At 64.9% G+C, this 55,425-nt stretch carries 58 protein-coding genes, 1 pseudogene and 1 riboswitch (1 of these 60 only partly in view); of the genes and pseudogenes, 39 read left to right on the top strand and 20 right to left on the bottom strand.

Features of this window, described 5'->3' with window-relative positions:
- From rplM to E8M83_RS22515, 7 genes are all read left to right on the top strand, one after another.
- On the top strand, positions 1-269 hold the 3' portion of the coding sequence (gene rplM, locus E8M83_RS22545) for a 50S ribosomal protein L13 (protein WP_123069984.1). 160 nt of this gene lie to the left of the window's left edge; 269 of the gene's 429 nt are visible here — the last part of the coding sequence; its start codon lies beyond the left edge, outside the window; its stop codon occupies positions 267-269.
- Between the two features lie 9 nt (positions 270-278).
- Positions 279-671 carry a 30S ribosomal protein S9 gene (gene rpsI, locus E8M83_RS22540; protein WP_137175604.1) on the top strand — a complete coding sequence of 131 codons (393 nt, stop codon included), beginning with the start codon at positions 279-281 and terminating at the stop codon, positions 669-671.
- Positions 672-835: 164 nt separating this feature from the next.
- A complete protein-coding gene (gene argC / locus E8M83_RS22535; protein ID WP_137175603.1) occupies positions 836-1,873 on the top strand; it encodes an N-acetyl-gamma-glutamyl-phosphate reductase in 1,038 nt (345 codons plus the stop codon).
- A gap of 112 nt (positions 1,874-1,985) precedes the next feature.
- A complete protein-coding gene (locus tag E8M83_RS22530; RefSeq protein WP_005667909.1) occupies positions 1,986-2,387 on the top strand; it encodes a polymer-forming cytoskeletal protein in 402 nt (133 codons plus the stop codon).
- Positions 2,388-2,440: 53 nt separating this feature from the next.
- On the top strand, positions 2,441-2,809 hold the full coding sequence (erpA, locus tag E8M83_RS22525) for an iron-sulfur cluster insertion protein ErpA (RefSeq protein WP_137175602.1): 369 nt from the start codon (positions 2,441-2,443) through the stop codon (positions 2,807-2,809).
- Between the two features lie 90 nt (positions 2,810-2,899).
- On the top strand, positions 2,900-3,127 hold the full coding sequence (locus E8M83_RS22520) for a hypothetical protein (protein WP_137175601.1): 228 nt from the start codon (positions 2,900-2,902) through the stop codon (positions 3,125-3,127).
- Positions 3,128-3,163: 36 nt separating this feature from the next.
- Positions 3,164-3,430, top strand: a complete 267-nt coding sequence (locus tag E8M83_RS22515; RefSeq protein ID WP_137175600.1) for a hypothetical protein — start codon at positions 3,164-3,166, stop codon at positions 3,428-3,430.
- Between the two features lie 49 nt (positions 3,431-3,479).
- On the opposite strand, the gene E8M83_RS26540 is transcribed toward E8M83_RS22515, so the two are convergent.
- From E8M83_RS26540 to E8M83_RS22495, 3 genes are all read right to left on the bottom strand, one after another.
- On the bottom strand, positions 3,480-3,713 hold the full coding sequence (locus E8M83_RS26540; RefSeq protein ID WP_206077509.1) for a hypothetical protein: 234 nt from the start codon (positions 3,711-3,713) through the stop codon (positions 3,480-3,482).
- 45 nt (positions 3,714-3,758) lie between these two features.
- Positions 3,759-4,856 (bottom strand): anhydro-N-acetylmuramic acid kinase, encoded by a 1,098-nt coding sequence (locus E8M83_RS22500; RefSeq protein ID WP_137175599.1) that lies wholly within the window; start codon positions 4,854-4,856, stop codon positions 3,759-3,761.
- Between the two features lie 85 nt (positions 4,857-4,941).
- A complete protein-coding gene (locus E8M83_RS22495; protein ID WP_137175598.1) occupies positions 4,942-6,306 on the bottom strand; it encodes a M23 family metallopeptidase in 1,365 nt (454 codons plus the stop codon).
- Between the two features lie 148 nt (positions 6,307-6,454).
- Between E8M83_RS22495 and tyrS the strand changes: the two genes are divergently transcribed.
- The 13 genes from tyrS to E8M83_RS22430 all read left to right on the top strand — a co-directional run bounded on the left by tyrS (position 6,455) and on the right by E8M83_RS22430 (position 18,894).
- Positions 6,455-7,717: a tyrosine--tRNA ligase gene (gene tyrS / locus E8M83_RS22490; protein ID WP_137175597.1), complete on the top strand. Its 1,263-nt coding sequence runs from the start codon at positions 6,455-6,457 to the stop codon at positions 7,715-7,717.
- Positions 7,714-8,172 (top strand): D-aminoacyl-tRNA deacylase, encoded by a 459-nt coding sequence (dtd, locus tag E8M83_RS22485; RefSeq protein WP_137175596.1) that lies wholly within the window; start codon positions 7,714-7,716, stop codon positions 8,170-8,172. The genes tyrS and dtd overlap by 4 nt, the downstream gene beginning before the upstream one ends.
- Positions 8,173-8,219: 47 nt before the next feature.
- On the top strand, positions 8,220-8,885 hold the full coding sequence (locus tag E8M83_RS22480; protein ID WP_137175595.1) for a YbhB/YbcL family Raf kinase inhibitor-like protein: 666 nt from the start codon (positions 8,220-8,222) through the stop codon (positions 8,883-8,885).
- A 40-nt stretch (positions 8,886-8,925) separates the two neighbouring features.
- Positions 8,926-9,633, top strand: coding sequence for a histidine phosphatase family protein (locus tag E8M83_RS22475; protein ID WP_137175594.1), 708 nt, complete (start codon positions 8,926-8,928; stop codon positions 9,631-9,633).
- 149 nt (positions 9,634-9,782) lie between these two features.
- A complete protein-coding gene (gene dusB, locus E8M83_RS22470; protein ID WP_137175593.1) occupies positions 9,783-10,808 on the top strand; it encodes a tRNA dihydrouridine synthase DusB in 1,026 nt (341 codons plus the stop codon).
- 94 nt (positions 10,809-10,902) lie between these two features.
- Entirely contained in the window at positions 10,903-11,136 is a 234-nt protein-coding gene (locus E8M83_RS22465; protein ID WP_005667930.1) for a helix-turn-helix domain-containing protein, read from the top strand.
- A gap of 97 nt (positions 11,137-11,233) precedes the next feature.
- A complete protein-coding gene (purH, locus tag E8M83_RS22460) occupies positions 11,234-12,820 on the top strand; it encodes a bifunctional phosphoribosylaminoimidazolecarboxamide formyltransferase/IMP cyclohydrolase (protein WP_137175592.1) in 1,587 nt (528 codons plus the stop codon).
- Between the two features lie 210 nt (positions 12,821-13,030).
- Positions 13,031-13,570, top strand: coding sequence for a crossover junction endodeoxyribonuclease RuvC (gene ruvC, locus E8M83_RS22455; protein ID WP_137175591.1), 540 nt, complete (start codon positions 13,031-13,033; stop codon positions 13,568-13,570).
- Between the two features lie 18 nt (positions 13,571-13,588).
- Complete coding sequence (gene ruvA / locus E8M83_RS22450; RefSeq protein WP_137175590.1) at positions 13,589-14,167, top strand: Holliday junction branch migration protein RuvA; 579 nt, start codon at positions 13,589-13,591, stop codon at positions 14,165-14,167.
- A gap of 15 nt (positions 14,168-14,182) precedes the next feature.
- On the top strand, positions 14,183-15,250 hold the full coding sequence (gene ruvB, locus E8M83_RS22445) for a Holliday junction branch migration DNA helicase RuvB (protein WP_137175589.1): 1,068 nt from the start codon (positions 14,183-14,185) through the stop codon (positions 15,248-15,250).
- Between the two features lie 115 nt (positions 15,251-15,365).
- Positions 15,366-17,180, top strand: a complete 1,815-nt coding sequence (locus tag E8M83_RS22440) for a CIA30 family protein (RefSeq protein WP_137175588.1) — start codon at positions 15,366-15,368, stop codon at positions 17,178-17,180.
- Positions 17,181-17,194: 14 nt separating this feature from the next.
- Positions 17,195-18,292, top strand: a complete 1,098-nt coding sequence (locus E8M83_RS22435) for a sensor histidine kinase (RefSeq protein ID WP_137175587.1) — start codon at positions 17,195-17,197, stop codon at positions 18,290-18,292.
- Positions 18,289-18,894 (top strand): response regulator transcription factor, encoded by a 606-nt coding sequence (locus E8M83_RS22430; RefSeq protein ID WP_137175586.1) that lies wholly within the window; start codon positions 18,289-18,291, stop codon positions 18,892-18,894. Before E8M83_RS22435 ends, E8M83_RS22430 begins: the two co-directional genes overlap by 4 nt.
- A gap of 13 nt (positions 18,895-18,907) precedes the next feature.
- Here the strand turns inward: E8M83_RS22430 and E8M83_RS22425 are convergent, their stop codons facing one another.
- The 4 genes from E8M83_RS22425 to E8M83_RS22410 form a co-directional block, all read right to left on the bottom strand.
- Complete coding sequence (locus E8M83_RS22425) at positions 18,908-19,372, bottom strand: hypothetical protein (protein ID WP_137175585.1); 465 nt, start codon at positions 19,370-19,372, stop codon at positions 18,908-18,910.
- Positions 19,373-19,537: 165 nt separating this feature from the next.
- On the bottom strand, positions 19,538-19,879 hold the full coding sequence (locus tag E8M83_RS22420; protein ID WP_137175584.1) for an SMR family transporter: 342 nt from the start codon (positions 19,877-19,879) through the stop codon (positions 19,538-19,540).
- Between the two features lie 39 nt (positions 19,880-19,918).
- On the bottom strand, positions 19,919-20,371 hold the full coding sequence (locus tag E8M83_RS22415; RefSeq protein WP_137175583.1) for a DUF2147 domain-containing protein: 453 nt from the start codon (positions 20,369-20,371) through the stop codon (positions 19,919-19,921).
- Positions 20,372-20,462: 91 nt separating this feature from the next.
- On the bottom strand, positions 20,463-20,660 hold the full coding sequence (locus E8M83_RS22410; RefSeq protein WP_137175582.1) for a hypothetical protein: 198 nt from the start codon (positions 20,658-20,660) through the stop codon (positions 20,463-20,465).
- Positions 20,661-20,795: 135 nt separating this feature from the next.
- Here E8M83_RS22410 and E8M83_RS22405 point away from each other — a divergent pair, with 135 nt between their 5' ends.
- Positions 20,796-22,274 carry a sodium:alanine symporter family protein gene (locus E8M83_RS22405; RefSeq protein ID WP_137175581.1) on the top strand — a complete coding sequence of 493 codons (1,479 nt, stop codon included), beginning with the start codon at positions 20,796-20,798 and terminating at the stop codon, positions 22,272-22,274.
- A gap of 1 nt (position 22,275) precedes the next feature.
- On the opposite strand, the gene E8M83_RS22400 is transcribed toward E8M83_RS22405, so the two are convergent.
- The 3 genes from E8M83_RS22400 to E8M83_RS22390 are packed head-to-tail and all read right to left on the bottom strand — an operon-like array spanning position 22,276 to position 26,696.
- Positions 22,276-24,681 carry an ABC transporter permease gene (locus E8M83_RS22400; protein ID WP_137175580.1) on the bottom strand — a complete coding sequence of 802 codons (2,406 nt, stop codon included), beginning with the start codon at positions 24,679-24,681 and terminating at the stop codon, positions 22,276-22,278.
- Between the two features lie 10 nt (positions 24,682-24,691).
- Positions 24,692-25,372: an ABC transporter ATP-binding protein gene (locus E8M83_RS22395; protein WP_137175579.1), complete on the bottom strand. Its 681-nt coding sequence runs from the start codon at positions 25,370-25,372 to the stop codon at positions 24,692-24,694.
- Between the two features lie 40 nt (positions 25,373-25,412).
- A complete protein-coding gene (locus E8M83_RS22390; RefSeq protein WP_137175578.1) occupies positions 25,413-26,696 on the bottom strand; it encodes an efflux RND transporter periplasmic adaptor subunit in 1,284 nt (427 codons plus the stop codon).
- Between the two features lie 181 nt (positions 26,697-26,877).
- On the opposite strand from E8M83_RS22390, the gene E8M83_RS22385 reads away from it, so the two are divergent.
- Positions 26,878-28,212, top strand: a complete 1,335-nt coding sequence (locus E8M83_RS22385; protein WP_137175577.1) for a sigma-54 dependent transcriptional regulator — start codon at positions 26,878-26,880, stop codon at positions 28,210-28,212.
- Positions 28,202-29,413, top strand: coding sequence for a PAS domain-containing sensor histidine kinase (locus E8M83_RS22380; RefSeq protein WP_137175576.1), 1,212 nt, complete (start codon positions 28,202-28,204; stop codon positions 29,411-29,413). Before E8M83_RS22385 ends, E8M83_RS22380 begins: the two co-directional genes overlap by 11 nt.
- Here E8M83_RS22380 and E8M83_RS22375 read toward each other — a convergent pair.
- On the bottom strand, positions 29,410-30,021 hold the full coding sequence (locus tag E8M83_RS22375; RefSeq protein ID WP_137175575.1) for a TetR/AcrR family transcriptional regulator: 612 nt from the start codon (positions 30,019-30,021) through the stop codon (positions 29,410-29,412). The genes E8M83_RS22380 and E8M83_RS22375 overlap by 4 nt on opposite strands.
- 129 nt (positions 30,022-30,150) lie before the next feature.
- Here E8M83_RS22375 and E8M83_RS22370 point away from each other — a divergent pair, with 129 nt between their 5' ends.
- On the top strand, positions 30,151-31,176 hold the full coding sequence (locus tag E8M83_RS22370) for an MBL fold metallo-hydrolase (RefSeq protein WP_206077508.1): 1,026 nt from the start codon (positions 30,151-30,153) through the stop codon (positions 31,174-31,176).
- A 45-nt stretch (positions 31,177-31,221) separates the two neighbouring features.
- Here the strand turns inward: E8M83_RS22370 and E8M83_RS22365 are convergent, their stop codons facing one another.
- A complete protein-coding gene (locus E8M83_RS22365; RefSeq protein WP_137175573.1) occupies positions 31,222-34,020 on the bottom strand; it encodes a valine--tRNA ligase in 2,799 nt (932 codons plus the stop codon).
- A gap of 320 nt (positions 34,021-34,340) precedes the next feature.
- On the opposite strand from E8M83_RS22365, the gene E8M83_RS22360 reads away from it, so the two are divergent.
- The 8 genes from E8M83_RS22360 (at position 34,341) to E8M83_RS22325 (ending at position 42,381) form a co-directional block, all read left to right on the top strand.
- The gene (locus E8M83_RS22360) at positions 34,341-36,467 is read left to right on the top strand and encodes a hypothetical protein (protein ID WP_137175572.1); all 2,127 of its coding nucleotides are present in this window, start codon (positions 34,341-34,343) and stop codon (positions 36,465-36,467) included.
- A 272-nt stretch (positions 36,468-36,739) separates the two neighbouring features.
- Positions 36,740-37,033 carry a hypothetical protein gene (locus E8M83_RS22355; protein WP_137175571.1) on the top strand — a complete coding sequence of 98 codons (294 nt, stop codon included), beginning with the start codon at positions 36,740-36,742 and terminating at the stop codon, positions 37,031-37,033.
- An 82-nt stretch (positions 37,034-37,115) separates the two neighbouring features.
- Positions 37,116-37,221, top strand: a riboswitch (TPP riboswitch).
- A 74-nt stretch (positions 37,222-37,295) separates the two neighbouring features.
- Positions 37,296-39,221, top strand: coding sequence for a phosphomethylpyrimidine synthase ThiC (gene thiC / locus E8M83_RS22350; protein ID WP_137175570.1), 1,926 nt, complete (start codon positions 37,296-37,298; stop codon positions 39,219-39,221).
- Positions 39,222-39,425: a sulfur carrier protein ThiS gene (gene thiS, locus E8M83_RS22345; protein WP_137175569.1), complete on the top strand. Its 204-nt coding sequence runs from the start codon at positions 39,222-39,224 to the stop codon at positions 39,423-39,425.
- A 16-nt stretch (positions 39,426-39,441) separates the two neighbouring features.
- Positions 39,442-40,260 carry a thiazole synthase gene (locus E8M83_RS22340; RefSeq protein ID WP_137175568.1) on the top strand — a complete coding sequence of 273 codons (819 nt, stop codon included), beginning with the start codon at positions 39,442-39,444 and terminating at the stop codon, positions 40,258-40,260.
- Positions 40,257-41,003, top strand: a complete 747-nt coding sequence (locus E8M83_RS22335; RefSeq protein ID WP_137175567.1) for a bifunctional hydroxymethylpyrimidine kinase/phosphomethylpyrimidine kinase — start codon at positions 40,257-40,259, stop codon at positions 41,001-41,003. Before E8M83_RS22340 ends, E8M83_RS22335 begins: the two co-directional genes overlap by 4 nt.
- An 11-nt stretch (positions 41,004-41,014) precedes the next feature.
- A complete protein-coding gene (thiE, locus tag E8M83_RS22330) occupies positions 41,015-41,629 on the top strand; it encodes a thiamine phosphate synthase (protein WP_137175566.1) in 615 nt (204 codons plus the stop codon).
- 38 nt (positions 41,630-41,667) lie between these two features.
- Positions 41,668-42,381, top strand: a complete 714-nt coding sequence (locus tag E8M83_RS22325; RefSeq protein WP_137175565.1) for a potassium channel family protein — start codon at positions 41,668-41,670, stop codon at positions 42,379-42,381.
- Positions 42,382-42,477: 96 nt separating this feature from the next.
- On the opposite strand, the gene E8M83_RS22320 is transcribed toward E8M83_RS22325, so the two are convergent.
- Positions 42,478-43,707, bottom strand: coding sequence for an NAD(P)/FAD-dependent oxidoreductase (locus tag E8M83_RS22320; RefSeq protein WP_137175564.1), 1,230 nt, complete (start codon positions 43,705-43,707; stop codon positions 42,478-42,480).
- 131 nt (positions 43,708-43,838) lie between these two features.
- Here E8M83_RS22320 and E8M83_RS22315 point away from each other — a divergent pair, with 131 nt between their 5' ends.
- On the top strand, positions 43,839-44,465 hold the full coding sequence (locus tag E8M83_RS22315) for a TetR/AcrR family transcriptional regulator (RefSeq protein WP_137175563.1): 627 nt from the start codon (positions 43,839-43,841) through the stop codon (positions 44,463-44,465).
- Between the two features lie 22 nt (positions 44,466-44,487).
- On the opposite strand, the gene E8M83_RS22310 is transcribed toward E8M83_RS22315, so the two are convergent.
- The 3 genes from E8M83_RS22310 to ispC all read right to left on the bottom strand — a co-directional run bounded on the left by E8M83_RS22310 (position 44,488) and on the right by ispC (position 47,366).
- The gene (locus E8M83_RS22310; protein WP_137175562.1) at positions 44,488-45,018 is read right to left on the bottom strand and encodes a Fur family transcriptional regulator; all 531 of its coding nucleotides are present in this window, start codon (positions 45,016-45,018) and stop codon (positions 44,488-44,490) included.
- Positions 45,019-45,162: 144 nt separating this feature from the next.
- On the bottom strand, positions 45,163-46,164 hold the full coding sequence (gene lipA, locus E8M83_RS22305; protein ID WP_137175561.1) for a lipoyl synthase: 1,002 nt from the start codon (positions 46,162-46,164) through the stop codon (positions 45,163-45,165).
- The gene (gene ispC / locus E8M83_RS22300) at positions 46,161-47,366 is read right to left on the bottom strand and encodes a 1-deoxy-D-xylulose-5-phosphate reductoisomerase (protein WP_137175560.1); all 1,206 of its coding nucleotides are present in this window, start codon (positions 47,364-47,366) and stop codon (positions 46,161-46,163) included. Before ispC ends, lipA begins: the two co-directional genes overlap by 4 nt.
- A gap of 159 nt (positions 47,367-47,525) precedes the next feature.
- On the opposite strand from ispC, the pseudogene E8M83_RS26615 reads away from it, so the two are divergent.
- Positions 47,526-47,777: pseudogene (locus E8M83_RS26615) on the top strand (AraC family ligand binding domain-containing protein); the annotation flags it as partial.
- A gap of 21 nt (positions 47,778-47,798) precedes the next feature.
- Positions 47,799-48,296: an AraC family transcriptional regulator gene (locus E8M83_RS22295; protein WP_229491790.1), complete on the top strand. Its 498-nt coding sequence runs from the start codon at positions 47,799-47,801 to the stop codon at positions 48,294-48,296.
- A gap of 119 nt (positions 48,297-48,415) precedes the next feature.
- Here the strand turns inward: E8M83_RS22295 and E8M83_RS22290 are convergent, their stop codons facing one another.
- Positions 48,416-48,769 (bottom strand): nuclear transport factor 2 family protein, encoded by a 354-nt coding sequence (locus E8M83_RS22290; RefSeq protein WP_137175558.1) that lies wholly within the window; start codon positions 48,767-48,769, stop codon positions 48,416-48,418.
- Positions 48,770-48,887: 118 nt separating this feature from the next.
- Between E8M83_RS22290 and E8M83_RS22285 the strand changes: the two genes are divergently transcribed.
- On the top strand, positions 48,888-49,430 hold the full coding sequence (locus E8M83_RS22285) for a GNAT family N-acetyltransferase (RefSeq protein ID WP_137175557.1): 543 nt from the start codon (positions 48,888-48,890) through the stop codon (positions 49,428-49,430).
- On the opposite strand, the gene E8M83_RS22280 is transcribed toward E8M83_RS22285, so the two are convergent.
- Positions 49,393-50,004 carry a hypothetical protein gene (locus tag E8M83_RS22280; RefSeq protein ID WP_137175556.1) on the bottom strand — a complete coding sequence of 204 codons (612 nt, stop codon included), beginning with the start codon at positions 50,002-50,004 and terminating at the stop codon, positions 49,393-49,395. The genes E8M83_RS22285 and E8M83_RS22280 overlap by 38 nt on opposite strands.
- A 185-nt stretch (positions 50,005-50,189) precedes the next feature.
- On the opposite strand from E8M83_RS22280, the gene E8M83_RS22275 reads away from it, so the two are divergent.
- Entirely contained in the window at positions 50,190-51,296 is a 1,107-nt protein-coding gene (locus tag E8M83_RS22275; protein WP_137175555.1) for an S-(hydroxymethyl)glutathione dehydrogenase/class III alcohol dehydrogenase, read from the top strand.
- A 211-nt stretch (positions 51,297-51,507) separates the two neighbouring features.
- Positions 51,508-52,347, top strand: coding sequence for a hypothetical protein (locus E8M83_RS22270; protein WP_137175554.1), 840 nt, complete (start codon positions 51,508-51,510; stop codon positions 52,345-52,347).
- Positions 52,348-52,349: 2 nt separating this feature from the next.
- Here the strand turns inward: E8M83_RS22270 and E8M83_RS22265 are convergent, their stop codons facing one another.
- Positions 52,350-53,867: an acetyl-CoA hydrolase/transferase family protein gene (locus tag E8M83_RS22265; protein WP_137175553.1), complete on the bottom strand. Its 1,518-nt coding sequence runs from the start codon at positions 53,865-53,867 to the stop codon at positions 52,350-52,352.
- A gap of 53 nt (positions 53,868-53,920) precedes the next feature.
- The gene (locus E8M83_RS22260; protein WP_137175552.1) at positions 53,921-54,862 is read right to left on the bottom strand and encodes a bestrophin family protein; all 942 of its coding nucleotides are present in this window, start codon (positions 54,860-54,862) and stop codon (positions 53,921-53,923) included.
- A 149-nt stretch (positions 54,863-55,011) separates the two neighbouring features.
- On the opposite strand from E8M83_RS22260, the gene hpaR reads away from it, so the two are divergent.
- Positions 55,012-55,425, top strand: a 414-nt coding sequence (hpaR, locus tag E8M83_RS22255; RefSeq protein WP_137175551.1) for a homoprotocatechuate degradation operon regulator HpaR, incomplete at its 3' end; no start/stop codon positions are given.

The raw sequence follows: 55,425 nt of genomic DNA, 5'->3' as shown, positions 1-55,425 counted from the left end.
TCGTCGTGATCAACGCCGGCAAACTGCGCGTGACCGGCACCAAGGCCACCGCAAAAACGTACTACCGTCACTCGGGCTACCCAGGCGGTATCTACGAAACCAACTTCCTGAAAATGCAACAGCGTTTCCCAGGTCGCGCACTCGAGAAAGCTGTCAAGGGCATGCTGCCTAAAGGCCCACTCGGCTACGCCATGATCAAGAAGCTGAAAGTGTACGCGGAAGGTTCGCACCCGCACGCTGCTCAGCAACCACAAGCACTGACCCTCTAAGGAACTGACATGATCGGTAACTACAACTACGGCACCGGCCGTCGCAAGAGTGCAGTCGCTCGCGTGTTCATCAAAGCTGGCACCGGCCTGATCATCGTGAACGGTAAGCCTGCATCGGAATACTTCTCGCGTGAAACCGGCCTGATGGTGATCCGTCAGCCGCTGGAACTGACCGGCAACGTCGAACGTTTCGACATCAAGGTCAACGTGCACGGCGGTGGCGAATCGGGCCAGGCTGGCGCCGTCCGTCACGGCATCACCCGCGCACTGATCGACTACGACGCAGGCCTCAAGGGCGACCTGGCACGTGCCGGTTTCGTCACCCGTGACGCCCGTGAAGTCGAGCGTAAGAAAGTTGGTCTGCGCAAAGCACGTCGCGCTAAGCAATTCTCGAAGCGTTAATCGTCTTCTTCAGTGCCTTCGGGCACTGGTTCAGAAAAGCCGTCCACTCCAAGGTGGGCGGCTTTTTTGCTTCTGGGATAGGTAAAACCCTTGGGTCACGAGACTGTTAAAATGCAGCCTCGTCCCGTCCAGGGGCCTTTTTTACCACTAATGAAGGAACAGACATGATTAAAGTTGGCATCGTCGGCGGAACCGGATACACGGGCGTGGAATTGCTGCGGCTGTTGGCCGTTCATCCGGATGTGCAACTGACCGCGATCACCTCGCGCAAGGAAGACGGCCTGCCGGTGGCCGATATGTTCCCTTCGCTGCGCGGCCGCGTCGAACTCGCCTTCTCGAGCCCGGATAAAGCCGACCTGAAGCAGTGCGACGTGGTGTTCTTCGCCACCCCTCACGGCGTGGCGATGGCCCAGGCGCCCGAGCTGCTGGCAGCCGGCGTCAAGGTGATCGACCTGGCGGCCGATTTCCGCATCAAGGATCGCGCAGTCTTCGAAAAATGGTACAAGATCGAGCACACCGCCCCCGATTTGCTCGAAGAGGCCGTGTATGGCCTGCCAGAACTGAATCGCGACGCTATCCGCGGTGCGCGCCTGATCGCCAACCCGGGCTGCTACCCGACCACGATGCAGCTGGGTTTCTATCCGCTGCTGAAAGCCGGCCTGGTCGATGCCGGCAGCCTGATCGCCGACTGCAAGTCGGGCGTGTCCGGCGCCGGCCGCAAGGCCGAGATCGGTACCCTGTTCTCGGAATCGAGCGACAACTTCAAGGCCTATGGCGTGCATGGCCACCGCCATACCCCGGAAACCTCGGCCCAGCTGGCGCGCTACACCGACCAGAAGGTCGGCCTGGTCTTCACCCCGCACCTGGTGCCGATGATCCGTGGCATGCACGCGACCCTGTACGCGCGCCTGACGAAGGAGATCGACAACGCCGCCCTGCAAGCATTGTTTGAAGAGCAATACAAGGACAGCGAATTCGTCGACGTCATGCCGTTCGGCGCACACCCAGAGACGCGCTCGACCCGCGGCTCGAACATGCTGCGCCTGGCGCTGCACCGTCCGGAAGGGACCGATATGGTCGTGATCCTGGTGGTGCAGGACAATCTGGTCAAAGGCGCATCGGGCCAGGCCGTGCAGTGCATGAACCTGATGTTCGGCCTGGACGAGAACAAGGGCCTGCAACAGATCGCGCTGTTGCCATAAGCATTGCGCTTGATCTGCGACCCGACGCAGATCAAAGCGAGCACCTTTGAGCCGGGTAAATTGACTGTTGGACACGTTCATATGAACAGTCAATCTTCCTCAGAGGTGCGCCATGTTCGGTCGACAAGTGAAAAGCGAGATAGACAGCCTGGTCGGGATCTCGGCCCGCATCGAGGGCGACCTGTGCTTCACCGGCGGGCTGCGCATCGATGGCGAAGTCCACGGCAATGTGGTGGCCGTGGATGGCGCCGACAGCATGCTGATCGTCTCGGAGCATGCGCGCATCGAAGGCGAGGTGCGCTGCGCCAGCCTGGTGGTCAATGGTTACATCGCCGGCGCCGTTTATTCGTCGGAACTCCTTGAATTACAGCCAAAAGGCCGCATTAATGGGGATGTACACTACCGTCTGCTCGAGATGCATGGCGGAGCCTTAGTCACCGGCAAACTCACCCATCAGCCCGCCAGCGAGCCGGTGTTTCATCTAGCCGACGCTGTGGAAGGGTCGGCAGCATGAGTTGCGCCAACCGTCTATAATGGTCGGTGTTTGATTTATTCAGGAGCTTTCCCATGACCGCAGTCGCCGAAGTAGTAGATTTCGACACGATTCCCGTACCAATCAACTTCACCGATAGCGCTGCCCAGAAAGTTGCTCAGCTGATCGACGAAGAAGGCAACCCCGACCTCAAGCTGCGCGTGTTCGTGCAGGGCGGCGGTTGCTCGGGCTTCCAATATGGTTTCACCTTCGACGAGATCGTCAATGAAGACGATACGACGATGGAAAAGAACGGCGTCCAGCTGTTGATCGACTCGATGAGCTACCAATACCTGGTCGGCGCCGAGATCGACTACAAGGACGACCTCGAAGGCGCCCAGTTCGTGATCAAGAACCCGAACGCCACCTCGACCTGCGGCTGCGGTTCGTCGTTCTCGGCGTAATCGTTGCCAGCTTGTCCAGGCCCACGGCCTGGATCGTCAGCGGCCCGCTCCTGCGGGCCGTTTGTATTTATTTCCAACAAAGAGATCGCCATGACCGTATTTGCCATGCCCGTGTTCGACGCCACCGTCATCTATGAGGGCAAGGAATTGTTCAAGGGGCAGGGAGCCGCCAAGGGCTGGGCCGAGAAGTTGGCCAAGGAAATCGAAAGCCCCGTCACGGTGGAGAAAATCGGCACCGGCTGGGCCTTGTGCGGCGAAGTCGATGGCGTCCAGTGCCAATGGGGCATCCTCGGACAGCGGCTCAAGCGTTTCGACTGATTTTCGCAACATACTAATCCAACAACAAGGCAAGACATGGACAAGACCAACCTGGCAAAATACGATGCCAAGAAGCTGATGAACAAGATGGGTCCCAAGGGCGCCGTCATCGGCAAGGCGGGAGATGCCGCAGTGCCAGACCGCCGCGAACAACGCGAGCGCGAGCGCGCACTGGGCCTGGTGCCGTTCGCCGTCAAGCTCAACGGCGACTTGGTCAAGCAGTTGCAGGCGCAGAGCAAGGAGCGGGGCGTCGACCTGAACGAGCTGGTGGCGCAGTTGCTGCAAAAAGGCCTGGCTGGCTGAGCGGGCACGTCCTGTTGATCGACGGCCCGCGCATGCGGGCCGCGTGCGTTTACTTGGCCTGGAATCTCGGGCTGTTCGCGAATAGTTCGGCAGTCCATTCGATAAAGACACGTACCTTGGCCGCCTGGTGCCGGTTCTGCAGACCACGCTGATCGGCAGTGCCGCCGTGTTCCATTCGGGTAGCACCACCGTCGCCTTCGACAGTTGCATCAATTCGGGCGCGCGTAAAACCGCCGGCATCGACGACTTGCACGAATACCTCGATGGCGAGCAGCTTATTCATTCACGACACTCATGTACGACACCATCTGGCGACACTGCATGCTGCTCATGCCGGATACAGCGCGCCGAGGATGCGCGGGCCGCGCGCGCCCGTGACGGCTGGCAGGTTGCCTGGCTCGCGCTGCATGAAACGCCAGCCCAGCCAGGCGAAGGCAAGCGCCTCGACCCGGTTCGGCGCCACGCCCAGGACCTCCGTCGATTCCACTTCCACGTCGCCGAGTTCGGCTCCGATGGCGCGCAGCAGGGCGCCGTTATAGGCACCGCCGCCGCAGACATACACCGCATCCGGCGTCACGCCTTCGTCGACGATTGCGCGCGCGATCGTGACCGCCGTCAATTGCACCAGGGTCGCCTGGACATCGGCCGGGGCCACGGCGCCGAATGGCGCGAGCTTGGCATCGAGCCATGGCGCGTGGAACAGGTCGCGGCCAGTGCTCTTGGGCGCCGGCTGGCGGAAATACGGTTCGTCGAGCAGCGCGTCCAGCAGCGCAGGGTCGATCTTGCCGCTGGCGCCCCAGGCGCCATCCTCGTCGTAGGCGCGGCCCTGGTGGCGCGCGATCCACAGGTCGAGCAGGACATTGCCGGGGCCGGTATCGAAGCCGGTCACGCGGCCGTCGCCGTGCAGCACGCTGATATTGCCGATGCCCCCGATATTGACCACCACGCGCGCGGTGCCCGGCTTGCCGAAGGCGGCCTCGTGGAAGGCCGGCACCAGCGGCGCGCCCTGGCCGCCGGCGGCGATGTCGCGGCTGCGGAAGTCGGCGATCACATCGATGCCAGTCAGTTCGGCCAGCAGGGCCGGATTATTGGTCTGGCGCGTAAAACCCAGCTCGGGGCGGTGGCGGATGGTCTGGCCGTGGACGGCGACCGCGGTCACCGGCGCCGGGCAGGAGGGCAGCAGTGAGCGCACGCAATCGGCATACACCAGGGCCAGGCCGTTGGCCGCCAGCGCCTCGCGCTCGAGTTCGTTATGGCTTGCGGCTTGCAGCGCCATCAATTCGTCGCGCAGCGCGGCGGGAAAAGGTGTGAAGGCGGCCGACAGGCTGCGGACGGCGCCATTGCTGAAGTCGGCCAGTACGCCGTCGACACCGTCGAGGCTGGTGCCGGACATCAGTCCGATGAAAAGGGAAGGGGTCTCGGTCATTGTTGTGGTGGTATCAGGCATACAAAACAAAACGCCCCCTGGCATCGAAATGCGAGAGGGCGTTCTAGATATGGAGCGCTGCGGCTTAGCGGGCTGCCATCGACGAGCCGCTTGGCGCCATCAGCGAGAAGCGGTGGTTCATCTCGGCGGCTGCCATGCGGAAGCGTGCCAGTTCGGACTGGTTCAGCGGTTGCTGGGCCAGCGACTTGAACTTGTTCGGGTCCTTGGCCACGCCTGCAACGCGGAATTCATAGTGCAGGTGCGGGCCGGTCGACCAGCCGGTCGAGCCGACGTAGCCGATCACCTGGCCCTGGCTGATCTTGCTGCCCTTGCGCATGCCTGGAGCGATACGGCTCATGTGGGCGTAGGCGGTGCTGTAGTTCGACCAGTGTTTCAGGACGACCATATTGCCATAGCCATTACCGTTGCCGGCGAAGTCGACGGTGGCGTCGGCCACGGCGCGGATCGGGGTGCCGGTAGCGGCAGCGAAGTCGACGCCTTTATGGGCCTTGAACTTGCCCGAGATCGGGTGCACGCGCATCGAGAAGCCCGACGAGACGCGCGAGTATTGCAGCGGCGACTTGAGGAAGGCTTTCTTGAGCGACTTGCCGTCGAGGGAGTAATAGCCGCCCTGCTTGGAGACCGGATCTTCGTACCAGACCGACTGGTAGCTGGTGCCGCGGTTGACGAACTCGCCAGCCAGGATGCGGCCGGTCTTGATCTGCTCGCCGTCGAGCCAGAAGGTCTCGTACACGACATTGAAACGGTCGCCGCGCTTGACGTCGCTGCGGAAGTCGATATTGGTCGAGAACATCTCGATGATCTGGCCAACGATCGAATCCGGGATGCTGCCGCCGTCGACATTGGCGTCGGTGGCAGCGTACAGCGAGCTGGTGATTTCGCGCGAACGCATTTCGACGCGACGCTCGAGCTTGGCCGGCGCTTCGAGGGCGACGAATTCCTCGCCCTTGCGCTCGACGCTGATCGTACGTGCTTCGCCGCTCTTGCCATCGGTAACAGTGGCGCGCATCGACAGCAGCAGGCCGTTCTCGTCGGTCTCGGCCTGGATGCGCTTGCCGGTCTGGAGCGACAGCAGGCGTTTGGCGAGTTTGTCGGAACGAACAAACTTTTGTGCCTGCGCATCTTCGATGCCAAGGCGGGTGAAGAGCGAACCGAGCGAATCGCCGCGGCGAATACGTTCTTCGTGGATGAATTGCTGCTCGTCTTGCTGGAGTGCGGCGATCTGGTCGGCCAGGTTCGGCAGTTCCAGGTCTTGCGCAACAGAGGTGACGGGCAGGTCGGAAGGATCGGGAGCGATCGGGGCTACACCCACGGCGCCGAAGGCGCACACGCTGAGGAAGACGGCGCCGGCGCTCAGGACGCGGGCTTTGCGGGTCTTCGGCACTAGCGCTAGCAGGCTTTTACCAGTGATTTTCTGTATAGGGTTCATGCAATCAGTTAAAATTTGCGGCTGAACTTTCAAGGGCCATGTCCAACGTTTCCGAAAAAGTTTTCTCTAGGAAACGAAAACAGGATCGTGAATTATACCAAAAGATGTGGTCCTACAACCGTTTTAGCCAATTTCCTACACGAATTTTATGACTTCAAATGCAGCCGGCGATGGTGCCTCGGCAACTTCCAATAAACCTTTGCCACTAAGTGATAAGGTTCTTGAATCCCTTGCCATCGCCAAGCGCGGCGTCGATGAGTTATTGATCGAAAGCGACTTCGCTCAAAAACTGGCGCGGTCGGAACAAACCGGCAAGCCATTGCGCATCAAGCTAGGCTTGGACCCAACGGCGCCAGACTTGCATCTTGGACACACTGTCGTGCTGAATAAGTTGCGTCAGTTACAAGATCTTGGTCACCAGGTCATTTTCTTGATCGGCGACTTTACGTCGATGATTGGCGACCCGTCGGGCCGCAACGCCACCCGCCCGCCGCTGACCCGCGAGCAGGTCGAGGAAAACGCGATGACGTATTTCCGCCAGGCCTCGCTGGTGCTGGACGCCAGCCGCACGGAAATTCGCTACAACTCGGAATGGTGCGACCCATTGGGTGCGCGCGGCATGATCCAGCTCGCCTCGCGCTACACCGTGGCACGCATGATGGAGCGCGACGACTTCACCAAGCGCTACAAGAGTGGGACTCCGATCGCCGTGCATGAGTTCCTGTATCCGCTGATGCAGGGCTACGATTCGGTCGCTTTGCAGTCAGACCTTGAGCTGGGTGGAACGGACCAGAAATTCAACTTGCTGGTTGGCCGCGAGCTGCAGAAGGACTACGGCCAGGAGCCGCAGTGCATCCTGACCATGCCGTTGCTGGAAGGCCTGGATGGCGTCGACAAGATGTCCAAGTCCAAGAATAACTATATTGGCATCACCGAAGCCCCGAACAGCATGTTCGGCAAGCTGATGAGCATCTCGGACGAGATGATGTGGAAGTATTTCAATCTGCTGTCCTTCCGCTCCCTCGACGATATCGCCCAATTGAAGGCGACCATCGATGGCGGCGCCAACCCGCGCGATGCGAAGGTGGCGCTGGGCAAGGAGATCGTTACCCGCTTCCACTCGGCCCAGGCGGCCGACGATGCGCTGGCCGACTTCGTCAACCGCTCCAAGGGCGGCATTCCGGACGATGTGCCTGGGGTTTCGCTGTCCGGCGCGCCGCTGGGCCTGCCGCAACTGCTGAAGGCGGCCGGCCTGTGCGCCTCGACCTCGGAAGCCATGCGCATGGTCGACCAGGGCGGCGTGCGTATCGACGGCGCCGTGGTCAGCGACAAGGGCCTGCAAGTGGCCGCCGGCACCGTGGTGGTGCAGGTCGGCAAGCGCAAGTTCGCCCGCGTGACGTTGACGGCATGATCGGTCTGCTGCAGCGCGTGAGCGAGGCGGCAGTGCGCGTCGACGGCCAGACCGTCGGCGCGATCGGCCCCGGCCTGATGGTGCTGGTGTGCGCCGAAAAGGGCGATACCGAGCGCGAAGCCGACCTGCTGCTGACCAAATTGCTGGGCTACCGCGTGTTCTCGGACGAGGCCGGCAAGATGAACCGCAGCGTGGCCGACACCAAGGGTGGCCTGCTGCTGGTGCCGCAGTTCACCCTGGCGGCTGACACCAGATCGGGTACGCGCCCCTCGTTTTCGCCGGCCGCCGCGCCGGAAGACGGGCGGCGCCTGTTCGACGGTGTCGTGCGCCAGGCGCGCGAACGCCATGGCATTGTCGAGACCGGCGTGTTTGGTGCTGACATGAAGGTGTCGCTCATCAACGATGGCCCGGTCACATTCTGGCTGCGGTTTGATCCTGTCGGGGCGGCGCGCTGAAACCCGCGCCTCGCGCCACGGTCCAATCTAGTAGCCTGGGAGGTCACATGCGAATCTGGAGCGACTCATTTACCGATGGGGCAGACATCCCCGCCGCCTGCGCGTTCGCGGTCAGCGATCCTGACGTCCACGTCAAGCTGTCGAGCAACCGCAATCCCCATATCGCCTGGGACGACGTGCCTGCCGGTACCGAGTCCCTGGTGCTGATCTGCCACGACCCCGACGTGCCGTCCGACGGTAGCGACGTCAATAAAGAGGGGCGCACCGTGCCAGCCGGCTTGCCGCGCGTCGATTTCTTTCACTGGACGCTGGCCGATATCCCGGTCTGCCTCAAGTCGCTGGCCGAGGGCATGTTTTCCGACATGGTCACGCCGCATGGCAAGCCCGGTCCCGAGGTTGCCTTCACGATCAAGAACGGCACTGAGCACGAACTGCGCCATGGGGTCAACGACTATACCGGCTGGTTCGCGAGCGATCCCGACATGGCGGGCGAGTTCCATGGTTACGACGGCCCATGCCCGCCATGGAACGACGAGCGCGTGCACCATTATGTGTTTACCCTGTATGCGCTCGACATCCCGCGCCTGCCGCTCGAGGGGCGGTTCACCGGGCACGAGGCGCGCATGGCGATCCAGGGCCATATCCTCGACGAGGCGCGCATCTTCGGTACGTATTCGCTCAATCCTCGCGTCACGGCCGAGCTGTCCAAATAATTCTTACTTAGATGCCCCGAGGTTCGGGCGCAAGAACCTCATGACCCTGAACGATGCCGCCGTGGGCGCAACCACGATCCTCCTGATCCGCCACGGCGAAACCGCCTGGAATGCCGAACGCCGGTTGCAGGGCCATCTCGATATCGCGCTCAATGCCGAGGGCGAGCGCCAGGCGGCGGCGCTAGGCGCGGCGCTAGCGGGCGAACATATCGACCTGGTCATTTCCAGCGACCTGGCGCGTGCGCGGCAGACGGCCGAGGCGGTCTGCCGCGCACGCGGCGCGCCCGGATTCGCGGCCAGCGCCGGCGCGGTTCTACTCGATCCCCAACTGCTCGACCCCCAGTTGCGCGAACGCTGCTATGGCGGCTTCGAAGGCTTGCTGTACAGCGAGATCGCGGCGCGCTTCCCGCTCGAGTTCGCGGCCTGGCAGGCGCGCAATATCGATGCGATCCTGCCGCCAGGTAAAAACCAGGGCGAAACCTTCCGCAGCTTCTTCGACCGGACGACGACGGCCATCCTGGGCCATGCGGCCCGCCATCCCGGCCAAACCCTGGCGCTGGTGGCCCATGGCGGCGTGCTCGAGTGTGCCTATCGGGCCGCCCTCGGCCTGCCGCTGGAAACGCCGCGCGACTTCAAGGTGCACAACGCCAGCATCAACCGTTTCACGGTCGAGCAGGGCCGCCTGACGCTCGTCAGCTGGGGCGAAATCGGCCACTTGCGCCAGGTGGCGCTGGACGACTTGCCCTGAGCGGCAGGCGCGCAGGACGCACGCCATAACGCCCATTTCTTCTTCCTGCCAATATCGCACGCGCAACAATCATTATAAATTTGCTGATAATTTGAGCAGCGCTTGGGGTAAAATAGCAGGTTCCCAAGAAACTTCTGAGTTTTTCTGCTGTGCAAATCGGTCCATATCACCTGCGTAATAACGTCTTTGTCGCCCCGATGGCCGGAGTGACGGACCGTCCGTTCCGGCAACTGTGCAAGCAGCTCGGCGCGGGCTATGCGGTGTCCGAAATGGCGGCATCGAACCCGCGCCTGTGGGCCAGCGAAAAGACCTCGCGCCGCACCGACCACGCGGGCGAGATGGAGCCCAAGGCGGTGCAGATTGCCGGCGCCGATCCTAAAGACCTCGCCGATTGCGCGAAGTTCAACGTCGAGCGTGGCGCCCAGATCATCGACATCAATATGGGTTGTCCGGTCAAGAAAGTGTGCAATAGCTGGTGCGGTTCGGCCCTGTTGCAGCACGAAGACCTGGTCGAGCGCATCCTGCACGCCGTGGTCGAGGCGGTCGACGTGCCGGTCACCCTGAAGTTCCGCACGGGCTGGGATCGCCAGAACAAGAACGCGCTGCGCATCGCGCGCCTGGCCGAGCAGGCCGGCATCCAGATGCTGACCTTGCACGGCCGCACCCGCGCCGACGGCTACAAGGGCGAGGCCGAGTACGACACCATCCGCGCCGTGAAAGAAGCGGTGGGCATCCCGCTGGTGGCCAATGGCGACATCACGACGCCCGAGAAGGCGAAGTTCGTGCTCGACTACACCGGCGCCGATGCCGTCATGATCGGCCGCGCGGCCCAGGGCCGGCCGTGGATCTGCCGCGAGATCGACCATTACCTGCGTACCGGCGAACACCTGCCGGCGCCGCTGGTCGACGAGGTGCGCGAATTGATGAACGAGCACTTGCCGGCCCATTACGCCTTTTATGGCGAATACGTCGGCGTGCGCACCGCGCGCAAGCACATCGGCTGGTATGTACAAGACCTGCCTGGCGGCGAGGAATTCCGGCAACGCATGAACCTGCTGGAATCGACTGCCGAGCAACTGGCCGCGGTCGATGCCTTTTTCAAATTGCAGCACCGGCATGGCGAGCGGTTACAATACCGCCCCTCGCATCCGCTTGTCGACGCGATCGCGGCATAAGCACCAGGAACAAGCACCACACCACAAGAAGAACTCGGGGACGCGCTGTGCGTGAGCGCAGCAATCATTAAACCAGGATGAAGCAGCAGAAGACATGAGCAAAGAAAGTATCCAGGAAGTCGTCCAGAAGAGTCTCGAAGACTATTTCAACGATCTGGGCGAACAAAAGCCGACCAACATCTACGACATGATGGTGTTGACCGTCGAAAAGCCCGTCCTCGAAGTGGTCATGTCGCGCGCCGACGGCAACCAGTCGCACGCCGCGCAGATGCTGGGCATCAACCGGAACACGTTACGCAAGAAACTGCAGGAGCACGGGCTGCTCTAAGCGTGGTCGTCGTGGCCGCGCCCCGGGCGCGTGGCCATTGCCTCAGTCACGCAGTCCGCCTGCCCGGCGCCAGGAATTCTCAACCATAGGCCACACCATGATCAAACAAGCTCTCATTTCCGTCTCCGACAAGACCGGCGTGCTCGACTTCGCGCGCGCTCTCTCCGCGCTCGGCGTCAACATCCTGTCCACCGGCGGCACCGCCAAGCTGCTGCAGGACAACGGCGTGCCGGTGACGGAAGTTGCCGACTACACCGGTTTCCCGGAAATGCTGGATGGCCGCGTCAAGACCCTGCACCCGAAAGTGCACGGCGGCATCCTGGCGCGCCGTGACTTCCCCGAGCACGTGGCCAAGCTGGAAGAGCACGCTATCCCGCAGATCGACATGGTCGTGGTCAACCTGTATCCATTCCAGCAGACCGTCGCGAAACAAGAGTGCTCGCTGGAAGACGCGATCGAGAACATCGACATCGGCGGCCCGACGATGCTGCGTTCGGCGGCCAAGAACCACCGCGACGTGGTCGTGATCGTCGACCCGGCCGACTATGGCGTGGTGCTGGCCGAAATGAAGGGCCAGGGCGAAGCCACCGGCCCGGTCAGCTATGACACCAAATTCCGCCTGGCCAAGAAGGTGTTCGCGCACACCGCGCAATACGATGGCGCGATCACCAACTACCTGACCAGCCTGGGCGAAGACCGCGCACACGCGACCCGCTCGAGCTTCCCCCACACCCTGAACATGGGCTTTGAAAAAGTCCAGGACATGCGCTACGGCGAGAACCCGCACCAGGGCGCCGCCTTCTACCGCGACCTGGTCACCGTGGATGGCGCGCTGGCCAACTACACCCAGCTGCAGGGCAAGGAACTGTCGTACAACAATATCGCCGATGCCGACGCGGCCTGGGAATGCGTCAAGTCGCTGGGTGGCCTGGGCCAGGCTGCCGGCTGCGTGATCGTCAAGCACGCCAACCCATGCGGCGTGGCGATCGGCGCCGACGCGCTGGACGCCTACTCGCGCGCGCTGCAGACCGACCCGACCTCGGCCTTCGGCGGCATCATCGCCTTCAATGTCGAAGTCGACGGCAAGGCGGCCGACGCCCTGTCGAAACTGTTCGTCGAAGTGCTGATCGCACCGTCGTTCACCGCCGAAGCACGCCAGATCATGGCGGCCAAGCAGAACGTGCGCCTGCTCGAGATCGCCCGGGGCGCCGGCCAGAACGCCTATGACGTCAAGCGCGTCGGCGGCGGCCTGCTGGTGCAGTCGCCCGATGCGAAAAACGTGGGCCTGGGCGAACTGCGCGTGGTCACCAAGAAGCACCCGACCCAGCAGCAGCTGCAAGACATGATGTTCGCCTGGCGCGTGGCCAAGTTCGTCAAGTCGAACGCCATCGTGTTCTGCGCCAACGGCATGACCCTGGGCGTCGGCGCCGGCCAGATGAGCCGCATCGACTCGGCCCGCATCGCCTCGATCAAGGCCCAGAACGCCGGCCTGTCGTTGGCCGGTTCGGCCGTGGCGTCGGACGCCTTCTTCCCGTTCCGCGATGGCCTCGACGTGGTGGTCGACGCCGGCGCGACCTGCGTGATCCACCCGGGCGGCTCGATGCGCGACCAGGAAGTGATCGACGCCGCCGATGAGCGCGGCGTGGTGATGCTGTACACCGGCACCCGTCACTTCCGCCATTGATTGTCAAGATGCTGGCTGCGTCGCGGCCATGCATCTTGTGATTGAACGCGTCGGCAGGAAACCTGCCGACCCTACGTAGGGTTGGCGGCTATGCCGCCGACGCGTTCAAATCACGTATGATCGACCACATGGTGCAACGGACCCACCATATACCTGTGTTTTTGCACAGTATTTTCCCACGAACACCCCCAGCCGGGGTAACATTCCACCATGATTATTCTCGGCATCGACCCGGGCCTGCGCACGACGGGGTTCGGCGTCATTGAAAAACACGGCGCCAGGTTGCGCTATATCGCCTCGGGCACCATCAAGACCGGGCTGGAAGGCGCGTTGCCGCCGCGGCTCAAGGTCATCCTGCACGGCGTCAGCGAAATCATCGCCACCTACCAGCCGGCCTGTTCGGCCATCGAAAAAGTCTTCGTCAACGTCAATCCGCAATCCACGCTATTGCTGGGCCAGGCACGCGGCGCCGCGATCACGGCCCTCGTCAGCGCCGACCTCGACGTGGCCGAATACACGGCGGTGCAGGTCAAGCAGGCGGTGGTCGGCACCGGCAAGGCGGCCAAGCCGCAGGTGCAGGACATGGTCGCACGCTTGCTCAAGCTGCCCGGCCTGCCGGGCGCCGATGCCGCCGACGCCCTCGGCGTGGCCATCTGCCACGCCCACAGCATCGACACCCTGGCGCTGCTGAATGGCCTGGCGCCCGCCGGCCAGGCGCTGCGCATGAAGAACAGCCGTCTCGTCTCATAAAACATGTAAGGAACACCGATGATCGGTCGCCTCTCTGGAATCCTGCTCGAAAAAGCGCCGCCGCACGTGCTGGTCGATTGCAATGGCGTCGGCTATGAAGTCGACGTGCCGATGAGCACCTTCTACAACCTGCCGCACACCGGCGAAAAAGTCGTGCTGTTCACCCACCTGGTGGTGCGCGAGGATGCGCACCTGCTGTTCGGCTTCGGCTCGGCCTCGGAGCGCGCGCTGTTTCGCCAGCTGATCAAGATCACCGGCATCGGCGCGCGCATGGCGCTGGCGATCCTGTCCGGCATGACGGTGGCCGAGCTGTCGCAGGCCGTCACCCTGCAAGAGACCGGCCGCCTGGTGAAGGTGCCGGGCATCGGCAAGAAGACCGCCGAACGGCTGCTGCTCGAACTGAAAGGCAAGCTGGGCGCCGATATCGGCGCGGTCGCGGGTGCGGCCCGTGACGACGCGCAGGCGGACGTGCTCAATGCGCTGGCCGCACTGGGGTATTCTGACAAGGAAGCGCTGCTGGCGATCAAGAACATGCCGGCGGGTTCCAGCGTCTCGGACGGCATCAAGTTCGCCCTGAAGGCGTTGTCCAAAGCCTAATCGAGATATCGCGCCATGAGCATCCAGACCGACAGTTTTACCGAACACCGCGTGATCGACGCCGCGCCGGCCTCGCCCAACGAAGAGGCGATCGAACGCGCCTTGCGCCCGAAGCAGCTGGACGAATACGTCGGCCAGGAGAAAATCCGCGACCAGCTCGAGATTTTCATCAGCGCGGCGCGCAAGCGGCGCGAGGCGCTCGACCACACCTTGCTGTTCGGCCCGCCAGGCCTTGGCAAGACCACGCTGGCCCACATCATCGCGCGCGAGATGGGCGTCAACCTGCGCCAGACTTCGGGCCCGGTGCTCGAGCGTCCGGGCGACCTGGCGGCGCTGCTGACCAATCTCGAGCCGAACGATGTGCTGTTCATCGACGAGATCCACCGCCTGTCGCCGGTGGTCGAAGAGATCCTGTATCCGGCGCTCGAGGACTACCAGATCGACATCATGATCGGCGAGGGCCCGGCCGCGCGCTCGGTCAAGCTGGATCTGCAGCCGTTCACGCTGGTCGGCGCCACCACCCGCGCCGGCATGCTGACCAATCCGCTGCGCGACCGCTTCGGCATCGTGGCGCGCCTCGAGTTCTATAACGTTCCCGAGCTGACCAAGATCGTGCTGCGCAGCGCCGCGCTATTGAACGCGCCGATCGACGAGGACGGCGCGCGCGAAGTGGCCAAGCGGGCGCGCGGCACGCCGCGGATCGCCAACCGCCTGCTGCGCCGCGTGCGCGACTACGCCGAAGTCAAGGGCAATGGCGACATCACGCGCGAGATCGCCGACCTTGCCCTGAAAATGCTCGATGTCGACACCGTCGGTTTCGACGTCATGGACCGCAAGCTGCTGGAGGCGGTGCTGTTCAAGTTCGCCGGCGGCCCGGTCGGCATCGGCAACCTGGCGGCGGCGATCGGCGAAGCCGCCGACACCATCGAGGACGTGCTCGAACCCTATCTGATCCAGCAGGGCTACCTGCAGCGCACCCCGCGCGGACGGATCGCCACGCCGCTGGCCTACCAGCACTTCGGCGTGGCAGCGCCGCGCATCAGCCCGACGGGCGATTTGTGGGATAGCCTGCCGCCAGCGTGAGCTGCGTGAAGGGGCGACGCGGATGACATTTGTCATCCCGGATTGATGGCAGGCGATTCTATCGGCCAGGCGCGGGCGCCGACATACTGGTCTCACACCAAACTGTGAGGAAACCATGTCCACTCCCGCCCTGAAAGCAGTCATCGCCGTCGCCGGTCTTTCGCTGTCCACCCTGGCGCTGGCCGCCGCCACCCTGGTCCAGGACGTGCGCGTCTTCGACGGCAAGGCCGTGCACGAACGCCGTTCCGTGCTGTTCGACGGCGGCGTCATCCTCGATGCCGATTTTCGCGGTACGCCCCCGATCGGCAGCCGCGTCGTCAGCGGCGCCGGACGCACCCTGTTGCCGGGCCTGATCGATGCCCACACCCACGCATTCCAGCAACTCGACCTGCCGCTGCTGTTCGGCGTCACCACGCAGGTCGACATGTTCACCGCCGTGCCGCTGATGCAGGAGGTCAAGGCCAGCATGGCGGCGGGCCAGAACGCGGGCCGGGCCGACATGTTCTCGGCCGGCACCCTGGCCACCGCCCCGAACGGCCACGGCACCCAGTACGGCCTGCCGATTCCAACCCTGGAGCGCCCGGACCAGGCGCGCGACTTCGTCGATGCCCGCATCGCCGAAGGTTCGGACTTCATCAAGATCGTGCTTGAAGCAGGCGGGAAGGGCACCAGCAAAATGAACTCACTGGACCTGGCGACCGCGAAGGCGCTGATCGAGGCCGCCCACCTGCGCGGCAAGCTGGCGGTGGTCCACGTCAGCAACGAGCAGGACGCGCGCGCCGCGCTCGAGGCGGGCGCCGACGGCCTGGTGCACCTGTACCTGGGCGCTGCGCCAGGTGCGCAGGACATCGACAGCCTGGTCCAACTGGCCAGGCGCAAGGGCGCCTTCGTAATCCCGACCTTTGCAGTCCTGGAGAGCATGGCCGGCGTGCGCGGCGACGACCTGCTTGCCGAATCCGGGCTGGCGGCGCTGGTCGGCCGTGATGGCGCGGCCACGCTCAAGGCGCGCTACGGCGCCCAGGCCCGGCCGCAGGAGCTGGCGGCGCCGAAGGCCGTCACCGCCGCGCTTACCAAGGCGGGCGTGCCGGTCCTGGCCGGGACCGATGCGGGCAACGCCGGCACCTTGTATGGCATCAGCATGCACCGCGAACTGGCGGCGCTGGTCGACGCCGGCCTGACGCCGACCCAGGCGCTGGCCGCCGCCACCAGCGCCCCGGCCACCGCCTTCAGGCTGGGCCAGCGCGGCTGCATCGCCAAGGGTTGCAAGGCCGACCTGCTGCTGGTCGGCGGCAATCCGGCGGCCGACATCCGGGCCACGCGCCGCATCGTCGAAGTCTGGAAGGACGGACAGAGCGCGAATGCGCTGCGCGATGCGCGGCGCCAGCGGGTGGCGCAGGAAGGCAGCAGCGCTACCCGCCAGGCGCTGCCGCCGGATGGCCGCATCAGCGACTTCAGCGCCAGCCGCCTGGGCAGCCCGTTTGGCAGCGGCTGGATGCCGTCGACCGACCAGTTCGCCGGCGGCAAGTCGACCGTCAGGCTCGAAGTGAGGCCGGCGCTGCCCGACGGCCAGGTGCCGCTGGCGGTGCATGCCACGGTCGCGCCGGGCTTGCCTTTCGCGTGGTCCAGCGTGGCCTTCATGCCGGGCGCGCAGCCGATGCAGCCGGCCGACCTGAGTGCGGCCAAGACCCTGCGCTTCAAGGTGCGCGGCGACGGCCATACCTACCAGGCGATGCTGATGGGCGCCGGCAGCCAGCGGCCGAGCATGGTGCCTTTCGTGGCCGGGAAAGAATGGGCCGAGGTGAGCCTGCCTTTGACTGCCTTCGCCGGCATCGATCCGGCCGCCGTCGCCATGCTAGCATTCAGTGCCGGACCGCAGCCGGGCGAGTACCGCTTCGAACTCGCCGACGTGCGCCTGCTGGACCGGGAATAACGATGGAGCCGACGATGAAGACGACCTTCAGGCAAGTGCTGGCGCGGCCCTGGATCCCGCCCGAATATGGCAATCTGCAGTATGTCTGGCTGCTGTCGCTGGGCTACCTGTTCTGGAAGTTTGCCTACGTGACCCCCGAGGTACTGGAGCTGGCACTGCTGGCGCTGACCTTGGCCGTCTTCATCCCGCTGTATTGCGCCAGCTTCTGGGCGCGCGGCTGGCAGGTGCTGGCCTGCGTGGCGGCCGGCTGCCTGCTCGGCACGGCGTGGGCGCGCTGGAACCCGGGTGCTGCATCTTTCTTCATCTTCGCCTGCGCCATGTGCGCCCGGTTCCCGGGCACTGGCCGCGCCGTCGGCGCCATGGTGGGCGTGATCGCCTGGGGTGGCGCGGCGTCGTTCCTGGCCGGGCCGATGCAACTGATCCTCCTGATGCCGATCCTGATGGCCGGCTTGCCGGTCGGGCTGTCCTGCATCATGGATGCGCGCCAGCGCAGCGCGCGGATGCAGTTGATGCGCAAGCAGGAAGAAGTCGAACACATGGCGCGCATCGCCGAACGCGAACGCATCTCGCGCGACCTGCACGATCTGCTCGGCCATTCGCTGTCGCTGATCGCCCTCAAGGCCGAGCTGGCGCGCAAGCTGGCGGGGCGCGACGCCGAAGCCTGCGCGCGCGAGATCGCCGACATCGAGGAAAGCGCGCGCACCGCCCTGGCCGAGGTGCGCACGGCGGTCACCGGCTACCGCGAGAGCGGCCTGGCCCAGGCCTTGGCCAGCGCCCGCGCCAGCCTGCAGGCTGCCGATGTCGTATTGGACGAACGGGTCGAGCGCATCGACCTGGCGCCGGCCGCCGAACACGTGGTGGCGCTGGCGGTGCGCGAGGCGGTGACGAATATCGTGCGCCACGCCCGGGCGTCGCGCTGCACCCTGTCGCTGAGCCGCGAGCAGGGCAATGCGGTCTTGCGCGTGCACGACGACGGCCGCCTGCGCGATGCGGATGAACTGCGGCACGGTAACGGCCTGGCGGGCATGCAGGAGCGGGTGGCGGCGCTCGGCGGACGGCTGTCGCTGCGGGCCGGCGACGGCCTGGCGCTCGAGCTGCAGGTGCCGGCATGATCCGGGTCCTGATCGCCGAAGACCAGAAGCTGGTGCTGGGGGCCTTGAGCGCCTTGCTGCGGCTGGAGCCGGACGTCGAGGTGGTGGCCGGCGCATGCGACGGCCGCGAGGCGCTGGCCCTGTGCGAACGGCTCGTGCCGGACATCGTGCTGACCGATATCGAGATGCCGCACATGACCGGCATCGAGCTGGCGCAGGCGCTGGCCGGGCGCAAGCTGGCCTGCCGTGTCGTGGTGGTGACGACCTTCGCCCGCAGCGGCTACCTGCGGCGCGCCATGGAGGCCGGGGTGCGCGGCTACCTGCTCAAGGATGCGCCGGTCGACGCGCTGGCCGACGCGATCCGCGTCGTGCACGGGGGCGGGCGCGCGATCGCCCCCGAGCTGGCCCTGGAAAGCTGGAACGGAGGCAGCGATCCGCTGACCGAGCGCGAACGGCAGGTGCTGCGCCTGGCCGGCGAGGGCCGCAGCAGCGCCGAGATCGCGCGCCAGGTCCATTTGTCCGAAGGGACGGTGCGTAACTATCTGTCGGAAGCGATCAGCAAGCTGGGCGCCGCAAATCGGGTGGAAGCGTACAGGATGGCGCGCGATGCCGGCTGGCTTTGAGGAATCGGGCTGACTACAGCGGCTGGGTGAACCGGCGCACGCGCTGCGCAGTGCGGCGCAGTGGAATCCACTGGACCGGCTTCGGCGCGCGCCGGGGCGTCTTGGGCACGATCGGCTGCTGCGGCACATGGGTCAGGGGATAGATGAAGCTGCAGTAGATCAGGATCGTCAGCATCAGCAGGAAGGTGCACAGGTAGACCATCAGCATATTGCTGGCATGCCAGATCACGATGCCGCTGGCGCCGAAGGGCAGCATCAGCAGCAGCGCGGCGAGCGAACGCAGCACGGGATCGCGGTTCATGCGGTGGCCGGCCATTGCGACCAGGAAGAAGCCGCCGCAGCCGAGGGCCACGCCGACCAGCACGATATACGGCTCGATCCAGTCCGGGATGCCGTGCGCGGTCGAGGCCAGCAGCGCGGCCGGCAACAGGATGCCGAATACGCCGCCAGCCAGGCTGAGCAGGCGTATGACGCGCATGGCCCGTCCGCGGAAGACGGGGCGTGCGGCACGCGCTACGGAAGTCGGTTTCATGGCGCCAGGGGTCGATGGTGGGCTGGAAGTAACGCTCGACAACACGTCACGGTTGACGTGGTCCTGGCGTAAGCATAGCCCACATTGCCCGGCCCGTGAATCAAGCGTGCGCTAGTGCCCGACGCTCTTCGAAAACAGGTTGATCACCAGTACGCCGGCGATGATCAGGGCCAGGCCGGCGATTGCCGCCAGGTCCAGGCTTTGCTTGAAATACAACCAGCTGACCAGGGAAATGAGCACGATGCCGACGCCGGACCAGATCGCGTACGCGATCCCGGTGGGCAGTACGCGCAGGCTGAAGGTGAGCAGGTAGAACGACAGGGCGTAGCAGCCGACCGTGATCAGGCTGGGCACGGGACGGGTAAAACTGTCGGAGGCCTTGAGGGCGGTGGTGCCGATCACCTCCGCCACGATCGCAAAGCCGAGGTAAATATAAGCTTGATTCAGGGTCATCAGGAAGAAAAACGGCCCGTTGCCGGGCCGCGGTAAAGGTTATTGCTCGCGCTGCCAGGTCTGGGTGCGGCCGAACATCGGCGCCCCGACATAGCCGCGCACTTCGAGCTTGCTGCCGTTGTCGGCCAGGCTGGCCTTGCTCTTGTAGGTCTTGCCGGCGGCCGGATCGAGGATCTCGCCGCCGGTGTATTCATTGCCGTCCTTCTTGAGTCCCGACAGGATGGTCATGCCGATGATCGGCTGGTCCTTGCGTGCGTCGGTGCATTTCACGCATTTCGGGTTCTGGTCCTCGGACGGTTCGCGGTACAGCTTCTCGATCTTGCCGGTCAGGACGCCGCCTTCTTCGCTGATGCGCACCAGCGCCTTGGGCTTGCCGGTCTTGTCGTCGATGGTTTTCCAGGCGCCGACCGGCGAGGCGTTTTGCGCGAGTGCGGCGGTGGGCAAGGCGAGTACGGCGGCGGCGATCAGGCCAGCTTGGATCAGGTGTCGCATGGTGTATCTCCAGTGTTGTTGTTGGTATGGCGGAGTGTAGCAAAGCCGCTTGCGCACTAGAGGGACCGAAATCAGAGGATTTCCTCCAAAACTACGGCGCGTTGCGCACGTCTTCCGGCGTCACCTGGTGACGGCGCTCGGCCGGGCGGGTCAGTACGCGCATCGTGACGTCCAGCGGCACACCGAGCTCGGCGAGCTGGCGCGCGGCGCTGGTGCGCTGTTCGGGGGACGCCTCGTGGATCACGGCGTCGATGCGCAGGGAGGTCTTGTAGTCGCTTCGTCGGTCCATGTGGCGATCCTATCACGTCTTGACGGTGCGCTATTTCCTGCAACAGTGCCCAGCCATTCTATTTTTTTCGGATGCAAGTTTTGCATGAACTGTTGTATCTTGTTGCATCTTTTGCCCACGCTACAAGGACATTGCATGCTCGACCTGGTCAACGCCGTCAACGGCATCATCTGGAGCCCCATCATGATCGCCCTGTGCCTGGGGGCCGGGCTGTATTTCTCGCTGCGCTCACGCTTCCTGCAGGTACGCCACGTGCGCGAGATGGTGCGCCTGATGCGCGAAGGGAAAAGCTCGGAGCAGGGCGTGTCCTCGTTCCAGGCGCTGGCCATGACCCTGGCCGGCCGGGTCGGCACCGGCAATATCGCCGGCGTCGCCACCGCGATCACCTTCGGCGGCCCGGGCGCGGTGTTCTGGATGTGGATGATGGCCTTCCTCGGCGCGAGCTCGGCCTTCGTCGAATCGACCCTGGGCCAGGTCTACAAGGAGCCGGTCGGTAACCAGTACCGGGGCGGCCCCGCCTTCTATATCGAAAAAGGCTTGGGCATGAAGCGCTATGCCTGGACCTTCGCGATCGCCACCCTGTTCGCGACCGGGCTGCTGCTGCCGGGCGTGCAGGCCAACTCGATTGCCGAGGGCCTCAAGACCGCTGCCGGCATCGACCCGCTGTACACCGGCATCGGCCTGGCCGTGGTGCTGGCCATCATCATCTTCGGCGGCGTGCGCCGCATCGCCCACTTCGCCGAGGTCGTGGTGCCGTTCATGGCCGCCGCCTACATCCTGGTGGCGCTTGTGATCGTGGGGATGAATATCGGCGCGTTGCCGGGCGTGCTGCAACTGATCTTCAGCTCCGCCTTCGGCCTGGACGCCGGCTTCGGCGCCATGCTTGGCCTCGCGATCCAGTGGGGCGTCAAGCGCGGCATCTATTCGAACGAGGCTGGCCAGGGCACCGGCCCGCACGCTTCCTCGGCGGCCGAAGTGAGCCACCCGGCCAAGCAGGGCCTGGTGCAGGGCTTCTCGGTCTACATCGACACCCTGTTCGTGTGCTCGGCGACCGCCTTCATGCTCTTGATTACCGGCCAGTACAACGTCGAGCGGCCCGACGGCAGCCCGGTGTTCGTCGGCATCCAGGGCATTGCCTCGGGACCGGGCTACGTTCAGACCGCGCTCGAAAACACGCTGCCGGGCTTCGGCGCGCTGTTCGTGGCGATCGCGCTGCTGTTCTTCGCCTTCACCACCATCGTGGCCTACTACTACATTGCCGAGACCAATATCGCCTACATGGACCGCCACGGCCGCCATCCATGGCTGGGCTTCGTGCTCAAGCTGTGCATCGTCTCGGCCACCATCTACGGCGCGGTCAAGACCGCCGACGTGGCCTGGGGCCTGGGCGACATCGGCGTCGGCCTGATGGCCTGGCTGAACGTGGTCGCCATCGTGCTGTTGCGTAAGCCGGCGTTCAAGTGTCTCGCCGATTACGAAGCCCAGAAGAAGGCCGGCAAGGATCCGGAGTTCGATCCGGTCGCGCTCGGGATCGAGAACGCGCACTACTGGGAACAGCGCGCCGCCAACCGCAAGCTGCAGGCCGGCGTGCGCGACGACGCCCCGGTCAAGTAAGTCATTCGCGCAGCGCCTGCGCCGGCCGCAGGCGCATCGCCGCCAGCGCGTGGCGCACGGTGGCGCCCAGCGCCACTACGCAGGCCAGCAGCAGGCCCAGCGCCAGGGTCCAGCCACCGATCGGCGCCCGGGTGGCGAATCCTCCCAGGTAGTGCTGGATCGCCAGCCAGGCCAGCGGCAGGCCAAGCAGCGCGCCGCCCGCCACCAGCAGGCCGATGTCGCGCGCCACCAGGCGGCCGATGGCGCCGGGGCTGGCGCCATACAGCTTGCGCATCACGATTTCCTTCGAACGCCGTTGCACGCTGTAGGCCGCCAGCACATAGATGCCGAAGGCCGCGATGGCGCTGGCGATCGCGCTCGATGCGCCCAGCAATCGCGACAGGCGCAGGTCGTCGGCATAGAACATGTCCGAGGTGAGCTTTTGCATGCGCACCACGCCCAGGGTCTCGTTCGGGAAGTGGCGCGGCCATAGTGCCTCGATCTCGCGCGCCACGGCGTCGGGATTGGCGCGTGCGCGCACCGTGAACATGCGCACCTGTTCACGCAGATAATAGGCGACCGGCGGCTGACGGTCGCGCGCCGAACGATGGCGCAGGTCGGGGACGACGCCCACTACCTGCAACGCGGTTTCGCCATCCGTGCGCAGCAGCATCTTGCCGACCGCGTCTTCGGGGCTGGCATAGCCGAGCAGGCGGGCGGCGCTGCTATTGATGATCACGCGGCCCTGATCCTCGCGGCCATCGAGCGCAGGGTCGAACAGGCGCCCGGCCACCGGGCGCACGCCCAGCACCTCGAAGAACTCCGGGCTGAGCACGTACAGGCTGAGGTCGGCCGCTTGCCCGCCTTCGCGCTGCATGCTGATGATGTTGTGACCGACGCTGAACGGCATCTGCGACGCGGCCACCCCGGCCACGTCAGGCAGGCGCGCGATTTCGTCGCGTAGTGCGCGCGTGCGCGGGTCGCGCAGGTCGTTGTTGGCGCCGAACATCAGCAGCGGCGCCGCGTCGAAGCCGGGGTCGATGGTGCTGGCGTGGCGCGTTTGCCAGGCCACCGCCAGCGTGGTGGCGGTCAGGCCCATGGCGGTGGCGATCTGCAGCACTGTCAGCGTGCGCCGCAGCCACAGGCCGTGGACGCTCTCGCTACCGTCGCGCCCCGCCAGTGCGGCGCCCGGGCGTACCCGCAGGGCCGACCAGGCCGGCCAGGCGCCGGCAGCCAGGCCGAGCGCCAGCCCGAGGGCCAGGGTCGCCAGCACGGCGGCGGGCGTGAACATGGCGTCGAACTCGCGCTGCACCAGGTCGGCAAACACCGGCAGCAGCAGCCAGGCCAGCAACAGGCCGGCCAGTGTCGCCACCGTGCAGACCAGCACCGACTCGGCCAGGAACTGGCGCGCCACCGCCGGCGCCGACGCGCCCAGCACCTTGCGCATCGCGATCTCGCGCTGGCGCGCCAGGGTGCGCACCGTGGCCAGGTTGACGTAGTTGGTGGCGGCCAGCAGCAGGATCAACAACGCCACCAGCCCCAGGCCGAGCATGCCCTGGCGGTTGCCGTGCACGGCATGGCCGCCGTCGAGGTCGGGATCGAGGTAGACGCCCGGCAGGGGGGCGAGGCGATAGTCGATCAAGTCGCCGCCTCCCAGGGCCGCAACCTGTCCGGCATAGTCGCGCTGCACCAGCGGCGACTGGCGCAGGCCGCGCCGCACGTTCTCGAGCACCGCTTCCGGATCCGCCCCCGGCAGCAGCTTGATATACACGCTACCCCCGACGAAGCCCCACGAACGCTCCAGGCTGCGGCGCATGCCATTCGGCAGCACCGAGCCCTGGACGCCGGACAGCGCCTCGTAAGGCATGGTGGTGGCCGCAGGCTGGTCGGCCAGCACTGCGGCCACGGTATAGCTCGCGCCATCGCCCTCCATGGTGGCGCCGACCACGTCTTCGCGGCCGAACAGGGTCACGGCGGTCTTGCGTGTCAGCGCCAGTGCGCCGGGGCGGGTGAGGGCGGCCTGCAGGTCGCCCGCCAGCACCTTCGGCGCGAAGATCTGCACGAAGGCGGGATCGACCAGGGTCACGCCGAAGGCGCGCACCTGGTTATCGACGCGTACATCGAGGGCGCGCTGCAGGAAGGCCGTGGCCAGCAGCGGCTGGCCGCTGGCCAGGGCCGCGTCGCGCGCCGGCAGGCTGGCCATGGCCGTCCATTTGTGGCCCATCAGGTCGATATTCCAGCGCTCCAGCAGCAGGTGCACGCGCCCGGCCTCGGGCACGTGGCGATCGTAGGAGAAGGCGTGGCGCACCAGGCCAAGCAGCAGGAAGCAGGCGGCGATGCCGGTCGCCAGCCCGAGGATCACGACCGCGGAAAACGCGCGGTCCCTGGCCAGCAGGCGCCAGCCGATACGAAAGTCGCTCAATAGCATGGACGTCTCCTCACGCTGCCTGCAGCGCGTCGACCACGATGCGGCCGTCGAGCAGGCGCAGGGTGCGCGAAGCCTGGGCCGCATGCGCGGGCGAGTGGGTGACCATGACCACCGTCGTGCCTTCGGCATTGATGGTGCGCAGCAGGCGCATCACCTCGTCGCCGTGGGCGGTGTCGAGGTTGCCGGTCGGTTCGTCGGCCAGCAGCACGGCTGGCCCGGCCACCAGCGCGCGCGCGATCGCCACCCGCTGCTGCTGGCCGCCCGACAGCTGCGAGGGCCGGTGCCGGCTGCGGTGGGCCACACCCAGGCGCTCCAGCATCGCCCCCACGCGGCGGCGCCGCTCGCCGCCTGGCACGCCGGTGTACTCGAGCGCCAGCTCGACGTTCTCGAACACGCTCAGTTCCTCGATCAGGTTGAAGCTCTGGAAGATGAAGCCGACCATGCCGCGCCGCAGGCCGTTCAGGCGCGCCTCGCTCCAGCCGGTCACGTCGTGGCCGTCGAACAGGAAGGCGCCGGAGGTCGGCACGTCGAGCAGGCCGAGCAGGCCCAGGAGGGTCGACTTGCCGCAGCCCGAAGGGCCGGTGATGGCGACGTATTCGCCGGCGCCGATCTCGAGGTCGATGCGGTCGAGGGCCGTGGTCCGGACGTCGCCCGCCACGTGGATCTTGCTGACGCCTGAAAGCTTGAGCATGGTGTTTTCCTGTTCAATGTGATGATGATAAACCGTCGGTTCAATCGGTCAGCCGCAGCCGCTCGGCCTTGCCGAAACCGGTGTAGCCCGAGACGATGACTTGTTCGCCCGCGGCCAGGCCCGATAGCACCTCGACCTGGGTCGGGCTGCGCCGCCCGAGCTTGACCTCGCGCCTGGCGGCGTGGCTGCCGTCACTGGCGACGACGAAGGCCCAGGCGCCGCCGCCGTCGTTGGCGAAGGCGCCGTTCGGCAGCAGCAGGGCGCGCGTGCTGTGGCCGAGGGTAAGCCGCACGTCCATGCCCTGGCCGGGGCTGATCACGTCCGGCTGGGCATCCAGGAACACCAGTTCGGCGGTGAAGCGGCCCTCCTTGATCTGCGGGTAGACGGTGCCCACCCGCAGCGGGTAGGTCTTGCCGTCCTGGGCAATGCGGCCTTCGCGGCCCGGGGTGACGCGACTGAGGTAGAACTCGTCGACCTGGGCACTGAGCTTGAAGCGGTTAGGATCATCGATGCGGCCGATGGCCTGGTCCTGGCGCACCGCCTGGCCGACCAGCAGCCGAAAGTCGGTCAGCACGCCGTCGCTCGGGGCGCGCACCGCCAGCGCGTCGACCGTGGCGGCCACCAGTTCCAGGCCCGAGGCCAGGCCGCGGATCGCCTGGTCCATCTGGTCCTGGGCGCGCCGCCTGACGCCTTGTTCGAGCCTCGTGCCGCGCCGTTCTTCATCCAGTGCACGGCGCGCCTGGGCCAGCTTGTCCTGCGATTCTTCGAGCGCCACCGTAGAAATGAAGCCGTCCTGCGCCAGGCGGGCGTTGCGGGCGTGCTGCTTTTCACTTTGGTCGAGCGCGAAGGCGAGGTCGCTCAGGCGGCGCTGGTGGTCGGTCCGCACTGCCTCTTGCGCCACCTGCAGGTTGGCCAGGTTCGAGATCTGCTGCGCATGTTCGGCCTGGCGCGCCAGCAGTTCCAGGTTGCGTTGCGGGTTCGACAGGCGAAACAGCAGGTCGCCCTTCTTGACCATCTGGCCATCGCGGGCGAAGACTTCCTCGACGCGGCCGGATTCGACCGAGTCGAGCATGATCGAATTGAGCGGCTCGGCCAGCGCGCGCACCACGATCTCGTCGCGGAACACGCCGGCTTCGACCTTGGCGATGCGCACGTCGCGCAGCTCGACGTCGAGGCCGCGCGGCAGCATTTGCCACAGCAGGGCGCCGGCGGCGCCAATGGCGGCGAAGGTCAGCGCAAAATGCGCGGCGCGGCGGCCGCGCCGTGGCGGCAAGGTCACGTCCATGGCGGCGCCGGTGACGGCGGGTGGGGGTATCTGGTCCATGCCGGAACTCATTGCAAGCGCCGTGCCAGGCGGTTTTCAGGGCCCTTGGACGGTTTTTTGTCGCTTACCTGTCCGATTCCGGACAGGTAAGGTGTGCGGATCTGGACAGGTGTCCGGGGGCGGCTGCACGGCGCCATTTGGCGCTGCTAGAATGCCTGCTGACCTGTCCATCCCGACCTCAATGCCTGATTCTGCCGCGCGCATCCTGATCCTCGACGACGACCCCGACGTCGCCTGCGCCGCACAGATGCTGCTGCGCCGGCGCCACGGCGCGGTGGCGACACTCGACGATCCCATGCGGCTCGACGCCTTGCTGGAGACTGGTGTGCCCGACTTGGTCCTGCTCGACCTGAATTTCACGCCGGGACGCATCGACGGCGCCGAGGGGCTTGCAGTGCTCGACCGCCTGCGCACCCTGGCCGCCGCGCCGGCCGTGATCGTGCTGACCGCCTACGCCGACGTGCCGCTGGCGGTGGAAGCGCTCAAGCGCGGCGCGGGAGACTTCATCACCAAGCCGTGGGACAATGCGCGCCTGCTGGCGGCGGTCGACGCCGCGCTGGCGCGGCGCGGCGCCAGGACCGTTGCCGTCGATGCGAGCCTGATGGGCGACTCGCAGGCCATGCAGGAGGTGAAGGCGACGATCGCCAGCGTAGCGCCGACCGCGGCCAATGTGATGGTGCTGGGCGAGAACGGCGTGGGCAAGGAACTGGTGGCGCGCGCCATCCACGCGGCGTCCAGCCGAGCGCACGGCACCTTCCTGGCGGTCGACATGGGCGCCGTGCCAGAGGCGACCTTCGAGAGCGAGATGTTCGGCCACCGGCGCGGCGCCTTCACCGACGCCAGGGCCGACCGCGCGGGCCGCTTCCAGGCCGCGCAGGGCGGCACGCTATTCCTCGACGAGATCGGCAACCTGCCGCTGGGCGCCCAGGCCAAGCTGCTGACGGTGCTGGAGCGGCGCCAGGTGACGCCGGTCGGCGCCGACCGCGCCGAGGCGGTCGACGTGCGCATCGTCAGCGCCACCAACCTCGATGAAGCGCGCCTGTTCGACGCAGCGCTGTTTCGCACCGACCTGCTGTTCCGGCTGAACACGATCGTGATCCGCGTGCCGCCGCTGCGCGAACGGCGGGGCGATGTCCCGGCGCTGCTGCATCACTACCTGTCGCTGTATGAAAGCCAGTACGCCCGGCCGGTGCGCGAGCTGGCGCCGGGCGCGCTCGATCGCCTGTGCGCCTGGGACTGGCCGGGCAATGTGCGCGCGCTGCGCCATGCCTGCGAGCGCGCCGTCATCCTCGGCAATCGTCCCGACTACCACGTCGACGATTTCGGCCTGGTGGCGCCGGCGGCGCCATTCACCGCGCCAGCGCCATTGAGGGAGGAATTCAAGCTCGGCACCCTGGAGCGCGACACCATCGCCGCCGCCATGGAGCAGGCCAAGGGCAATATCAGCCTGGCCGCGCGCCTGCTGGGCCTGAGCCGCGCGGCGCTGTACCGCAAGCTGGGCAAGCATGGGATCTAGGTCCGGCATCTGGCTGGCCCTGGCCGGCATGCTGGCGCTGGCCTTCGGCGCGGGCATATTGGGCGAATCGCCGCGCCTGCAGGTGGCGTGCGCGCTGGCGGCATTGCCATTGCTGGCGCTGCTGTGGTGGTGCGTGGAGCGGCTGGCCAGGACGCGCGGAGCGCCGCCTGTCGTCGTGGATCCCGGCATCGACCGGCGCGCGCTGCTCGACAACGCGCTGGCCCTCGAGGCGCGGCTCGAACACGCGCCGATCGCGCTGTTCTCCATCGATGCCGCCGACGGCGTGGCCCCGCTCAATGCCAGCGCGCGCAAGCTGGTCGCGCCGGGCCGCGCGCTTGACGCCGGGGCGCTATACCGGCAATTGGTCGTGCAGACGGGGCAGCGGCGGCTGGTCGAATTCGACACCGAGCGTGGCGTCGAACGGGCGCTGGTGGCGGTAGCGATGCTGACCCTGCACGGCGCGCCGCAGCGTCTCGCCGCCCTGATGCCGGTCGAGAGCGAGCTCGAAGCCGAGGCCCTGAAATCCTGGCGCCAGCTGGTGCACGTGCTGACTCACGAGATCATGAATTCGCTGACGCCGGTTGCCTCGCTGTCGCGCACCGCGCGCGACTTGCTGGATGACGCATTGGACAGATCCGGGGCCGGCCTGCCGCCCGACGTCGGCGCCGACCTCAAGACGGCGTTGGATGCGATCAACCGCCGCGCCGACAGCCTGGTCGGTTTCGTCGCCAGTTACCGCAGCCTGTCGAACGTGCCGCCCGCGCGGCCCGAGCGCGTGGTGCTTGTCCAGTTGTTCGATCGGGTGAATGCGCTGGTGGGACCAGGCTGGCGCGGGCGCGGCGGGAACGTGGCGTTCAGCGTCGAGCCGGCATCGCTGGAATTGATGGCCGATCCCGGCCAGCTGGAACAGGCACTCATCAATCTCCTCAAGAACGCCTTCGAGGCCACGCAGCCTGGAGGCTGCGCACGGGTCGATGCGCGCCTGGTGCGCGGCAGCCGCCTGCGCATCGAAGTCGCCGACGATGGCGTCGGCATCCCCGAGGAGTCGGTCGCCCACATCTTCACGCCGTTCTACACGACGAAAAAGCAGGGCGGCGGCATCGGGCTGGCGATGGTGCGCCACCTGGTCCATGAAAACGGCGGCACGGTGCGCTATGCCAGGTCGGTGGGCAAGGGCGCCCGCTTCGTGATCAGCTTCTAGTCGGCCGCGAAATACGACAGGAACATCGACACCGCGGCGTCGATCACGCGCTCCTGCTCGGCCGGCGCGAGCGGCGCGGCGCCCATCGCGATCTGCGGCCAGAAGGCGAAGGTCTTGATCTGGCCCTGCAGCAAGGTCGCAGCAAACACTGGATCGCCGGGCTTGAGCTTGCCGTCGGCCTGGGCCGCGCGAATCCAGGCCGTGACGCCTTCTTCGCGCTCGCCCAGGCGGGCCAGGATGGGCAGCGTGCGCTCGGGCGAATGGATCGCTTCGCCCATCGCCACCCGCGCCAGGGCCAGGAACTTAGGATCGTCCAGGGTGCGCATCTTGAGCGTCATCAATTCAACCAGCTGCTCGCGCAGGCCGCGTGTGCTCTGGTAGCCCAGTTCGAGCTCACCTGCGCTGCTCTCGAACATCTGCATCACCGTCTCGGCGAACAGCTCTTCCTTGCTGGCGAAGTGGTTGTAGACGGTGCGCTTGGATACTTCGGCAAGGGCCGCGATCGCGTCCATACTGGCGGTCTCGTAACCATGGACGCGAAACTGCTCGGCAGCGGCAGCCAGGATGGCGCTGCGTTTTCGGTCGGTCAGGCGGGTCGGCGTGTGCATACGCGAATTTTACACTCAGTAGTTTACTTCTTCACTATGTGATACTACACTGTGTAGTGTACTTTATGACTACCCATCGACATCATGCGCCTACTATTCGGCACCATCCTACTTGGAGCAATCGCTATCATGGCTTCCTGCACCTCCATCGCCAGCACCGCCACCGCGCCGGCCTCGCCGCAATTCCACGACGGTAAATACCGCAACCCGGTCGAGATGCACAAGATGAGTTTTGGCGAAATGGCCAAGCTCTGGTGGATCTTCTTGTTCGACAAGCCGAAAGGCACGATTCCCGAACAGGCGGTGCCGGTGCGCGCCCTGAGCCAGGCCGCGTTGCTGGCCGCGCCCGACAACACCCTGTACCGCCTCGGCCACTCGACCATGCTGATCAAGCTGGGCGGCGAGTTTTATCTGACCGATCCGGTGTTCTCCGAACGCGCCTCGCCCGTCCAATGGGCCGGCCCGGCGCGCTTCCATGCGCCGCCGATCTCGATCGACGAACTGCCGCCGATCAAGGCCGTGATCCTGTCGCACGACCATTACGACCACCTCGACCACGGTTCGGTGACGGCGCTGGCGGCCAAGACCACGATGTTCCTGACGCCGCTGGGCGTGGGCGACCGGCTGATCGACTGGGGCGTGGACCGCGCCAAGGTGCGCCAGTTCGACTGGTGGCAGGGGACCGAAGCAGGGGGCGTGCGCATCACCGCCACCCCGGCCCAGCACTTCTCTGGCCGGGGCCTGCACGATGCCGGCAAGACGCTGTGGGCCTCGTGGGTGATCCAGCACGGCGACCTGCGCCTGTTCTTCAGCGGCGACACCGGTTACTTCAAGGGTTTCAAGGAGATCGGCGCCAGGTTCGGTCCGTTCGACGTGGCCCTGCTGGAAACCGGCGCCTACGACAAGCGCTGGCCCGACGTCCACATGCAGCCCGAGGAAACCATGCGGGCCTTCCACGACTTGAACGCCGGCTGGCTGTTCCCGGTGCATAACGGCACCTTCGACCTGGGGATGCACCGCTGGCAGGATCCGTTCGACCGGATCGCCAAGCTGGCCGACGACAAGGGCGTCAAGTTGACCACACCCGAGATGGGCGAGGCGCTGGACCTGAAGCAGCCGCATGCCGGCGGGCGCTGGTGGCAGAACCTGAAATAAAAAAACGCGGCCGAGGCCGCGTTTCTTGTTTCGGCGTGCGCCGGATCAGGCGGTCGGCAGCTTCGCCAGTTGCTCCTGCATCTTGGCCAGCGTGGCCGAGAAGTTCGCGACACGTTCCTGCTCCTGCGCCACGACAGCAGCCGGCGCACGCGCAACAAAACTCTCGTTCGACAGCTTGCCGTTGGCCTTGGCGATCTCGCCGGCCACGCGCGCGATCTCCTTCGACAGGCGCTCGCGTTCGGCGGCAACGTCGATCTCGACCTTCAGCATCAGTTTGGTGGTGCCAACGATCGACACCGCGGCCGGCGATTCCGGCAGCGCGTCGACGATCTGCACCTCGGCCAACTTGCCCAGCAGCTGGATGTAGGGTGCGAATACCGCCATCTTTTCGCGGTCGGCTTCGTTGGCCGGCTCGACGATCAGCGGCACGCGCACCGACGGCGACAGCGACATCTCGCCGCGCAGGTTGCGGGTGGCGTCGGTCAGCGCCTTGAACTGTTCCATCCAGGCTTCGGCTTCCTCGTCGACCAGCGAAGTGTCGGCCAGCGGGTAGGGCTGCAGCATGATCGTCTCGCCAGTCTTGCCGGCCAGCGGCGCGATGCTCTGCCACAGCGCTTCGGTCACGAACGGGATGATCGGATGCGCCATGCGCAGGATCACTTCCAGCACGCGCAGCAAGGTGTGGCGGGTGGCGCGCTGCTGCGCTTCGGTGCCCTGCTGGACGCGGACTTTCGCGACCTCGAGGTACCAGTCGCAGTACTCGTCCCACACGAATTTATAGATGCTGCTGGCGATATTGTCGAAGCGGTAGTCGGCGAAGCCTTTCGCGACATCCAGTTCGACGCGGTTCATCAGCGAGATGATCCAGCGGTCCGCCGGCGACAGGTCTTTGGCAGCCGGGGCGCCGCAATCCTTGCCTTCGGTATTCATCATCACGAAGCGGGTCGCATTCCACAGCTTGTTGCAGAAGTTGCGATAACCTTCGGCGCGGCCCAGGTCGAAGTTGATGTTGCGGCCCAGCGAGGCGTAGCTGGCCATTGTGAAGCGCACGGCGTCGGTGCCGAAGGCCGCGATCCCGTCCGGGAATTCCTTGCGGGTGGCCTTGGCGATTTTGTCGGCGGCGCGCGGATCCATCAGGCCGGTGGTGCGCTTGGCCACCAGGCTATCGAGATCTATTCCATCGATCAGGTCGATCGGGTCGAGCGTATTGCCCTTCGACTTCGACATCTTCTGGCCCTGCGAGTCGCGCACCAGGCCGTGCACATACACGGTCTCGAACGGCACCTTGCCGGTGAAGTGGGCGGTCATCATGACCATGCGCGCCACCCAGAAGAAGATGATGTCGAAGCCCGTCACCAGGACCGACGACGGCAGGAACATCTTCATGTCCGGCGTTTCCTCAGGCCAGCCCATGGTCGAGAAGGGCACCAGCGCCGACGAGAACCAGGTGTCGAGCACGTCGTCGTCGCGCCGCAGTTCACCGGCGATGCCTTGTGCCTTGGCCTTGGCCTGCGCTTCTTCTTCATCGCGCGCGACGACGATCGTACCGTCTTCGGCGAACCAGGCCGGGATGCGGTGGCCCCACCACAGCTGGCGCGAGATGCACCAGTCCTGGATATTGCCGAGCCACTGGTTGTAGGTCGTGCTCCAGTTCTCGGGCACGAACTTGATCTCGCCATTGGCGACTTTTTCCAGCGCCACGTCGGTGATCGACTTGCCGGGATTGAAGGTGCCTTCCGGCGCCGGCTTGGTCATGGCGACGAACCACTGGTCGGTCAGCATCGGTTCGATCACGACATTGGTGCGGTCGCCGCGCGGCACCATCAGCTTGTGCGGCTTGATCTGTTCCATCAGCCCCAGCGCTTCGAGGTCGGCGACGATCTGCTTGCGCGCGGCGAAGCGGTCCAGCCCTTGGTACTGGGCAGGCGCGTTCTCGTTGATCTTCGCATCCAGCGTGAAGATATTGATCGGCTCCAGGTTCGCGCGCTGGCCGACGGCGTAGTCGTTGAAATCGTGGGCCGGCGTGATCTTGACGCAGCCGGTGCCGAATTCCTTGTCGACGTAGCTGTCGGCGATGATCGGGATCTCGCGGCCGGTCAGCGGCAGCTTGATCAGCTTGCCGTGCAAGTGGGTATAGCGTTCGTCGGTCGGGTCGACCGCGACCGCGACGTCGCCCAGCATCGTCTCGGGGCGGGTGGTGGCGACCGTCAGGTGGCCGCTACCGTCCACCAGCGGATACTGGATGTACCACATCGAGCCGTCTTCTTCCTGCGAATCGACTTCGAGGTCCGAGACCGCGGTGCCCAGCACCGGATCCCAGTTGACCAGGCGCTTGCCGCGGTAGATCAGTCCCTGCTCGTACAGGCGCACGAAGACTTCGACCACCGACTTGGAGCGGGTGTCGTCCATCGTGAAGTATTCGCGCTGCCAGTCGGCCGAGGCGCCCAGGCGGCGCATCTGGCCGGTGATGGTGTTGCCCGACTTTTCCTTCCACTCCCAGACTTTTTCCAGGAAGGCGTCGCGGCCGAGGTCGTGGCGCGAGATCTTCTGGGCGTCGAGCTGGCGCTCGACCACGATCTGGGTCGCGATGCCGGCGTGGTCGGTGCCCGGCACCCAGGCGGTGTTGTAGCCGCGCATGCGGTAGTAGCGGGTCAGGCCATCCATGACGGTCTGGTTGAACGCGTGGCCCATGTGCAGCGTGCCGGTCACGTTCGGCGGCGGCAGCTGGATGCTGAACGACGGCTTGCCCTCGTCCATGGTGGCGGTGAAGTAACCGCGCTTTTCCCACTCGGCGCGCCAGAATTGTTCAATATCGGCTGGCTCGAAAGACTTGGCTAATTCCATGATGTGCTGGTAAGTGAATTTTTTTGCGAAAGAACCATTATAGGTCACCTTCCAGCGCCAGCCTATCTCTGCGACACCGTTCGAAACGGGCGCCGCGCGCCGTCCCGCCAATCTCCTGCCTGGCCACTGAAGTTCCTTTGATCTCCCTCTAGATGCGATGCCGATCACGCCGAATGTTGGCGGGCTGGACGAATCGCGCGCCGCATCCCGACGGTCCAAGCAGCACGTCCGCTGTCAACGGGGACGGGCTTGCCAGACCAGGACGCGGCCGGGATCGCCCGGCCGTGCACGCAATGCAGATTGCATCGAGGAGCAAAACCATGTCACAAGATCCAACTGGGGTTGAAAATGCCGGCGAAGAGGCGCTGCTGGAAAACAGCGGCCAGATGAGCTATGAAGAGATTTCCGGGCTGACCAATGGCGAACTGGGCTTGCACGAAGCCCACGACACCGCCCCGACCGGCGCCGTGCCCGAAGCGCCGGCGATTCCCCATGCGCCGCCGATCCCGCTCCCCAAATTCCCGATTCCGCCGATCCCGCTGCCGATCAAGAAGGCGGTAAGCGGCTGCTATGCCGGGGCGCTGGGCGCCTTCCAGGTCGAGTTACGGGTCGACGTCGACCGCAGCCGGCCCATGAAACGGGTGAGCGGCGACTTCTACCAGACCATCGGCAAGACCACCTCCTACTTCGGTTCCTTCGTGGTGGACAGCCCGGTGGTCACGGTCTCGAGCTCAAAAGTCGTCGTCAAGGGCCTGGGCCGCTTTACCTTCTCGGCCGGCGCGCCAGTGGTGCAGGTCACCATTGCGCGCGTCAACATCCTGCAGCCGCAGGCCGCCGCGACCCTGCAGTTCTTCACCATTACCAATTCGCCCGGCGCCGCCTATCACTGCCCGTTCTCGTCCCTGCATTTCCGCACGGTGCGGATCGAGACCGACAGCGTCTCCGACCTGGTCGGCTCGCCGTTCGCCAGTTACAACACCGGTTCGCTGCCATCGGGCGGCGGTGCACGCAATATGAGCGTGGTCAGTTCCTTCGGCGAGGCCGGCATCGGGATGGTGCCGACCGCCGGCAATAATGTGATCGACATCTCGGGCGCGGGCCCGGGCGCCACCTGGAGCAATGCCGAGCTGCACGCCTCGATGCAGACCCATTTCACGCTATGGAGCGATGTGCAGCAGTGGTGCGTCTGGCAACTGGCCGCCCAGAAACACGACTATGGAGACGGACTGTACGGCATCATGTTCGACCAGCAGGGCCGGCAGCGCCAGGGGTGCGCCGTGTTCCACAAGGGGATCGGCGGCGCTACGGCCGAGCAGCTGCGCCTGCAGCTCTACACCTATGTGCACGAGCTCGGCCATTGCTTCAACCTGCTGCACTCCTGGCAGAAATCGCTGGCCTCGCCGCCCAAGCCCGACCGGCCAGATTCCCTGTCGTGGATGAACTATCCGTGGAACTATCCAAAAGGTGGACCGGCCGGCTTCTGGAGCAGCTTCGACTTCCGCTTCGACGACGAAGAGCTGATCCACCTGCGCCACGGCTTCCGCAATGACGTGATCATGGGCGGCAACAACTTCATCGTCGGCTCGTCGCTGGGCCGCGAGGTGCTGGCCGATCCGATCTCGGACGAATCGGGGCTGGCGCTGGGGATCTCGACCCACCAGCGCAGTTTCGCGCTGGGCGAACCGGTCGTGCTCGAACTCCAGCTCAAGGCGACCACCACCCGTGGGCGCCGCGCGCATACCTGGCTGCACCCCGATTTCGGCATGGTCAGGATCGTCATCAGCAAGCCCAGCGGGCAAGTACTCGCCTACGAGCCGATAATCGACCACCTGGTCGGCGAAAAACAGACCATGCTCGGGGTGGACGACGAGGTGCGCGACAGCGCCTACATCGGCTACGGCAAGGGCGGTTTCTATTTCGACCAGCCGGGGCAGTACCGGGTACGCGCGGCCTATGCGGCGCTGGACGGCTCGCAGGTGCTGTCCGACATCCTGACGATCCGGGTACGCTATCCGGTCACCAAGGACGAAGATACGCTGGCCGAACTCTTCCTGGGAGAAGACCAGGGCGTGCTGCTCTACCTGCAGGGATCGGACAATACGTCGCTGCGCTCCGGCAATGATGCCTTCGACGAGGTGATCGACCGTTTCGGTGCGCATCCGATGGCCACGTATGCGCGCATGGTCAAGGGCATCAATGCCGGTCGGGTATTCAAGACCGTCAATGCCGGCCAGGGCAGGCCGGTTACCGTGCGCCCTGCGAACACCGAGGAAAGCATCGCCTTGCTCTCGAGCGCGACCGCGGCCCATGTGCTCGATCCGGTGTCCCAGGACGAGGTGCGGTACAGCCTCTCCTGTGTCCAGAAAGAGATCGGGGACGACCGCGGGGCCCAGGATACCCTGAGCCAGATCACGACCCGTGTCTTCGGAAGGCCTGAGGACGAATGACGCGCCGGGCCTGGATTGCAGTCATGCTGGTGCTGGGATTGGGCGGACAGGCGTGCGAGGGGCGCAGCCAGTCCGTCCCGTCCGCATCGACATTAAGAGCCTATACCGGTGGGTGGGAGTCGCTCCTGGCGCGCCTGGCAAGCGTGCGCTGCGTTGCTCGTCGTTGCATGGCTCGCTATGCGGCCTCCTCGCGCCTTGCTCACGCCCGCCATGCATCGCCATGAGTTTCCCCCCACCCACCGGTATAGGCTCTAAGAGAGGAGCGCAAGGTCATGACATTACGCGTGAGGCTAGGCGAAGGCTTCCAGAACAATACCGTGAGCGTGAAGATCGACGGCAAGCAGGTGTACGGTCGCTCCGGCGTCAGCACCGACTGGACGATCTCGCGTGCGGATGCGGTCGACGTCGAGACCAGGGCCGACAGCGTGCAGCTCGAGGTGGCGGTCGATGGTGGGCCGCCCGCCGTGCGCGCCATCGAGCCGGCGCGCACGCCGTTCGTCGAGGTGCGCTTCGTGAACGGCGAACTGCAGCTGCATGCGATGGAACAGGAGCCGCCGATGATGTAAAAAAACCACTTTCATTTTCTGGCCCATCGAAAAATGGTTGGGCTATAATCGGCCCGATGTCCGGGAGCCCGTGTTCCCGGATATCAAACGCTAGGGGTCCTGCGCGTCGCACAACGGCGCGTGGGTGAGAAATACCCTCCGAACCTGATCTGGATAATGCCAGCGAAGGGAAGCAGCCGAATCGATGCAGGCATGCGCACATCCGCGTCCGCCTCGCCTTATCCGGCACCTCCTTTGCTGGCTCCGCAAGCAAGGGAGCCACATGAACGCACCTCTGAAGTCATCCCGGATATTCGACGCCGCCACCGCCACGGTGGACGACGCGGCGATCAATCCCTTACCCAACTCGCGCAAGGTCTATATCGAGGGCAGCCGGCCCGATCTCCGCGTGCCGATGCGCGAGATCACCCAGTCGCCCACGCCCGACAGCTTCGGCGCCGAGCCGAATCCGCCCCTGTTCGTCTACGATACTTCCGGCCCGTATACCGAGCCGGCGGCGGCGATCGACATCCGCAGTGGGCTGGCGCCGATGCGCCAGGCATGGATCGCCGAACGGGGCGACACCGAACAGCTGGACGGACCGTCCTCGCACCACGGCCAGGCGCGGCTGGACGACCCGCAGCTGGCCGCGCTGCGCTTCAACCTGCAGCGCGCGCCGCGCCGCGCCCATGGCGGGCGCAACGTCACCCAGATGCACTATGCGCGCCAGGGGATCATCACGCCCGAGATGGAATTCATCGCCCTGCGCGAGAACATGCAGCGCAAGCAATACATCGCCTCGCTCGAATCCTCGGGTCCGATGGGCCAGCGCGTGGCGGCGCTGCTGGGCCGCCAGCATCCGGGCCAATCCTTCGGCGCCAGCATCCCGCCAGAGATCACCCCCGAGTTCGTGCGCGCGGAAGTCGCGCGCGGCCGCGCCGTGATACCGGCCAATATCAACCACCCGGAACTGGAGCCGATGATCATCGGCCGCAACTTCCTGGTGAAGGTCAACGCCAATATCGGCAACTCGGCCGTGACCTCGTCGATCGGCGAGGAAGTGGAAAAGATGACCTGGGCGATCCGTTGGGGCGCCGACACGGTGATGGACCTGTCCACCGGCAAGCATATCCACGAGACGCGCGAATGGATCATCCGTAACAGCCCGGTGCCGATCGGCACGGTGCCGATCTACCAGGCGCTGGAAAAGGTCAATGGCAAGGCCGAAGACCTGACGTGGGAGATCTTCCGCGACACCTTGATCGAACAGGCCGAGCAAGGCGTCGACTATTTCACGATCCATGCCGGCGTGCTGCTGCGCTATGTGCCGATGACGGCGAATCGCCTGACGGGGATTGTCTCGCGCGGCGGCTCGATCATGGCCAAGTGGTGCCTGGCCCATCACCGCGAATCGTTCCTGTACACGCATTTCGAAGACATCTGCGACATCATGAAGGCCTATGACGTCTCGTTCAGCCTGGGCGACGGCCTGCGTCCCGGTTCGATCTACGACGCCAACGACGAGGCCCAGCTGGCTGAACTGAAAACCCTGGGCGAGCTGACGCAAATCGCCTGGAAGCACGATGTGCAGACCATCATCGAAGGTCCCGGCCATGTGCCGCTGCACCTGATCAAGGAAAACATGGACCTGCAGCTGGAGCAGTGCCACGAGGCGCCGTTCTACACGCTGGGGCCATTGACCACCGATATCGCGCCGGGCTACGACCACATCACATCCGGCATCGGCGCCGCCAATATCGGCTGGTACGGCACCGCCATGCTGTGCTACGTGACGCCCAAGGAGCACCTGGGCCTGCCCGACAAGAACGACGTCAAGGACGGCATCATCACCTACAAGATCGCCGCCCACGCGGCCGACCTGGCCAAGGGCCATCCCGGCGCCCAGCTGCGCGACAACGCCCTGTCGAAGGCGCGCTTCGAATTCCGTTGGGAAGACCAGTTCAACCTTGGCCTCGATCCCGACAAGGCACGCGAATTCCACGACGAGACCTTGCCCAAGGATTCGGCCAAGGTCGCCCATTTCTGCTCGATGTGCGGCCCGCATTTCTGCTCGATGAAGATCACCCAGGAAGTGCGCGAATATGCCGCCGCCAAAGGTGTGCAGGGAGAGTCCGCCCTGGCCCAGGGCATGCAGGAAAAGGCGATCGAGTTCGTCAGGAATGGCGCCCAACTGTACCGGGAGGTGTGAATGACGCCAATCGAAGTCAACGGCGCGCCATGCCAGGTGCCGCAGGGGCAGACCCTGTTCGGCCTGCTGGAGCAGCTGGGCTTGACGGGGCAGGGGATGGCGCTCGCGGTCAACCGCGAAGTGGTGCCGCGCCAGCAGTGGCTGCACCGGCGCCTGCAGGAACAGGATCGGGTGGACATCGTGCGCGCCATCGGTGGCGGCTGACACAGGAGACAAGACAATGAATGCATTGAACGACATCAACGCCAGGCTGAAGGACGACGACGTGCTGACCATCGCCGGCCGCGCCTACCGCTCGCGCCTGCTGGTCGGGAGCGGCAAGTACCGCGACCTGGAGCAGACCCGCGAGGCGACCCTGGCCGCCGGCGCCGAGATCATCACGGTGGCGATCCGCCGTGTGAACATCGGCCAGGATCCGAACTCCCCGAGCCTGCTCGACGTGCTGCCGCCGAACGAGTTCACCATCCTGCCGAATACGGCCGGCTGCTACAACGCGAAGGATGCGATCTACACGCTGCAGATGGCGCGCGAGCTGCTGGGCGGCCACAAGCTGGTCAAGCTCGAAGTGCTGGGCGACCAGGAGACGCTGTTCCCGCACATGCCCGAGACCCTGGTCGCAGCCGAAGCGCTGGTCAAGGATGGCTTCGACGTCATGGTCTATTGCAGCGACGACCCGATCCAGGCCCGCATCCTGCAGGAGATCGGCTGCGTGGCCGTGATGCCGCTGGCCTCCCTGATCGGTTCCGGCATGGGCATCCTCAATCCGTGGAACCTGTCGCTGATCATCGAGCAGGCCACGGTGCCGGTGCTGGTCGACGCCGGCGTGGGCACCGCGTCGGACGCCGCGATCGCGATGGAGCTCGGTTGCGACGGCGTCTTGATGAACACCGCGATCGCCGCCGCGCGCGATCCGGTGCGCATGGCGCGCGCCATGAAGCATGCGGTGCTGGCGGGGCGCGACGCCTATCTCGCCGGCCGCATGCCGAAGCGTTTCGCGGCCTCGCCCTCATCCCCGGTCGAAGGGAAAATCACGGGATGACGGCCTGCGTGCTGGTGTTCGCCGGGCTCGATCCCGGCGGCGGCGCAGGCCTCGCGGCCGACATCCTGGCGATCGCGGCCCTGGGGGCGCACCCGCTGCCGGTGGCCACCGCCCTCACGGCCCAGGACAATAACCGCGTCCATGCGGCCAACCCGGTGGATGAGGACTGGGTCGCGCGCCAGGCCGCACCGTTGCTGGCTGCGTTCGAGATCAGCGCGGTCAAGCTCGGCATCCCCGGCAACGCCGCCAATGCCGCCGCGATCGCGGACATCGTCCGCACGCTGCGCGCGCGCCGGCCCGCGTTGCCGGTCGTGCTCGACCCGGTGCTGGCCAGCGGCCATGGCGATGTGCTGGGGCAGGGCGATGCCGTCAAGGCGCTGGGCGAGCTGCTGGCGCTGGCGACGATCGTGCTGCCCAACCTGCCCGAGCGCGCGGCGCTCGGCGCGCAGGCCGGCCGCCAGATGCTGGTCACCGGCGGCCATGCCGCGGGCGACACGGTCGTCAACCGCTGGCTGGTCGACGGCATCGAGGCGCGCGCCTGGCACTGGCCGCGCCTGCCGCATGCTTATCACGGCAGCGGCTGCACCCTGGCCGCGGCGCTGGCGGCGCGGCTGGCGCTGGGCGACGGCATGGAAGCGGCGCTCGATGCGGCCCAGGCCTATACCCACCACACGCTGGCGCAGTCGTATGCGCTGGCGCCAGGGCAGCGCATCCCGCGCCGCCTGCTGCAACCGAGAACCTGAAAGGAGCCCGTATGCGCGGCTTGTACCTCGTTACCCCGAACTGGGACGATACCGAACGACTGATCCAGGCTACCGACGCCGCCCTCGGCGCCGGCGCCGCGCTGGTCCAGTACCGCCACAAGGAAGCCGGCCCGGAACTGCGCAAGGAGCAGGCGACGGCGCTGCTGGCGCTGTGCCGCCGCCATGGCCGGCCGCTCGTCATCAACGACCACATCGACCTGTGCCAGGCGATCGACGCCGACGGCGTCCACCTGGGCCATACCGACGACGGCATCCGCGAGGCCCGCGCGCTGCTGGGCAAGGACAAGATCGTCGGCGCCTCGTGCTACGGCGAGCTGGCCCTGGCGCGTGCGGCGGTCGAGGCCGGCGCCAGCTATATCGCTTTCGGCGGTTTTTATCCGTCGCCGGTCAAGAAATACACCTTCGTCACATCGCCCGAGATGCTGGACCAGGCGCGCGCCGAATTCAGCGTACCGATCGTCGTCATCGGTGGCATGACCCCAAGCAATGCGGCGCCGCTGGTAGCGCGCGGCATCGACCTGGTGGCGGCAATCACGAGCGTGTACGGCGCACGCGATCCGGCGGAAAGCACGCGCGCGTTCGGCGCGCTGTTCCGGCCCGCCTGACCCTACAATGGGCGCATCGCGATCACCGTCGTCAGCCCATGCGCCCATTGCTCCTGTTCACCCACACCCGCCGCCACCCGTCCGCCATCCTGCTGCTGGTGCAATTGATCGGCATGCTGACCTATCCCTTCATCGAGGGCACGCGGGCAGGACAGGTGGCCTTCAATGCCTTCGGCATCGTGGTGCTGGCTTTCACCATCCGCATGGTGCGGCGCACGCCGGGCGAGGTGCGGGTGAGCTGGGCGCTGGCGGTGCCGATCATCGTCCTGCTGCTGGCGCAGATCCTGTTCGGCCTGAAGCAGCTGCTGGCCTGGTCGTCGGGGCTGGAGGCGCTGTTCTATTTCTACGCGGCGGGCAGCCTGATCGCCTACATGATGGACGACGAACTGGCCACCACCGACGAACTGTTCGCGGCCGGCGCCACTTTTACCCTGCTGGCATGGGCGTTCACGCACCTGTACGTGCTGCTGCAGGAAGTCCATCCCGGCACGTTCGCCGCCGCCATCGATCCGGCGGCGCCGCGCACCTGGACCGAGCTGAATTACCTCAGCTTCGCGCTGCTGTCGAGCACCGGCATCGGCGACGTGATCCCTCTGACCGCGCATGCGCGGGCGCTGGCCAGCGTCGAGATGCTGATCGGGCTGATGTACCTGGCGGTGGTGGTGGCGCGCCTGATCGCGTTCACCACGCGTAACCGGATCGAAGTCGGGCGGGCGCGCAAGCGCCGCCTGGACGATGCAGAGAAGGAATGAGTATCGTAGCAGTGCCCGTCCTGCTGCCCGTCGAACATGCTATCCGGCTGATCCCTCCCGGGCTATCGCCGGTTGCCGGAAGGGATGCCATGTGAGTTACGGTTTGCTGTTCATGGCCGGCGGGCGCTGGAGATTCAAGGCGGAAGCGGCCAGGATGGCGTCCTTGTCACCGGACAACGGAGGATAGATCCGCTCCCGATTGACGACGGTCTTCGTCTTCTTGGCGTCGATGCCTTCTGAACGTACCGTGCGCGTCCAACCCTCGGCGTACACTGCGCCCCACGGGCCGAGGTCGATGATATTGGTGTACCAGTCGATGTTCAGGGGTTCCAGCTGTTCCCCGACCAGGTCATTGACCGCATTATGCCCTGCGAATCGCCCCATCGGCCGAGCATGCTGGCAAGACATGACGGAAGGCGCTGTTCCATCGATGAGCATGTGCGCGGCATCGCCCGCAGCGAATACGTTGGCGACACCCTTGACCTTGAGGTGTTCGTCGACGTACAAACGGCCCGACGCATCCAGTTCGGTAGAGATGTGGCTGTTCAGCGAACTGGCGCGCATGCCGGCGCACCAGGCGACTGTAGCGGCTGGGATCATGGCGCCATTGCCAAGAACGATACCATCGGCGCTGATCGCCTTGATCGCTACATTCGACAGTCTCTCCACGCCGAGCGCGTCGCACGCTCGCTCGATCACCGGGCGGGCCTCGCCGAGCTGGGAGCAAACGATTTCCTCGCGATCGGCCAGGATGACACGGACATCCCTGTCGGCGTCAAGGCGCCCGCTGGCTGCTGCAGCTTTGCGCAGGCGCTCCGGCAGTTCGCAGGCCAGTTCCACACCAGTAGCCCCCGCACCGACGACGACCGCAGTCAACCAGCCGGCACGTTGCGGCGCCACTGCGAGCTGACGCATGTGTGTCTGCAAGCGCATGGCCGCTGCATGGGTATCGATATTGAATGCTTGCTCGGCCAGACCCGGTATTGCCGGCAGCGTCAGCTGGCTGCCGCTCGCCATGACCAGCTTGTCGTAGAACAGCTCTTGAGGCCCATCCTCCATCAAGACGTCGACGCGCTGTTGAGCGGTATCGATGCCGGTGACTTCACCGATTACGAGCTTGACTCCGACAGGATCCAGAACTTGTGCCAGAGGTACCAGCGTATCGCTCAAATCTTCTTCGTAGTAGCGCACGCGGATGCCGTGGTAAGCATCGCGGTTGAGCAGTGTGACTTGCGCTTCGCCACCCGTTTCGTGTAGACGGCGGACGGCAGCCACGGCGCTCCATAAGCCAGCAAAACCGCCACCAATAACCAAAATCTTCTTCATATGACTTCCTTTATTGAATCGATCAAACGGGAGATATAAACCTCCGCGTTCGGCTCCGTGACAACGCAATCGTTGCAGGCGGATAGATATATAATACGAGTAATTACTCACATAAAAAACTCGCTTTTCTCATGACCAAGACATCTGTCCTCAAGCCCCGGAAAGTGCCGACGCAACAGCGCGCTGTCGTCATGGTCGATGCCATTCTCGACGCCAGTGCTCGCATTCTTGTCGAACGGGGTTACGCCGGTTTGAACACGAATGCGGTGGCACAACGAGCAGGGATCAGCATCGGCTCCCTTTACCAGTACTTTGCAAGCAAGGAGGCTTTGCTGGTGGCCTTGCAGACGCGCCATGCGATGGAGATGAGCAGCGCGTTGCAATCGCTGCTCGGTCAATCCGAGCGATGCGGATTGCCGGAGGCAGTCGCCCAATTCGTGCGGGCCGCGGTTGCCGCGCACGAGGTCGCGCCGGATCTGCACCGGGTCCTGGAAAAGGAATTGCCGTTCTTCGTGGAGGACAGTGAATTGGTCGGCAAGGAAGTGCACCGCCACGTCCTTTCCCTGCTCGAGCTGTATCGCGCGGAGGTGGCGCAGCCCAACCTTGAGCTTGCCGCATGGATGATGATGCGGATGACCGAGGCGCTGGTTCACGCGGCAGTCCTGGAGCCACCTCCGGGACTGGCCGCCTCCGAGATCGAGGCTGGCGTGAGCCATGCGATTCTCGCATTCTTGACAACGGCGGTCGGCAGGCCGTGAATCGCCGCCGATACCGAATGCATCATGATGCCGAATCCGACACGGCTGTCCGTGCGATCGGATGGCCTCCGCGAGAATATGCGCATGTGGCACAATATCCCCGGATGGCGATCTGGCGTAGAAGAAGCTGGTAGCCTTTCAGGTGCGCCAGTTCGTGCAGGACCGAATCGATGAAGGCATTGGAAAATTCCTGGATCGCACCGCATCCAAGGCACAGCAGATGGTGATGCACTTCATGATCGTTCAACTCGAAATACGCCCTGCTGGAATCGAACGAATTGCGCTTGAGCAATCCAACATTCTCGAATTGCGACAATGTTCGATAGACGGTCGCCAGACTGGATTCACTACATTGCGCTAGCAGTGAGCGGAAAACATCTTCCGCCGTCAGATGACGTTTGACGCTTTTGTGAAAGGCATCCAATACATGGAGCCTGGGCATGGTCGGCCTCAAACCGAGCTGCTTCAAGCAAGGCCCGTAGGTGTCGAGCAAATATTCCTGATGCCTGAACCGCGCTGTCTCTTTGCCGGGCGAAACATGTTTCAATCTCATAAAGTATCTCTCTAAAATCTCGCAGATACTTTATGGGATGCGCGATGGCGCGTGCTGCAGTTTGGCGTCAATTTATACTGCGAATCTGACAGTGAAGTAGGACCTTCCTGAAGCGTGCCTGTCGCGTGGGCCGGGAATACGAGCTTACGCCTGGTCGCGGCGAACGCCGAGGGCAGCATTGAATTGTTCATCCGCACGGTAACTCGAACGCACCATAGGGCCGGCCGCAACGTGGGCGAAGCCGAGTCGACGTCCTTCGTGCTCGAATAAACTGAACTCGTCGGGATGAACATACCGGTCAACGCCGAGGTGGCTCTTGCTGGGAGCGAGGTATTGGCCGATCGTCAGCAGGTCGACGCCGTGTTCCCGCAGGTCGTACATTACTTGCAGGATCTCCGAGTTGGTTTCGCCAAGGCCCACCATCAAGCCGCTCTTGGTGGGAATGTGCGGATTCGCCGCCTTGAATTTCCTCAGCAGCTCCAGGCTGAATGCGTAGTCACTTCCTGGCCGCGCCTGTCGATACAACCTTGGCACGGTCTCGATATTGTGGTTCAGGATATCTGGCGGCGAGGCGTTGAGGATGGCAAGCGCCCGGTCGTCCCTGCCGCGGAAGTCGGGAACAAGAATCTCGATCGTGGTTCCGGGAGACAGCGCGCGTACTTCACGCACGCACGCTGCAAAGTGGGCGGCCCCACCGTCGCGAAGATCGTCTCTATCCACGCTGGTGATCACGACGTGTGCCAGGTGCAGCGTCGCAATGGCCCGGGCCAGTTGCCGTGGTTCAGTCTCGTTCAGGGGATCGGGCCGGGCATGGCCTACATCGCAGAAGGGACAACGCCGGGTACATTTGTCACCCATGATCATGAAGGTTGCAGTTCCTCTTCCAAAGCATTCGCCGATATTCGGGCAGGATGCTTCTTCGCAGACGGTATGCAAGCCGTGTTCCCGCACCAGCTGTTTGATCTCGGCGTAGCGGCCGGTCGGAGATGCGGGGCGGACCCTGATCCAGGCAGGCTTGCGTGCCATTTCATGTTGGGGGATCACCTTGATCGGGATGCGTGCCAGCTTGAGGGACGATCGCTGCTTGATGCGCGGATCGATGTGTTCGCTCGGTTCAGCCATGGCAGGAATTTTGTATGAGTTCACGTCAAACGGTTGATGACACGTGCGGCAAGCCTGCGGGCGTGGCGATCGATTTCGATGACATCCTCGAATGAACGGGGTTCGCCGACCGAGATCTCATCCATGACTTGGCCAATGACCTGGGACATCGACGAGAAGCGGATGACCGAGTTCAGGAAAGCCGCGACAGCGACCTCGTTGGCCGCATTCAATGCGGTGGTCGCCGCTTGACCCGCCGCGCACGCGTCGATGGCAAGCCCAAGGCAGGGAAAGCGTAGGGGATCCGGGGGCGCAAATGTCAAGGTCTGTTCCTTGAAATCAAACGGCGCCACGGTGGCAGTCATCCGTGCAGGGTAAGCCAATGCATAGGCTATCGGCGTGCGCATGTCCGGCGTGCCCATTTGCGATATCACGCTGCCATCGCAAAACCTGACCATCGAATGGATCACCGCTTGCGGATGGACAAGCACTTCGATACGGTCTGGTGGCGCATCGAATAGCCAGCGTGCCTCGATATATTCGAGCCCTTTGTTCATCATCGTGGCAGAGTCTACGGAGATCTTTTTCCCCATGGGCCAGACCGGGTGATTGCAAGCCTGCTCGGGAGTGATGCGTTCAAATTCGGCCAGGCGCATTGTCCTGAAAGGTCCGCCCGAGCCCGTCAGGACAATCCCCGCCATTCCATGTTGGTCCCAGGCGTCACGGTCGATCCGTCGTTGCAGCCGCGAAGACAGGCACTGGTAGATTGCGCTCAGCTCGCTATCGATTGGAAGCACTTTGCTTCGATACCGACGTGCCTCTTCCATGAACAAACGGCCGCACATGACCAGAGATTCCTTGTTGGCGAGCAAAATCCGCTTGCCAGTCCGCACTGCGGCGACGGTTGGCGCCAACCCGCTCGCACCTGCAATTGCTGCAACGATGATGTCGGCGAGACCGACTGCCGCCAGGTCGACGATGGCGCTCTTGCCCGCCAGTACAATCGTATCGACCTTCCGCTCGCCGAGCGCCGCACGTACCGTCGTCGCCGCATGTTCATCGGCCATCGCGACGTAGCGCGGACGATGGAGAAGACACTGATCGATCATCAGCGCAGCGTTTTGATTGCCGGTCAGGGCGAACACGGTGAAGCGTCCAGGATGTTCGCTTAACACCTTGAGGGTGCTGGTGCCGACGGAGCCGGTGGATCCGAGGATCGTGACAAGTTGTTGTCGTGAGATTTGCATATGGGTATTGTCGAAAACATGGCACATCGATTATTGCCGCGTTCTATCCGCGTTGAATAACGGTCTTTCGACAATCATTGCTGTTCATTCGACAATTCGGCCGGCGTCGTCTGCAGCGGGATCCGCGCACGGGTAATCTAGTGGCCTCAAGGAGGAGCGATGATAGAGGCAAGGCGACCCGAATCCGCGACAGCGCCGGTGATTGGGCTATCGCATGAGTACCCGCCTGGCACGGAAGAGATTCACGTCCATGACGGATTCGGACAGATCATGTACGCGGTACGCGGTGCAATGACGGTTACCTCATCTCACGGATGCTGGGTCTTGCCGCCACAGCGCGCGTTGTGGATCCCACCCGGCGTGGCCCACAAGTTTTCGCATATGCGGCCTATTTCGCTCCGTACTGTCTACGTACGGCAGGACATGGAGGGCATGCCGGCCTGGACGCGGTGTACGGTGCTTCATGTGTCCGCCCTGGTACGTGAACTGATTCTCACAGTCGTCGTAGCGCCATGGGACTACGCTCCAGGGAGTCATTCGGCGCGCCTGGCAAGCGTATTGCTGGACCAGCTGGTATTGCTGAAGGAAGACGGTTTCTATTTGCCTGAGCCTCGCGATACCCGTGCTGTAAAAGCGGCACTGATCGCGCGCGGCGATCCGGAAAACCGGCTATCGCTAAAAGACATAGCACGGCGTGTAGGCGCGAGCGAACGCACGCTCGACCGCCTGTTCTGCGCGGAAGCAGGCCTGGGCTTCGGGGTCTGGCGTCGCAACCTGCGTCTTCTGCTTGCACTCGAGCGTCTGGCCAATGGCGAACCGGTGGGCGTGGTGGCAGCAGCGATCGGATACGAGAACCCGAGCAGTTTTGTATCGATGTTCAAAGCGACGCTGGGGGCAACTCCAGCAAAGTACTTCGGCAGGCGCCCATAGGTGGGATGACACTCGACCGGGATCGACGATACGGCATCGGGACGAGATTGCCAGGCCAGCTCGATGACTCGGTAGTGGCTAGCCCGCACCCGGGATCGCCCGTCTCGATCCGTCGTGCTTCAAGCGTCGACCGGCACGACGAAGGCGCGCAGCTCGGCCATCTTGCCGTCGCGGAAGCGCCAGACATCGCTATAGGCGTTCCGCACCGTCTTGCCTTGCTCGTCCTTCGATTCGATGTCGCCCAGGGCGACGACGAGATCGCCTTCAGCGACCAGCTCGCGCACCGTGAACGCAGGCGGCTCGGCATAGCCGTCCACCATCCAGGCGCGCACCGCTTCCTTGCCATGCAGGGTTTCGCCGCCGACCGTCGACCAGACGAGGTCGTCGGTGCAGAACGACAGGAAGTCTTCGTTGTCGCCGCGGCTCACGGCGGCGTTGGCCTGTTGCAGGATGTTCTTGTTCAGTTCGGACATGGAAAACGCTCCTCGGTCAGGGGCTTGAATATACCAATTGTCATCAACCCGCGGCGCTCGACAAGGAAGCAGATATCGCCTGATAAAATTGTTTTCCAACGATAAACAGGAGCCCGCCATGGCCCGCCTTGCTGCAGGTTTCATCATCCGGCCATTCACCGCCGAGGAATGGCCGGCCTACCGCGCGATCCGCCTGCGCGCGCTGGCCGATGCGCCGGACGCCTTTGGCAGCACGCTGGCCGCCGAAGAAGCGCTGGCGCCCGAGACCTGGGCTGCACGGCTGGCGCGCTCGACCACGTCCGGCATCGACCGCGCGTTGGCGGCCGAGGCGAACGGCGAGCTCATCGGCCTGGCCTGGGCCAAGGAGGATGCCGACGATCGTTCCATCGTCAACCTGTTCCAGATGTGGGTGGCGCCAGAGGCGCGCGGGCAGGGCGTGGCCGGCGCCTTGCTCGATGAGGCCGTGTGTTGGGCCACCGGGCGCGGCGCGCAGGCGCTGCAACTGGGCGTGACCTGCACCAATGCCGAGGCCGTTCGCCTGTACGAGCGCGCCGGCTTCGTCGAGGCCGGCGTGCGCGAACCCTTGCGGCCGGGTTCGGAGTTGATGGAGCAGCGGATGCGCCTTACGCTTGCCGGCCCAGCGCGCGAAGAAATGCCATGACGCGCTTGCCCGGATAGTCCGTCAGCGGCGGAGGCCCGCCCCGGAACCGGTAGCTGATCGTCCTGCGCTCGATCGTGTCCAGGTAGCGCGGGTTCTCGCGTATGAAGACGGCAAGCGGCGCCCGCATCTCCGGCGCGAATCCCGGCAGCGCCGCCTCGATGCGCTGCACGATCTCGATCACGTATTCGCCGACCAGGTGCACGATGAACGGCGCCATCCATGCTTGCGGCGCGGCCAGCATCCGGGCCAGGCATCCTTCACGCACATAGCCGTTGTGGTGGCGGGTGCCGAGGCACCATGCAATCGCGCGCCCGGTGGCGTCGCGGCCGGCGTCGTCCCATAGCAGGCCGCGATCGACGTAGAGCCGCACCGGAATCGTCAGCGTGTCGCCGCCGAGCATGACCTGATACGTATAGTGGCGTATCTCGGGACGCCAGCCCGCGTCGTCGGTCAGCGCGGCAACCGTGGGCCGCAACGCAGCGGGAAAGGCAAGGGACAGGTCGAGCGCGAGAAGGTCAGGTCGCGCGGGCGGGGCGTCGAGGTGCGCGGCGCGCACCTTCGCGGAATCGGGCATGGTGTTCTCCAATAAGCCCTGCAAAGGTGCAGGGATGGATGGTAACCGATCGGATACCCCGGCGCCAGCGTCTGTTGACGAACGATTAACAGGCCGCACCCGCACACGATTTTACAAGCTTGTTATCATGTCACCTTTGCGGCGCGCTCATGGACGCGCTTTTCTTCAAGCAACGGGAATACGACATGAAAACAAAGGCAGCAATTGCATGGAAGGCGGGCCATCCGCTCACGATCGAGGAAGTCGAGCTCGAAGGCCCGAAGGCCGGCGAAGTACTGGTCGAGGTCAAGGCCACCGGCATCTGCCATACCGACTACTACACGCTGTCGGGCGCCGATCCCGAAGGCATCTTCCCGGCCATCCTGGGCCATGAAGGCGCGGGCGTGGTGGTTGACGTCGGTCCCGGCGTGACCAGCCTGCGTAAAGACGATCATGTGATCCCGTTGTATACGCCGGAATGCCGCCAGTGCAAATTCTGCCTGTCGCAAAAGACCAACCTGTGCCAGGCGATCCGCTCGACCCAGGGCCGTGGCCTGATGCCTGATGCTACCAGCCGCTTCTCGCTGGACGGCCAGCCGATCTACCACTACATGGGCACCTCGACCTTCTCGAACTACATCGTGGTTCCCGAGATCGCCCTGGCCAAGGTGCGCAATGACGCGCCGTTCGACAAGATTTGCTATATCGGTTGCGGCGTCACCACCGGCATCGGCGCCGTGATCTTCACCGCCAAGGTCGAAGCGGGCGCCAACGTGGTCGTGTTCGGCCTGGGCGGCATTGGCCTGAACGTGATCCAGGCGGCCAGGATGGTAGGCGCCGACAAGATCATCGGCGTCGACCTGAACCCGGAACGCGAAGCCATGGCGCGCAAGTTCGGCATGACCCACTTCATCAACCCGACCAAGGTCGAGAATGTCGTCGACACGATCATCGGGCTGACCGACGGCGGCGCCGACTACAGCTTCGAGTGCGTGGGCAACGTCAACACCATGCGCCAGGCGCTGGAGTGCTGCCACAAGGGTTGGGGCCAGTCGATCATCATCGGCGTGGCGGCGGCCGGGCAAGAGATCTCGACCCGTCCGTTCCAGCTGGTGACGGGCCGCGAGTGGAAGGGTTCGGCCTTCGGCGGCGCGCGCGGTCGTACCGACGTGCCGAAGATCGTCGACTGGTATATGGAAAACAAGATCAATATCGACGACCTGATCACCCACCACCTGCCGCTGGACCGCATCAACGAAGGTTTCGACCTGATGAAGTCGGGCGAGTCGATCCGTTCGGTGGTGGTGTACTAACGCCATCCTTGGCGGGCCGCTCGGCCCGTCGCATGTGCATCGCATATGCATACCCAGTGCGGCCTTCGGGCCGCGCTGTTGTTCTGACGGCGTCTTTACCGCCTGCTCCACGATTTCGACCGTCTGTCGCAGCGCGCTGGGCGGCGCATATCGGATTGTCTACAGTGTTTCCATCGCCGGCTGCGCCCGGCTCCTCACTGGAGACAAATCCATGTCACGCACCGCAACGCCTCAATGGAAGCTGGCGCTTCCGCTTCTCGGCCTGGCCGCCATGGCCGCTTTCGCCGTGCCGACCCAGGCGGCGGCCGATGGCAAGGCGCGCGTGGTGCGCGTGGCGGCGGCGGACGAGCCGTACGCCCTGGTGCGCGGCACGTCCGGCAGCTTCGACATCAGCGGCAGCAGCGACGACTGGGACGACGTGCGCGCCGCCCAGCGCGCCATCGACGGCGAATTCATCTGGTTCCGCGAAGGCGGCCGCAGCTATGTGATCCAGGATCCCGACACGCTCAAGCGGGCGCGCGCCGCCTGGGCGCCGCTCGACCGGCTGGGCGAGCTGATGAAGGTCCATGGCAAGGACATGGAAAAGCACGGCAAGAAAATGGAAGCGCTCGGCCGCGACATGGAGCGCGCAGCGGCCAGGCCGGCCAATTTGCCGAGCGAGCGCGATATGCGTGAAGTCGATGACGGCATGCAGGCGCTGAGCAAGCATATGGACTTGCTGAGCCGGCAGATGGCGGCGGCACGCGACGATGCGGAGCGCCGGATCATCCAGCAGAAGATGGCCGAGACCGGCAAGCGCATGTCCGACGCCGGCGAGCGCATCGGCGAAGCCTATAACGGCCCGCAGGCGCGCCAGCAGCGCGCCTCGATGGAAGACATCGGCCGCCAGATGGAAATCGCCAACCAGCCGATGGAAAAGCTGGGCAAGCGCATGGGCGAGCTGGGCAAGGAAATGGAGCGCGAGAGCAAGGCGGCCGACAAGACGGTGCGCGCGCTGATCAAGGATGCGCGCGCGAAGGGCCTGGCCAGGACCGTGCCGACGGCGAGCTGACCTTACGCGGCGTTTGGCAACATCGAACCGGTTTCGCGATAGCGCACGTGCCACGAATACGCTTTCTCCAGCACGTGTGGCGTGTGGCCGCCGCCCTGGTTCGCCTCTTGAACGTAGTCGCGCAGCATCTGCCTGTAAGGCTCGGCCACGCAGTGCTCGATGATGCACTGTGCCCGCTCACGCGGGGCCAGGCCGCGCAGGTCGGCCAGGCCGACTTCGGTCACCACGATGTCGACATCGTGCTCGGTATGGTCGACGTGCGAGACCATCGGCACGATGCTCGAGATCCTGCCGCCCTTGGCGGTCGACTTGGTCGCGAACACCGACAGATAGGCGTTGCGCGCGAAGTCGCCCGAGCCGCCGATGCCGTTCATCATGTGGGTGCCGCCCACATGGGTCGAGTTAATATTGCCGTAGATGTCGAACTCGAGCGCCGTATTGATGGCGATGAGCCCCAGGCGGCGGATGACCTCGGGATGGTTGCTCACCTCTTGCGGGCGCAGCACCAGGCGGTCCTTGTATTTTTCCAGGTCGGCGAATACCTGCCGGCCTTTTTCCTCGGACAGCGTGATCGACGAACCGGAAGCGAAATCGAGCTTGCCGGCGTCGAACAGGTCGAAGGTCGAATCCTGCAGCACTTCGGAATACATCGTCAGGCCCTTGAACGGCCCGTCGATCAGGCCGGCCAGCACGGCGTTGGCGATGGTGCCGATGCCGGCCTGGATCGGCATCAGCTTGTCGGTCAGGCGGCCGGCGGCGATTTCGGCATTGAAGAAACCGGTCAGGTGGCCGGCAATCGCCGCCGTGTCGGCGTCCGCCGCCCCGATGGTGGAAGCGCTGTCGTGTTTCTCGGTCATGACGATGGCCACGATCTTCTCGGGCGGGATCGCGATCGCCGTCGTGCCGATGCGGTCGCTGACGTTCATGAGCGGCATCGGTTCGCGCTGCGGGCGGTGCTTCGGGATGAAGATGTCGTGCAGGCCTTCCAGCGCCGGCGATTGGGAGAGGTTGATCTCGACGATCACCTTGTCGGCCAGGATCGCAAAGCTGGCGCTGTTGCCGACCGAGGTGGTCGGGATGATGGCGCCGCTCTCGGTGATCGCGATCGCCTCGATGATGGCGACGTCGACCGGCGCGATCTGGCGCGTGCGCAGCAGCTCGACCGTCTCGGACAGGTGCTGGTCGGTGAACATGACTTCGCCGCGGTTGATCGCGGCGCGCAGGGTAGGGTCGGTCTGGAAGGGCATGCGGCGCGCCAGCACGCCGGCCTGGGTCAGCGCTGCGTCGGTCTCGCCGCCGAGCGAGGCGCCGGTGATCAGGGTGATCGCCAGCGGCGCGGTGCGCGCGCGTTCGGCCAGCGCCAGCGGCACCGCCTTGGCGTCGCCGGCGCGGGTAAAGCCGCTGGTGCCGACGGTCATGCCGTCCTGGATCCATTCGGCTGCGCGGGCGGCGCTGGTGATGCGTTCGCGCAGCTGCGGCAGGCGGACGCGGTCGTGGGCAAGGTGGTGATCGTGGTGCATGGCTTCTCCTCAGGTTCGGACTGTGTACGGCTTCTGGTTTTCTGTCGTCGGTATCAGGTCAGGCAGTAGTCGACCGGCTGCAGCGGCGGCGGCACGTGTTCGTCGCGCAGCGCATTGCGCAGGTCGATCTCGATGGCGCGGCACATGGCGTCCAGCGGCAGGTCGTTGGGCTCGGTGCCGAACGGCTCTTCGAGCTCGTCGCCCAGCGCGTCCAGGCCAAAGAAGGTATAGGCCACGATGGCGACCACGAAGGGCGTCATGAAGCCGATCGAGTCGACCAGGCCGAAGGGCAGCAGGAAGCAGTAGATATAGGCGGTGCGGTGCAGCAGCAGCGTGTACGAATAGGGGACGGGCGTATTCTTGATGCGCTCGCACGACGCGGCGGCGGCGGTCAGGCTTGAGAGGGTGTTGTCGATATTGGCGGCCAGGCAGGCTTCGATGCGGCCTTCCCTGATGCAGCGCTGCAGGTCGTCGCCCATGTGGCGCATCAGGCTGTCGGGCTTGTTGCTGGCGCGGGCCACGTCTTCGGCCTCGTCCGGCAGCAGGAAGCTGGCGATAGTCGGCGCGCTCGGCTGGTCGCGCAAGTGGTCGCGCAGCGCGTGGACGAATGCAATCGCGCGGTAGATGATACGGACCCGTGTATCCTGCAAACCATTGCTTGCAAGTGCAGGCCGCGGATCGTCGACCAGGCTGGTGGCCTGGCGCGCCAGGTTACGGCAGCGCAGCACCAGTTCGCCCCACAGCTTGCGGCCTTCCCAGAAGCGGTCATAGGCCGAGTTGTTGCGAAAGCCGAGGAAGATCGCGATCGGCAGGCCGATCAAGGTGAAAGGAATCGTGGTGAGGGTGATCTTGAGGTCCCACAGGTCGCCGTGCGACCAGGTGACAAGGGTCGCCACCGCGATATTGACCAGCAGGGTAGGCAGGATGCGGGGCAGGACCGAGCCGCGCAACAGGAGGAACAACTTGAGCCCGGAAGGGCGCTCTCGGATAATCACGGTTTCGACCGCATTCGCAGAAAAATAGACGGAGTCAAGGAAAACTCACTAATATATTCGCAGTTAATCACTAATATCTTAGTCAGTCAAGCGCTTGCGCTCGCGCGATCATTCCTTGATGTAGACAATTAAATAACACGGAGCACGCATTGGCCCGCCGTATCACTCACCGCAACCTGCCCCAGCTTTTCCTCAAAGCGCGCGAATCGCTGATGTCGCATTTTCGTCCCATCCTCAACCATTTCGGCGTGACCGAGCAGCAATGGCGCATCTTGCGCGTGCTGGACGAGCACGAGCAGCTGGAGCCGCGCGAGATGTGCGAGCTGTGCCAGATCCTCAGTCCGAGCATGACCGGCGTGCTGTCGCGCATGGAAGAACTGGGCCTGGTCGAGCGCCAGCGGGTGGCGGCCGACCAGCGCCGCATCTGGGTGAGGCTGGCGCCGAAGGGGGACAGGCTGATCGACGAGATCGCGCCGCTGATCGAGCAGCAGTACGCCTTGATCGAGCGGGCATATGGCAGCGGGGTCGTGGACGACCTGTCGCGGGCGCTGGAAGGATTCATC

The organism is Massilia sp. HP4, from assembly GCF_005222695.1.
Lineage (GTDB): Bacteria > Pseudomonadota > Gammaproteobacteria > Burkholderiales > Burkholderiaceae_D > Telluria.
The sequence above is the reverse complement of the archived record's forward strand: the minus strand, read 5'-3'. Positions and strand labels throughout refer to the sequence as shown.

Coding starts and splice junctions, on each gene's coding strand:
- dtd (WP_137175596.1), top strand. CDS start 7,714: ATGATCGGTCTGCTGCAGCGCGTGAGCGAGGCGGCAGTGCGCGTCGAC.
- E8M83_RS22480 (WP_137175595.1), top strand. CDS start 8,220: ATGCGAATCTGGAGCGACTCATTTACCGATGGGGCAGACATCCCCGCC.
- E8M83_RS22385 (WP_137175577.1), top strand. CDS start 26,878: ATGCCTGATTCTGCCGCGCGCATCCTGATCCTCGACGACGACCCCGAC.
- E8M83_RS22520 (WP_137175601.1), top strand. CDS start 2,900: ATGACCGTATTTGCCATGCCCGTGTTCGACGCCACCGTCATCTATGAG.
- E8M83_RS22515 (WP_137175600.1), top strand. CDS start 3,164: ATGGACAAGACCAACCTGGCAAAATACGATGCCAAGAAGCTGATGAAC.
- E8M83_RS22320 (WP_137175564.1), bottom strand. CDS start 43,707: ATGAAGAAGATTTTGGTTATTGGTGGCGGTTTTGCTGGCTTATGGAGC.
- thiE (WP_137175566.1), top strand. CDS start 41,015: ATGCGCGGCTTGTACCTCGTTACCCCGAACTGGGACGATACCGAACGA.
- E8M83_RS22285 (WP_137175557.1), top strand. CDS start 48,888: ATGGCCCGCCTTGCTGCAGGTTTCATCATCCGGCCATTCACCGCCGAG.
- argC (WP_137175603.1), top strand. CDS start 836: ATGATTAAAGTTGGCATCGTCGGCGGAACCGGATACACGGGCGTGGAA.
- tyrS (WP_137175597.1), top strand. CDS start 6,455: ATGACTTCAAATGCAGCCGGCGATGGTGCCTCGGCAACTTCCAATAAA.
- E8M83_RS22500 (WP_137175599.1), bottom strand. CDS start 4,856: ATGACCGAGACCCCTTCCCTTTTCATCGGACTGATGTCCGGCACCAGC.
- E8M83_RS22290 (WP_137175558.1), bottom strand. CDS start 48,769: ATGTCCGAACTGAACAAGAACATCCTGCAACAGGCCAACGCCGCCGTG.
- E8M83_RS22415 (WP_137175583.1), bottom strand. CDS start 20,371: ATGCGACACCTGATCCAAGCTGGCCTGATCGCCGCCGCCGTACTCGCC.
- thiC (WP_137175570.1), top strand. CDS start 37,296: ATGAACGCACCTCTGAAGTCATCCCGGATATTCGACGCCGCCACCGCC.
- E8M83_RS22380 (WP_137175576.1), top strand. CDS start 28,202: ATGGGATCTAGGTCCGGCATCTGGCTGGCCCTGGCCGGCATGCTGGCG.
- E8M83_RS22495 (WP_137175598.1), bottom strand. CDS start 6,306: ATGAACCCTATACAGAAAATCACTGGTAAAAGCCTGCTAGCGCTAGTG.
- rpsI (WP_137175604.1), top strand. CDS start 279: ATGATCGGTAACTACAACTACGGCACCGGCCGTCGCAAGAGTGCAGTC.
- E8M83_RS22310 (WP_137175562.1), bottom strand. CDS start 45,018: ATGAGATTGAAACATGTTTCGCCCGGCAAAGAGACAGCGCGGTTCAGG.
- E8M83_RS22375 (WP_137175575.1), bottom strand. CDS start 30,021: ATGCACACGCCGACCCGCCTGACCGACCGAAAACGCAGCGCCATCCTG.
- ruvB (WP_137175589.1), top strand. CDS start 14,183: ATGAGCATCCAGACCGACAGTTTTACCGAACACCGCGTGATCGACGCC.
- E8M83_RS22340 (WP_137175568.1), top strand. CDS start 39,442: ATGAATGCATTGAACGACATCAACGCCAGGCTGAAGGACGACGACGTG.
- ispC (WP_137175560.1), bottom strand. CDS start 47,366: ATGCAAATCTCACGACAACAACTTGTCACGATCCTCGGATCCACCGGC.
- E8M83_RS22410 (WP_137175582.1), bottom strand. CDS start 20,660: ATGGACCGACGAAGCGACTACAAGACCTCCCTGCGCATCGACGCCGTG.
- E8M83_RS26540 (WP_206077509.1), bottom strand. CDS start 3,713: ATGAATAAGCTGCTCGCCATCGAGGTATTCGTGCAAGTCGTCGATGCC.
- thiS (WP_137175569.1), top strand. CDS start 39,222: ATGACGCCAATCGAAGTCAACGGCGCGCCATGCCAGGTGCCGCAGGGG.
- E8M83_RS22265 (WP_137175553.1), bottom strand. CDS start 53,867: ATGCACCACGATCACCACCTTGCCCACGACCGCGTCCGCCTGCCGCAG.
- ruvA (WP_137175590.1), top strand. CDS start 13,589: ATGATCGGTCGCCTCTCTGGAATCCTGCTCGAAAAAGCGCCGCCGCAC.
- E8M83_RS22425 (WP_137175585.1), bottom strand. CDS start 19,372: ATGCGCGTCATACGCCTGCTCAGCCTGGCTGGCGGCGTATTCGGCATC.
- E8M83_RS22390 (WP_137175578.1), bottom strand. CDS start 26,696: ATGGACCAGATACCCCCACCCGCCGTCACCGGCGCCGCCATGGACGTG.
- E8M83_RS22435 (WP_137175587.1), top strand. CDS start 17,195: ATGAAGACGACCTTCAGGCAAGTGCTGGCGCGGCCCTGGATCCCGCCC.
- E8M83_RS22395 (WP_137175579.1), bottom strand. CDS start 25,372: ATGCTCAAGCTTTCAGGCGTCAGCAAGATCCACGTGGCGGGCGACGTC.
- E8M83_RS22405 (WP_137175581.1), top strand. CDS start 20,796: ATGCTCGACCTGGTCAACGCCGTCAACGGCATCATCTGGAGCCCCATC.
- ruvC (WP_137175591.1), top strand. CDS start 13,031: ATGATTATTCTCGGCATCGACCCGGGCCTGCGCACGACGGGGTTCGGC.
- E8M83_RS22440 (WP_137175588.1), top strand. CDS start 15,366: ATGTCCACTCCCGCCCTGAAAGCAGTCATCGCCGTCGCCGGTCTTTCG.
- E8M83_RS22420 (WP_137175584.1), bottom strand. CDS start 19,879: ATGACCCTGAATCAAGCTTATATTTACCTCGGCTTTGCGATCGTGGCG.
- E8M83_RS22465 (WP_005667930.1), top strand. CDS start 10,903: ATGAGCAAAGAAAGTATCCAGGAAGTCGTCCAGAAGAGTCTCGAAGAC.
- E8M83_RS22430 (WP_137175586.1), top strand. CDS start 18,289: ATGATCCGGGTCCTGATCGCCGAAGACCAGAAGCTGGTGCTGGGGGCC.
- E8M83_RS22270 (WP_137175554.1), top strand. CDS start 51,508: ATGTCACGCACCGCAACGCCTCAATGGAAGCTGGCGCTTCCGCTTCTC.
- E8M83_RS22370 (WP_206077508.1), top strand. CDS start 30,151: ATGGCTTCCTGCACCTCCATCGCCAGCACCGCCACCGCGCCGGCCTCG.
- E8M83_RS22355 (WP_137175571.1), top strand. CDS start 36,740: ATGACATTACGCGTGAGGCTAGGCGAAGGCTTCCAGAACAATACCGTG.
- E8M83_RS22365 (WP_137175573.1), bottom strand. CDS start 34,020: ATGGAATTAGCCAAGTCTTTCGAGCCAGCCGATATTGAACAATTCTGG.
- E8M83_RS22530 (WP_005667909.1), top strand. CDS start 1,986: ATGTTCGGTCGACAAGTGAAAAGCGAGATAGACAGCCTGGTCGGGATC.
- E8M83_RS22280 (WP_137175556.1), bottom strand. CDS start 50,004: ATGCCCGATTCCGCGAAGGTGCGCGCCGCGCACCTCGACGCCCCGCCC.
- purH (WP_137175592.1), top strand. CDS start 11,234: ATGATCAAACAAGCTCTCATTTCCGTCTCCGACAAGACCGGCGTGCTC.
- erpA (WP_137175602.1), top strand. CDS start 2,441: ATGACCGCAGTCGCCGAAGTAGTAGATTTCGACACGATTCCCGTACCA.
- E8M83_RS22325 (WP_137175565.1), top strand. CDS start 41,668: ATGCGCCCATTGCTCCTGTTCACCCACACCCGCCGCCACCCGTCCGCC.
- E8M83_RS22275 (WP_137175555.1), top strand. CDS start 50,190: ATGAAAACAAAGGCAGCAATTGCATGGAAGGCGGGCCATCCGCTCACG.
- E8M83_RS22335 (WP_137175567.1), top strand. CDS start 40,257: ATGACGGCCTGCGTGCTGGTGTTCGCCGGGCTCGATCCCGGCGGCGGC.
- E8M83_RS22360 (WP_137175572.1), top strand. CDS start 34,341: ATGTCACAAGATCCAACTGGGGTTGAAAATGCCGGCGAAGAGGCGCTG.
- E8M83_RS22400 (WP_137175580.1), bottom strand. CDS start 24,681: ATGCTATTGAGCGACTTTCGTATCGGCTGGCGCCTGCTGGCCAGGGAC.
- E8M83_RS22475 (WP_137175594.1), top strand. CDS start 8,926: ATGACCCTGAACGATGCCGCCGTGGGCGCAACCACGATCCTCCTGATC.
- E8M83_RS22295 (WP_229491790.1), top strand. CDS start 47,799: ATGCCGGCCTGGACGCGGTGTACGGTGCTTCATGTGTCCGCCCTGGTA.
- E8M83_RS22315 (WP_137175563.1), top strand. CDS start 43,839: ATGACCAAGACATCTGTCCTCAAGCCCCGGAAAGTGCCGACGCAACAG.